This is a genomic window from Mycolicibacterium septicum DSM 44393 (assembly GCF_000455325.1).
Classification (GTDB): Bacteria; Actinomycetota; Actinomycetes; order Mycobacteriales; family Mycobacteriaceae; genus Mycobacterium; species Mycobacterium septicum.
Genome location: NZ_HG322951.1, coordinates 2,049,880 through 2,107,550, shown reverse-complemented (window position 1 = coordinate 2,107,550; position 57,671 = coordinate 2,049,880). Strand labels below are relative to the sequence as shown.

Genomic DNA, 57,671 nt, shown 5'->3' with positions numbered 1-57,671 from the left:
CGACACCGTGATGCTGGCGCACACCAACGGCTACCTCACGATCAACCGGGCCACCCCGACGGCTGAGACCATCGGCATGTTCTCCCCAGCTGAAACCCGCGACGCCACCGGCGCTTTGGTGCCGAGTTCGTATGTGATCAAGCAACTCGCCCCGCAGTTGTATGCGCTGACCGAGGTCATCGACCCCAGACCCGACACCATCTGGCCTGTCTACGTCGACCCACCCCTGCACCTGGCCGGGTCCGGTGGAATCCCACTGCCGCAGGGGTTTTTCGATTCGATCACCGACACCGTCAGCTCCATGACCGACACCGTCAGCTCTGCCGCCGCGACCGCGGTGTCGGCCACAGTCTCCGGAGCGAAAGCTGTCGGCACTTTCGTCAAGGAAAACCCGCTCGAATCCGCCATGCTCGTCGGCGGTGTCGCCTTGGCCGTGACCGGCGTCGGCGGCCCGGCCGGCGCGGCGGCGATCGCCGCAGCCACCGTGAACCTGAGTTCGGCTGGGCTCGACATCGCCGCTGCGGCAATGCCAGACAACAAGGTACTGGGCAACATCGCCACCGGTTTCGACATCGCCAGCGCACTGACCCCACAGGGGGCGGCCAAAAAGGTTGTCAAAGAAGGCGTGGAGATCGCCGGGGAACAGCTGGCCAAACATGCCGACGACGTTGTTGACGTCGCCAAAGCCGCACCCACCCCGCCAGCGCAACTCGCGAGTGAGGTCACCGCCGCGGGTACGAGGAACGCGCCTGTGCCGGGTGTGAGCACACCCAAGATCCCCAACGGGCCCCCAGCCAAGACCCCCAGAGACGTTCCTCCCGGGCACCCACTGGATTGCGGGTGCACCACCCAGCACCCGGCGGGGGTATACGACGAAACCAAGATGGGCGGCCAGGGACCTTTCATCGACCACTACGAGGCCGCGATCCTCGACCAGCCCAGTCCTTTCACCATCGCCGACGACGCAGCGAGAGACGCCAACCGCAAAGAGGCCATGAAAGGCTTCCCCCTGCGATCGGGGTTCGCCCGAGATGAGAAACCACTCGCTATGAGCGCCGACCGGGGCAATGGTCCCCCCAACGTGCGATACCTGAATCCCAAAGCGTCCTCAGTTGAGGGCAATGTCTGGATGCACGTACGAGAGAAATACCAGCTCAAGGCTGGCGAGAAGGCCGAGGTGGTATTCCGCGACCGCGTCGGCCAGATCAGGTGCCGCGACTGCGCACAACGCCACCTGCTCAAGAGGCAACCACAGCTGCGCCCGTCCAACCCCGCCCAACAGCGTGCCCTCGACGCCAACCGAGCCAGCGCGGTCACCAGCCGCCAACGCCTCAACGCGATGCAGAAGGCCGGAATGATCTCCACGCGGGAAAGCCGCAACAATGACAACGGCAACCGCTCGGCGTCTTCGTCGAACAAGAACCATGACCAGAAGAAGCAGAAACCCAAGAAAGACAAGAAGAGTAAGAAACACCACGCCAAGCCCAACTGAGGCAGAAGGGGGCAGGTCCCGATGACAGGGAACGAACTACTCGCTCAAGCCACGATTATCCCCGCCTACCACCAGGTACGTTTCGCCGCACTCGGCTCGAGGAGCGTTCCGGAACTCGATGATTACCCAGTGGAGTTCATCGCCGACGAATCCAGCATTCATGTTTTCACCTTCGCCGACGACCAAGACGAACACGCTGATCGCACTGCCGACGTCCACGTCTACCGGGGGACCGACACCACCGGCCTAGGGCGACTCATCTTCGACGCACCTTTGATCTTTCCGCAACCCGAATGCACCATTGGTAGTGGACTGGTGGCTGAGGATGACCGCCAGCACGTTTCGCTCAGGCGGACAGGCTCGATCCCCGTCCGCGTGCTCACCCGAGAATCCCAACCCGGCAACGGAACCGACGTCATCAACGTCCTCATCGACGACCGCTAGGCGGTGTACCCGTCGATCTGCAGCGCCTGCCCATCACGGCGCAACACCAGCACCGCACCCGGAGCCGGTATCAGGCCCTCTACCGATTCGGCTGGCACGGTGGCGGTTTGAGCGCAGGTCTTCGCGTCGAAACTGCGCAGCGATCCCGCGGCACCGCGGGCGCCGCGGTCGGCAAGCAGCAGGGTGTCGGGGAACGCGACGAAGGCAGGTTGATCGACTCGCAGGCTCGGCACGTTGACCCGAACCGGTTCGACGCCGTCGGGAACCTGGCACCGCTGGTGCCCGTCAGGTCCGAGCAGAGTCAGCCGGGTGGTTCGGTCCGTCAGGTACCACACCACGAAATCCTCACTGGGACCGTAGGATTCGGCAGGTCGTCCGTCTGCCGGCAACGGGGTCACACTGCGGTGAACGATGTCGGCATACAGTGCACTGTCCGGCGCACCGGAACCCGTCAGTGAAACGAAGACTCCGGCACCGTTGGCCGGCCTGGCCCCGAGTTTGAGGTAGCGCTGTTCGATCGGCACCGCCGGGTCGATCTTCTTCTCCGTCAGCACTGTGTCCCAGCCGATTTGCCCGGTTTCGGGATCGAGCACACTCAACCAGACCTTGCCGTCCTGGCATTGGACTGTCGACACGATTCCCGCGGTGGTCACGACGGGTTCGACAAAGCCGCAACCGGGATGCGGGGCAGGCACGCTCCACATCGCGTGGCCCGTCCGGCCGTCATACCGGGTCCAGATGCGCTCGTCGTTCCACCCGACGATGAACGGCCCGGACGCCAAACGAAAACGCCCACGAGCCGCTTCCTGAAGGGCCGCGTCGGCACCGACCCACAACTGCTGCCCGGTGATGGCGTCCAGGCCGACCAGCCCGCCGTCGATGAACGCCAAGACCGTGGCGCCGTTGTCGAGCACCCGCATCCCGGTGACGCCCACATCGCCGGGCCCGGTCCGCGCGTAGTGCCAGCGCTCCTTGCCGTCGGGGCCGTAGGCCGTGATGCGGCCGTCCCGGTACACCGCGAAACCGGCGCCGGCAGAACCGATGTCGTACGTCGGGACGCCTTTGTCGACGAACGCGTCGGGCACCGACACCGTGAACGTCCGCTTCCCCAACGCGGTGGGCACCGCCGGCGCATCAGTAGCTGCCGCCGTCGCCGCATCGACGAAGCGCCCGTCATCACCGGCGCGCAACGCACCCACGGTCACCACCGCGGCAACCACGACAGCAATCGCCGCACCCACGGCCAGCAACTTCACCGCGCCGCGGTCCAACCGGGGGAACGCCCGCGCCGCGAGGAACGTCGCCGCCGCCCCGCCCAGGCACAACCACCACGCCGCCATCCCGGCCGGCAGTGCCGCGGTGACCGGCGAATTGATCATCGCCGTCCGGTAGAACGCCGGGATGCCCTGCGAGACGTAGGCGATGACCAGCACCGCCGCCACGCCCGCCGCGCCGGCCGGGGTCGCCGCCAGATCACGGCCGGTCTGCCCACGCCAGACGCTGTAGGCCATGGCCGCGATCGCCACCACCGCGATCACCACGACCACCAGCGCCATGCGGTTGGGCAGGGCCTCACCCCAGCGGTGCAGGCCGATCACGTACCAGGAGCCCTCCCCCGCGCTGCGCGGCGCGACCAGCCGCGCCCATGTACCCAGCGCCGCGGCCCACACCAACAACACCACCGCCGCACCGGCCAGCACCGTGCCGAGCAGACGCAGCACGCCGAGAACCCGCTCGGCCGCCTTCTGCGACCCTTCAGAACCCATGTGAGCCATAGTCACACGCCGCGACACCCCCGCAACGGCCCAGCCCCGGTGAAAAGTACAGATAGAGTTGAGCGCGATGAGCCCTGCGCTGACCGTTCGTTACGACGGATCGACCCGTACCTTTGCCCCGGGCAACGATGTCGTCATCGGCCGAGACCTCCGCGCCGACGTCCGCATCGCCCACCCGCTGATCTCGCGTGCCCACCTGGTGCTGCGCTTCGACCAAGGTCGATGGATCGCGATCGACAACGGCAGCCTCAACGGCATGTACGCCAACGGCCGCCGGGTGCCCTCGATCGACATCCGCGACGGCCAGGTCGTCAACATCGGCAACCCGGACGGACCACAGGTGACCTTCGAGGTCGGACGTCACCAGGGCTCCGTCGGCCGGACACCGACCGCCGCGGTACCCATCGGGAACCGGCCCAGCGGTGCGTGGCCCACGCAGGCGGCGCCCCCCGGGCGTCAGCAGTACGGTCAGCCGCCGGCCGCCCAGCGCCCCGGTTACTCGTCCGGCCCGCAGCCGCGCTACCCGACCCCGCCGACCGGGTATCCGAGCGGTCCTCAGGGTGGCTACCCGAGCGGACCGCAGTCGGGATATCCCAGCGGCCCCCAGGCGTACCAGTCGCAACCGGTTCGCACCCCGGCCCCGGCGAACCCGTCCCAGGCAGCGACTTCGATGGCGCCCGCCGCCACCTCGGACCGCGGCAGCAGCGAGGCCGGCGGCAACATCGCGACCAGCATGATGAAGATCCTGCGGCCCGGTCGCACGTCCCCGGCGCCCGCGGGAGCGGTGAAGATCGGCCGCGCGACCGACAACGACATCGTCATCCCCGACGTGCTGGCCTCACGCCACCACGCCACGTTGATCCCGCTGACCGGCGGCACCGAGATCCGCGACGAGCGCAGCATCAACGGCACCTTCGTCAACGGCGCGCGGGTGGACAGCGCGATCCTGCACGACGGTGACGTGGTCACCATCGGCAACGTCGACCTGGTGTTCAGCGGCGGGACCCTGGTCCGGCGCAGCGAGACCGAAGCCGACACCCGCACCGGCGGCCTCGAGGTGCGGGGCCTGACGTGGACGATCGAGGGCAACAAGACGCTGCTCGACAACATCTCCGTCGATGCCCGGCCCGGGACGCTCACCGCGGTGATCGGCCCGTCGGGTGCCGGCAAGTCGACGTTCGCCAAACAGGTCGCCGGCTACACCCATCCGACGACCGGCACCATCACGTTCGAGGGTCACGACGTCCACGCCGAGTACGCCTCGCTGCGTTCCCGGATCGGCATGGTCCCGCAGGACGACGTGGTGCACGGTCAGCTCACCGTCCGGCAGGCGCTGATGTACGCCGCCGAACTGCGGCTGCCGCCCGACACCACCAAGGAAGACCGCGAACAGGTCGTCATGCAGGTGCTCGAGGAACTCGAGATGACCAAGCACCTCGACACCCGCGTCGACAAGCTGTCCGGCGGGCAGCGCAAGCGTGCCTCGGTCGCCCTCGAACTGCTGACCGGCCCGTCGCTGCTGATCCTCGACGAGCCCACCTCGGGCCTGGACCCGGCGCTCGACCGTCAGGTGATGACGATGCTGCGCCAGCTGGCCGACGCCGGCCGCGTGGTGCTGGTCGTCACGCACTCGCTGACCTACCTCGACGTGTGCGATCAGGTGCTGCTGCTGGCCCCCGGCGGCAAGACCGCCTTCTGCGGACCGCCCGACCAGATCGGACCCGAACTCGGCACCACCAACTGGGCCGACATCTTCAGCAGCGTCGCGGGCGATCCGGCCGAAGCCCACCGCAAGTATCTGGCTCGGACCGGCCCGGCCCCGGCAGCCGAACCGTCGTCGGCACAGCCCGGCGACCTGGGCGAGCCGGCCAAGACCAGCCTGTTCCGGCAGCTCTCCACGATCGCCCGCCGGCAGGTCCGGCTGATCGTGTCCGACCGCGGCTACACCGCGTTCCTGCTGATGCTGCCGTTCATCATGGGCGTGCTGTCGCTGTCGGTGCCCGGTGATGTCGGGTTCGGTCTGCCCGTGCCTGCCGTCCAGGGCGGCGAGGCACCCAACGAACCGGGCCAGATCCTGGTGATGCTCAACGTGGGTGCGATCTTCATGGGCACCGCGCTGACCATCCGGGCGCTGATCGGCGAGCAGGCGATCTTCCGTCGCGAGCAGGCGGTCGGTCTGTCGACGACGGCCTACCTACTGGCGAAGATCGCGGTCTTCGCAGTGTTCGCGGTGGTCCAGTCGGCCATCGTCACAGTGATCACGATCGTCGGAAAGGGCTGGGGCCCGGGCGCTGTCGACAGCGGGGCCTTCATCGGCGGCCGCAACCTGGAGTTGTTCATCGACATCTCGATGACGTGTGTGGCCTCGGCGATGGTGGGCCTGGCCCTGTCGGCGCTGGCCCGCTCGGCCGAGCAGATCATGCCGCTGCTGGTGGTGACCGTGATGAGTCAGCTGGTGTTCTCCGGCGGCATGATCCCGGTGACCGACCGCGTGGTGCTCGATCAGCTGTCCTGGATCACCCCGGCACGCTGGGGCTTCGCGTCCTCGGCGTCGACCATCGACCTGACCCGCCTGGTGCCGCCGCCGCTGCTGCCCGCCGATTCGCATTGGAAGCACACCCCGACGGTGTGGCTGATCAACATCGGCATCCTGTTGCTGCTCTGCATCATCTACACCGGATTCGTTCGCTGGCGGATCCGCCTCAAGGCCGGCTGAGTCCTCCCGTGAGCAGTCCCCCGCAAGCGGGAGACTGCTCGGCAGGAAGGGGTTATCCGCCGTGGACGTCGAGACCGTGCGCGGCCGAGTAGGCCAGCGCCTGTGCGATGTCGATCTTGGCGCCGCGCAGCTTCGCGGTGGTCCAGAAGGTGGGGTCGACGCGGGCGCCGCGCAGATCGGCCTCGTCGAGCTTGGCGTCCTGCACCCGTGCCCCCGTCAGGTCCGCCTGCCGTAGCACCGCCTTGCGCAGGTCCACCCCGACCAGGCTGGCCTCGCGCATCCGGCAGTCCGACAGGTCGACGCCGCGCAGGTCGCAGCCGCCGAGCACCGCCAGGGTCAGGTCCGACTCCACGATCTTGATGGGCCGCAGCCGGCACTCGGTGAACACCGATCCCAGCAGGCTGCAGTTGGTGAACGCACTGTGCCACAGCGTGGCGCGGCGAAACGTGCAGTTGCGGAACGCCGAGCCGAAATGCTGCGACTCGGACATGTCCACACCGCTGAAGTCGCACTCGGTGAACACCACACGCTCGGTGCGCAACCGGCTCAGGTCTTCCTCACGGAAATCGTGACCTGTGAATTCCCTGTCCGCCCAGGCGGTTTCGTCAGCTACCACGCCTCAGCCAGGCAACGCGGAAAGCGTGCTCAGCGAGTACTCGGTGACCGCGATCAGCGCGGCCTTGGCCGAGTTGCGATCGCGGGCGTCCACGGCCACCACCGGGATATGCTCCGGCAGCGCCAGGGCCTTGCGCACCGCCTGAGTGGGATGCTTTGGCGCATCGTCGAACTCGTTGACCGCGACGATGAAGGGCAACTTGCGCGCCTCGAAGAAGTCGACCGCGGCGAAGCTGTCCTGCAGGCGGCGCACGTCGACCAGGATGATCGCACCGATGGCGCCACGGACCAGGTCGTCCCACATGAACCAGAACCGGCGCTGCCCGGGTGTGCCGAACAGGTACAGCACCAGATCCTCGTCCAGCGTGATCCGGCCGAAGTCCATCGCTACCGTGGTGGTGCGCTTGTCCGGGGTGCCGTCCAGGGCGTCGACGCCCTCAGACACGTTGGTGACCAACGCTTCTGTGCGCAGCGGCATGATCTCGGAGACCGCGCCGACGAATGTCGTCTTCCCTGCCCCGAACCCGCCAGAAATAACGATCTTCGTCGAGGCGGCCCCACGTCGGGGGGCGCCACCGCCGGAGGCCGAGCGGGGTTCAGAGTGCTCGTAGGCCACGCAGGGTCCTTCCAATCAATTCGCGGCGTTCGTCGAAGCTAGCCGAGTCATCAAGGGTGGCTTCCACCCGTAGATAACCCTGCGTCACCAAGTCCCCGATCAGCACGCGCGCCACGCCGAGCGGGAGAGATAAATGAGCGGCAATTTCGGCAACCGAAGGACTGCCGGTGCACAACTCTACGATCTGTGCGCGCACATCGTGCCCAGTCCAGCGCGGTTCACGTGTCGTGTCGGTTTTTTGTATCGGTGCTTCCAGCGGAAGGTGCACGCGCGAGTCGGTGCGGCCGGCCGTCAGCGTGTACGGCCGCACCAGACTCGGACGGTCAGTAGTTTCCGGTTCGTCCACAGGCACCTCGCGAAGGGCAGAAGGGGCGGGGACTCAGGACGGTTGCGGTGTGCGGCGCGAAGACTGCACCACCGCGCCGACCCGCTCGACCAAGATGGCCATCTCGTAGCCGACCTGGCCGATGTCACACGACGGGGCGGTCAGCGTGGCCAGGTTGGACCCGTCACCCACCCGCATCAACAGCAGGTAGCCGTTCTCCATCTCGACCACCGACTGCATCACGTGGCCGCCGTTGAACAGCTGGGAGGCTCCGGTGGCCAGGCTCGCCAGTCCGGAGGAGACGGCGGCCAACTGGTCGGCCCGCTCGATCGGCATGTGTTCGCTGGCAGCCATCAGCAGTCCGTCGGCCGAAACCAGCACCGCGTGGGACACCCCGGATACCTCGCGGGCGAACTTGGACACGAGCCAGTCCAGGGAGTCGCGCTGCGTCGGACGGGTCATTCGTTATCGGTTCCTCTGGTCTCACGGGCATGCGATCGTCCGGCGTGCACGCCTCCGAAAAGGTTGCTGGTGCTCGTACGGACAGCCTCGGGGTCACGCGGTTTGAACGCCGCGAACATGCCGCTGTCAGGTTCGTCTGCCGATGCTACCGTCTCGACGCTGTCGTCGTTACGGTGTACTCCACCGTTGCGGTGACGGCCGTTGGACTCACCGGCCACCCCCACGGCCGCGGCAACACCACCCGGCACCAGGCGGGCACCCGGCGTACGCATGGGCAGGCCTTCCTCGGTGTGCTGCTCGACGGGCGCATCCTGCGCCGCGGCGGCCACCGACCAGCCCTTCTCCCAGACCGTCTTCCAGTCCAGGTCGGCGCTGCGCACGTGGGTCGTCGGATCGATCTCGAATTCCGAGACCATCGACTGATAGATCGAGTCGCCCTCGACATCGGGGTTGTCGTCCTGGGCCGCGGCGGGTTCGACCGGTTCCTCGGGTGCGTGCTCGACCTGATGAGCCGCACCATTGAGACCGTTTAGACCGTTGACGCCATTGAGGCCGCTGTGACCGTTGAGCTCACTTGCCCCATTGAGGTCGCCGTGACCGTTCAGACCGTTGAGGCCCGCGGCACCGTTGACACCGTTGGTGGCCGCCTGCCCTCGGGACGCGAAGAACGATGAGGTGTTGGTGGGCGTCTGACGTCCGGCCTCCACATCGTCGGTCGCCTCGTCGGTGGCTGCCGTGTCGGCAGCTCCCGCGATTTCCCCCTTGGCCAGGGCCGCACTCTCCTCGGTGTGCACCGGCCACTGCTGCGGCCACTCACCCACCGGCTCGTCCGCGGGCTCCTCGGCCTGCGCCTCGGCAGCCTCCTCCGGTTGCGGGGCGAGCGTGCCCGGCAGCTCCGAGATGCCACTGGCACCCGGACTGCGCTGCGGCAGCAGGTCGAACGGCATGTCCGCACCGTTGAGGTGGGGCTCGTCGGCGCCGGATCCGAACACCGACGCATCGGCAGGATCGGCGTCCAGCGACAACGCCGTTGCGATCCCGGCATGCGCGTCGACGGGCCTGCCGTACGGAAGGTCGTCGACCGAGTCGCCGCCGTCGCGGGCCAGCAGCGTGGCCGGGATGTACACCCCTGCCGTGGTGCCCGAGCTCGGCTCTTCGGCGACGGTGCTGCGCAGCCGCACCACCAGCCCGTGCTGGGTGGCCAGCCGCCCGACCACGAACAGACCCATGTGACGCGCGGTGTAGGGATTGACCTCGCCGCCGGACTGCAGACGGGTGTTGGCGACCCGCAGATCGGCCTCGGTCATACCCAGGCCGACATCGCTCACCTCGATCACCAACGCGCCCTTGGCCGCGTGCACGGCCGACACCCGCACCTGCGAGATCGGCGGCGAGTAGCGCAGTGCATTGTCGAGCAGCTCGGCCAGGAGGTGGATCAGGTCGCCTGCCGCCGTGCCGGTGATCTCGACGTCGGCCACCGACGCGGTGACGACACGGGTGTAGTCCTCCACCTCAGAAGCGGCGGCATTGATCACGGTCGCCAGCGGCACCGGACGGCTGTGCTCGCGCGCCAGCTTGGATCCGGACAGCACCAGCAGGTTCGCGCCGTTCCGGCGCATACGGGCCGCCAGGTGGTCGAGCCGGAACAGGCTCTCCAGGCGTTCCGGGTCGTCCTCGTTGCGCTCCAGCTGATCGATGAGCGACAACTGCTGGTCGACGAGTGAGCGGCTGCGCCGCGACAGCGTCTCGAACATGTCCGAGACCTGCAACTGCAGCTGAGCCTGTTCCCCGGCGAGGAACACCGCCTGCTCGTGCAGCTCGTCGACGGCATGGGCCACCTGACCGACCTCTTCGGTGGTCTGCACCGGGATCGGGGTGACCGGCACCAACTCGCCGCCGGCGCGGACCCGTTCGATCTCCTTGGCCAGGTCCTGGTGCGCAACCTTGAGCGCGCTGTCGCGCAGCGTCCGCAGCGGGCGCACCAGTGAGCGGGCCACCAACAACACGATGACCATGGCGCTGACGATCGCGGTCGCCACCAGGATGGCGTCCCGGATCGCGTCGTTGCGGGCATCGTTGGCCTGGGCCTCCACGGCGGCCGGAATGGACGCGGTGGTGTCGTCGACGATCTGTCCGGCGATCTTGTTGGTCGCCTCGAGCGAGGCCAGCATGTCCGGATTACCGACCAGCGGAATGCCGGGATTCGACATCATCGCCATGCGCTTGACCATCTCGGCCCGAAGCGTCGCCGCCTCCTCGGAGCCACCTCCGAGCACCTTCGTCAGCGCGGCGACGGTGGACGGCTCGGTTCCGGCCATCGTGATCATCGAGGTGCGCAGCAGCGGCTCCGGTTCGTCGCCGCCCCGGTTGACCAGCATCCGCTGGATCGCCATCTGCCCGCGGGCACCGACCGCGCGGGCCAGCGCCTCAACCTGGGCCTGAACCGTCAGCTGTGTGCTGTGCACCGAGCCGGTGATCGCGGCTTCCCCGGTCAGCAGCAGCGGGCCGTAATCAAGAATGCGCTGCCGCAGATCGATCGAATCGGACATCACCGCGTCGACGAGCTGCTGCCCCTTGCCGAGAAGGCCGGTGATGGCCTGACCGACATCCTCGGACACATCGGTGGCTTCTACCCGTTGCTGCAAATCGGATTTGCGCTCATTGAACGTGGACATCGCAGACTGTCCGTCGCCACCTTCGGTAGCTGCAATGAGGACACCCTCCATCGCCGCCATATAGCGGTCGACGTCGGGAATCACTTCGGCGCGATCGGCGGCCAACCGCAGATCTCCGGCAGCACTGGCACTGGCATAGATGCGCAAGCCACCGAACGTCGCCGCCAGGATCAACGGCACGACGACAATGGCGAGGACTTTCCGACTGACCGGCCAGTTGGCCGGTGACCAGCGCGAGGGGCGCTTGGCCGGAGCCGATGGTGCTGGGGAGAATTCGACGAGGGTGCCGTCAGCCTGTTTCAGCTGCGTGAAGGCAGTCATCGGCGCCCAACCGCACTACCGGCTGCGTGGCCGCAATTTACTCGTGGGGCGTGATTCATAAGACTTCCTGCTGTTTCCGCCCACGCTGGGGCGGGCGTCAAACGCCTTGGCAATTGCACGAGTATGACAGCAGCTCGCGAGCGTTTCCACAATTCTTACTGAACAGACAGAGTTCGTGACCGAGCCGTAGCGCAGTTGTGTGGTAATCGAGCAAACAGCGCTGTCCTTGCCGAATCGCGTGCCGATTTCCACTTCTATTCCGCGTGCCGATTCGGACCTCAATTACATCCCGATTCGCCCCCGGGCGGGCGTTCGTACGATCATCGTCGGATGTTCCGGGTGTTGTTCTTTTCTCCCCGCATCGCACCCAACACCGGCAATGCGATCAGGATGGTGGCAGGTACCGGGTGCGAGCTGCATCTGGTCGAGCCCCTGGGCTTCGATCTGTCCGAACCCAAGCTGCGCCGGGCCGGCCTCGACTACCACGACCTGGCATCGGTGACCGTGCACGCCGACCTGGCGGCCGCGTGGCGCGCGTTGATGCCGGCCCGGGTCTACGCATTCACCGCCCACGCGTCGACCTCGTTCGCCGATATCGCCTACCAGCCGGGAGATGTGCTGATGTTCGGCCCGGAACCCACCGGACTGGACGCACAAACTCTGGCCGACCCGAATATCACCGCGCAGGTACGTATTCCGATGCTCGACGGCAGGCGGTCATTGAATCTGTCCAATGCCGCGGCCGTCGCCGCTTATGAGGCATGGCGCCAACACGGGTTCGCCGGCGGCGTCTAGTTACGCCCCGGGCGTGGGCCGCCACGCGACCCACGCCCGAATCTCACAGAGAGTTCATACACCGGCTTCACAATTGCATCGGAGGGCAACAGCTGCCCCAGGGCCCACCGGGCTCACCAACTGTCCCAGTGCGAGAACTGCTCAGCCGGAAGGCGCTTGGCCTTCTTGAAGTCGGTGCCCTTGGTGTAGGCGATCGGGAACAGCCCCGCCTGGGCGTACCGATCGAACGGAATGCCCAGCAGTTCGGCCGCCTGCTTCTCGCCGTCACCGAGCAGGTGCAGCGTCGTCCAGGCCGACCCGAGGCCGCGCGAGCGCAGCGCCAGCATGAAGCTCCACACCGCGGGCAGCAGGGATCCCCAGAATGATGCGGACATGCCGGCGGGGGCACCGTCGGGCCGACCCTCGAGGCACGGGATCATCAGCACCGGCGCCTTCTCGAAGTTGTCGGTGAGGTACCTGGCGGAGCTCATGACGGCGTCCGCCTGCTGATCGCGGATGTCACCGCGCTCGGGTTTGGGCATGTCCAGGTAGGGGTTGGCGCTGGCCCGGTAGATGTCGGCCAGGGCCTTCTTCTTTGCCGGATCCTCGACGAAAACCCATTGCCAGCCTTGCGCATTCGACCCGGTGGGGGCCTGTAGAGCCAGGTCGAGGCACTCCGTGAGCACCTCACGCGGCACCGGCTTTTCGAAGTCGAGCCGTTTGCGCACCGATCGGGTGGTGGTGAGGAGTTCGTCGACGGTCAAGTTCAGGGCTGGTTCGGCTGTCATGCCGCGAGACTACAACCGCTCGACAGAAACCAGAAGCTCCCCAGCAGTTTGCTGGGGAGCTCCTAATCATCGTGCGCCGCAGTACAACTCAGCTAACCGATGAAGGTTGCGCACCGTCGCCGAATCGACGACGGTGCACGGGGTCTGTCAGCCGGCGTTCTCGGATACCAGCACGGGCTCCCAGCCGTTGGCCTGCGGCTCGTCCGAGGAGCCGTAGTCGGCCGAGGACGGGACGGCATGGATGCCGTGATCGTCGCCGGGCAACCCGCCCAGCGCCGCGATGGTGTCCCGGATCTTGGTCGCCTCGGCGTCGGTCGGCGTTGCGCCGGCCTCGAGCTCGTCGAGCAGTCCGTCGCGCAGGCCGGCACCGTTGGCCACTTCCTGGGCCGACAGCTTGGCGTGGACGCGGGTGACGTAGATCTGCTGTCCCAGAGAGGATCCCGGCGCCGAAGCGGCGTGGGCCATCAGCGAGTCATACCGCTGACGGACCCCGCTCAGCGCCACGATGACCGCGGGAGACGGCCGGTTGCTGCTGGCCGCCTCGGACAGGGAGGCACGCAGCTTGCGCAGGCCGGACAGGACGACGTCGGCGCGCTTGTGGAACTTCTTGTCCTCGGGGAAGGGCAGTGCATCGATCGCGGCGGAATACATGTGCATCGCCGCCTCCGACAGACTGACGATGACCGCCGAATCACCTTCCAGCGTCGCGTTTTGTCCCATGGGCCCTCAATTCTCAAGCGAACAGATCAACAGAAAAGTGAGCGGCCGGTTGCCGGACCTGTCGGGCCGATCCACCGCCGCTCGCGGTGAGCACGCCGATGACACTAGCGGTTACCGCGCGGCTCGTCATCGCTAGGGGCACTTGAAGAATGACGAAAAACAGAGTATGCGAATGCGGGTGCCACCGGCCGGTAGCACCCGCTGCCGAGGTTGGCCTTACTCTGAACGCCTGCACGGTGGCAGGCTTGGCCGATGGGAGGTCGACATGGCCGGACTAACTGAATCGACAAGGGTCGCTGAGTCTTCAGGGGGTGCCCCGTTGGATTACAGCCAGATCGGTGACACGACTGAACCGATGCGGGTGGCTGCGGTCGATCGGGACCCGGCCCCCAAAGCCTTGTCGATCGATCCCAAGGCCGGCATCGGTTGGCTGGTGTGCGGCGGCCTGAGCAGCCTGGCCATCGTCTGGTACCTGCTGCTCAGCCCGGGCGAACGCGGAAGCAAGGCCGAGTGGTTCTTCGGTGCCGTCATCTTCGTCGTCGTGATGGTGACGATGTGGCTGACCCTCACCGTCCAGCGTCAGGCCAAACATGACATCGCCCAAGCCGACGATCGTCTGCGCCGTGAGTTGGCGGCCGCCGACGAACGCTCGGCGCTGGAACTCGCGCTGACCCAGAAATGGCATCGGGCCCAGATGGAGTCCCAGCAGAAGCTGCACGATGCCGAACTGGTGGCACAACAGGAACTGGCCCGCATCGAGCGCAACAACCTGCTCGAACAACTGCAGAAGCAGGCGATGATCGAGGTGTCACGTGCGGTCGGCGCACACACCCGGATGCTCGCCACGCTGTGGACCGAAGGTGCGACACAACTGCGCAACCCGGACCGCGACGAGCGGGAAACCGTGATGAACGCGCTCTTCGGACAGATCAGTCAGGTGGTCAGCAACGTTTCGGTCGAACTGGACAACGCCCATCTGCTCAGCCAGGACGACCGCCTGCAGGATGCGCTGAACCGGGTCAACGACGCCGTGCTGCTGGCGATCCAGGTTGCCGAGGATCTGCACGCCGACGTGGTCGAGGGACGGACCCCGGAAACCAATCCCATCCCCGCGGTCCAACGCCTGCTGCACGAGCGGGCCACCGACGCGCGGCGGCTGGCATGGTCGCTGCTGCGGACCGGGCTTGAGGACACCACGACCCGCAGCGTCTCTACCGTTTCCAGCGTCTCCGGCGCCGACCCGAGCTGACCGCCGGCGAGCTCAGCGGAAATCGCGCGACCGCGAGCCGACCCTCAGCTCGACCGGGCTCATCCGGTCGGCGATCACGGTGACGGCGCCACTGGCGTTCTGCACGATGCCGCGGACCACCAGTGCCGGCGCCGTCTGCGCCAGCTTGCGGTAGCGCGCCCACACCCCGGGCGCACACAGCACGTTGACCATCCCGGTCTCGTCTTCCAGGTTCATGAATGTCACGCCCTGCGCGGTCGCCGGACGCTGCCGGTGAGTTACCGCCCCGGCAACCAGGATCCGGGTTCCGTCGACGACACCCAGCAACTTGTCGGCAGGAATCACGCCCAGCGCGTCGAGGTCGGCGCGCAGGTACTGGGTGGGATAGCTGTCCGGCGAGACACCGGTGGCCCACACGTCCGCGGCCGACAGTTCCAGGGCGCTCATCCCCGGCAGCGGCGGGACATGTGAGGACGAGCCCACCCCCGGCAGCCGGTCCGGCCGCTGACCGGCCGCCGCACCCGCAGCCCACAGCGCCTCACGCCGGCTGATCCCGAAACAACCCAGCGCACCGGCGGTGGCCAGCGCCTCGGTCTGGGGTACCGACAGCTGCACGCGGCCGGTCAGGTCGATCAGGGTTTCGAACGGCCCGTTGGCATTTCGTTCATCGACCAGGCGCTCCGCCAACTCGTCACCGATGTGACGGACACTGCCCAGCCCCAGCCGCACGTCCAGGCCGGCGTTCTCCAGCGTCGCGTAGGCCAGGCTGGCGTTGGCATCGGGTCCGTGCACCGTCACCCCGTGCCGGCGCGCGTCGGCGACCAGTGACTGCGGCGAATAGAACCCCATCGGCTGGGCCCGTAGCAGTGCCGCGCAGAACGCCGCAGGGTGATGCAGCTTGAACCACGACGAATAGAAGACCAGCGACGCGAAGCTCAGCGAATGGCTTTCCGGGAAACCGAAATTGGCGAACGCCTCCAGCTTCTCGTAGATCCGCTCGGCCACCTCGTCGGTGATCCCGTGCAGTTCGGCCATGCCGTCGTAGAACCGGTTGCGCAGCCTTCGCATCTTCTCGGTCGAGCGTTTGGAGCCCATCGCCCGGCGCAACTGGTCGGCCTCTGCCGCGGTGAAACCCGCACAGTCGACTGCCAATTGCATGAGCTGCTCCTGGAACAGCGGGATGCCCAGCGTCTTCTTGAGTGCGGATTCCATCGACGGATGGTCGTAGGTGACTTCCTCCAGACCGTTGCGGCGACGGATATAGGGGTGTACCGAACCGCCCTGGATCGGACCCGGACGGATCAGCGCCACCTCCACCACGAGGTCGTAGAACTCCCTCGGCTTGAGCCGGGGAAGGGTGGCCATCTGCGCGCGGGACTCCACCTGGAACACCCCGACCGAGTCGGCCTTCTGCAACATCTCGTAGACCGCCGGTTCGGACAGGTCCAGCTTGGCCAGGTCGACGGCGATGCCTTTGTGCTCGGCCAGCAGGTCGATCGCGTAGTGCAGCGCCGAGAGCATCCCGAGACCGAGCAGGTCGAACTTGACCAAACCGATTGCCGCACAGTCGTCTTTGTCCCACTGCAGCACGCTGCGGTTGGCCATGCGGGCCCACTCCACCGGGCACACGTCGGCGATCGGGCGGTCACAGATCACCATGCCGCCCGAGTGGATGCCGAGGTGCCGCGGCAGGTTGGCGATCTGGGTGGCCAACTCGATCACCGGCTGCGGGATGTCCTCCGCCTCCGGAGAGTCCGGACGCCCGTTCCATCGGCTGAGCTGCTTGCTCCAGGCATCCTGCTGTCCCTGGGAGAAACCCAGCGCCCGGGCCATGTCGCGGACCGCACTGCGGCCGCGATAGGTGATGACGTTGGCGACCTGCGCGGCGTAGTCACGCCCGTAACGCTCGTACACGTACTGAATGACGTTCTCGCGCAGGTCCGATTCGATGTCGATGTCGATGTCGGGAGGACCGTCGCGGGCCGGGGACAGGAACCGTTCGAACAGCAGCTCATTGGCGATCGGGTCGACGTTGGTGACCTTCAGCGCGTAGCAGACCGCCGAGTTTGCCGCCGATCCCCTGCCCTGGCACAGGATGTCGTTGTCCCGGCAGAACCGGGTGATGTCGTGCACCACCAGGAAATAGCCGGGAAACTTCAACTGCTCGATGATGCGCAGCTCGTGTTCGATCTGCGCATAGGCCTTCCTCGCGTTGTCCACGGGCCCGTACCGCTCGGCCGCACCCGCCATGACCAGATGCCGCAGCCAGCTGTCCTCGGTGTGCCCGGCCGGGACGTCGAACGGTGGCAACTGCGGGGCGATGAGCGCCAGCCCGAAGGCGCACTGCTCACCCAGATCCGCTGCGGCCGTCACGATCTCGGTACCGAACAGCCGGGCCATCTCCTCCCCCGAACGCAGGTGAGACCCGCCGAGCGGGGCCAGCCACCCGGCGGCGGTGTCCATCGAGTTGCGGGCCCGGATCGCCGCCATCGCCATGGCCAGCCGGCCCCGGTCAGGGGCGGCGAAGTGCGCACCGGTGGTGGCCACCACCGGTATTCCGAACCGCGGGGCCAGCCCGGCCAGGACGGCGTTGCGCTCGTCGTCACACGGATGGCCGTGATGGGAGAGTTCGACGCTGACCCGGTCGGCCCCGAAACGGTCCACCAGATCGGCCAGCGCGGCGGCGGCAGCTTCCGGACCGCCCCGGGAAAGCGCCTGGCGGACATGGCCTTTACGGCAGCCCGTCAGGATGTGCCAGTGCCCGCCCGCGGCCTCGGTGAGGCCGTCGAAGTCGTAGCGGGGCTTGCCTTTCTCACCACCGGCCAGGTGCGCCTTGGCGATCTCGCGGGACAACCGCCGGTAGCCCTCCGGACCGCGGGCCAGCACCAGCAGATGCGGGCCCGGTGGGTCGGGGTCCTCGGTGCGGGGAATGTTCCCCAGCGACAGCTCGGCGCCGAAGACCGTGGCCACGTCCAGCTCCCTGGCCGCCTCGGCGAACCGGACCACACCGTAGAGCCCGTCGTGATCGGTCAGCGCGATCGCCCGCAGGTTCAGCCGGGCCGCCTCCTCGACCAACTCCTCCGGCGTGCTCGCGCCGTCGAGGAAGCTGTACGCCGAATGCGTGTGCAGCTCGGCGTAGCGGACCGACGTGCGCGGCCGGTCGAGCTCCGGTGGTTGATAGCTCCCGCGCTTACGCGACCAGGCGGGGCTATCCCCGCCGTCGCCCGCGGGCTCCAACGGCAGGCCGGAACGTCGGGGCTTGCCGGTAAGCACCCGCTCCATCTCCGACCAGCTCGGCGGCCCGTTATGCCATCCCACCTCGCCAGTGTATCGAACATTTGTTCGATACATCCAGGGGCTGAATCAGGTAGTCAACTACCCGCGACTGCGCCCCGCCCACCTTCCTAACCTCGGCTTATCACCGGATTCCCCGGTCACCGCAGGAAAGGACTCGCATCATGGCCGATTTGAACCCCCAGCCGCTGCCCCCACGGGACCGGATCCGGATCAGCGCCCCCGATTCGGTGCTGTTCGACCTCAAGAAGTTCCAGAAGGCACAGGCCAGCGTGCTCGGCCATGCCGGCTGCCCTGGTTGCCATTCCGGACTGGACCTGCACTGGCAGGGATTCTCCGACTTCGTCATCAACGAAGAGGGCGTCGCCACGCCCACCACGGGTTAGCGGTCGATGTCGCGGCTCGATCTCGGCGTCGGTGTCATCGCCACCACCGGACTGGATCTGGTCTGGAGCGAGGTCGCCGACCTCATCGACGTGGTCGAGATCGAGCCGCAGACGATGTGGACGCCACGCCAAACCGGCTGGGACATCAACGAACCCGCGTTCGACTGGGTCGAGAGCCGTGACCGTCCCACGCTGGTGCACGGGGTGGGCTTCCCGGTCGGCGGCTGCACAGCCCCGGACCCGGCCGGGGTGACGCTGGCCGCCCGCTGCGCCGACCGGCTCGGGGCCACGCACTGGAGCGAACATCTGTCGTTCAACCAGGTACGTCACGCGGGGCAGGACCTCGACGCCGGGTTCCTGCTGCCGCCGGCGCAGACCTCGACCGGAGTCGACGCGGCCGTCGAGCACATCGCGAGCTACCAAACCTGTTCAGAGCGGCCATTTCTCATCGAGACCGGAGTCAACTATCTTCGGCCGCGCCCCGGCGAGCTGGCCGACGGCACCTTCATCGCCGAGATCGCCCAGCGGGCCGACTGCGGCATCCTGCTCGACCTGCACAACCTGCTGGCCAACGAACGCAACGGGCGCCAACCCGTCGAGGACGTCCTCGACACCCTGCCACTGGACCAGGTGCTGGAGATCCACGTCGCGGGCGGCTTCGAGTTGGAGGGCTACTACCTCGATGCCCATATCGGCGGTCCGGATCTGGAACTGCTGTCCCTGCTGGCTTCCACGGTCCCGCGGTTGCCGCAGCTGCGCGCGGTGGTGTTCGAGGCCGTGCCCACCTCGATGGTGTCGCTCGGTGCGGCCGGCCTGCGGGCGATCCTGCAGGCGCTGCATCGCATCTGCGACGGCACGCCGGTCGAGCAGCCGTTTCGCCCGGCCGCGTCGGTGCCCCGAGCGCCCGTCGGCCCCCGCGCCGATCACGACCTGACCGGGACCCGGGAGTGGGAACGACAGCTGGCGGCGTACACGGCGCGCGCGAGCGCCGAGCCGCCCACCGATGATCCGGCCATGCAGCTGTTGCGCGGTCTGGCCGACCGGGCCCGGCTCGGCCAACTCACCCTGGCCCGGCCCGATCTGCTGCGCAGCCTGATCGAGACCCGCGGACCGGACCAGACCGAACGGATCCTGGAGTCGTATCTCGACGCATCTCCGCCATCGCGCTGGGCGGCCGACGAGGGCCGGCAGTTCACCGAGTGGCTGGCTCAGCCGGGGATGTCCATCCGCTGAGTGCCCAGAACGTCACCTCGTGATGCCGATCACGCCGCCGCCCCCTACGATTCCCGTGGGCTGGGGATCGGCTGTGAAAGGACGGCAATGGCGTCAACGAGGTACATCGGCTACGTCGGAGGTGTCGCGGTAGCGGCGGGAGTCGGTGCGGCGATCGCCGTGGCCGGCCAGGGCACCGCACACGCTGATTCGACGGACAAGGCGTCCAAGGACTCGACCAGCAGCACATCGCAGCACGTCAACGCCGGACCCAAACGCGTCGCGGCCAAGACCGGTGACACCAAACCGGCCAAGCCCCTGTCCACGTTCAAGGACAGCGTCAAGGACAACATCGACAAGCAGGCCGACAAGATCGAGAAGGCGGCCGCACACGTCACCAAGGCCGTCCAGGACGCCAAGCCTGCCAAGCCGGTGTCGGCCAAGCTCACGCCGAAGCCCAGTGCCAAGGAGTTCGAGGCCGAGCAGGTCGCCAAGCTCAAGGACCTGTTCACCCCCAAGCAGGCCGCGGCTCCCAAGCCCACGCCCGTGGTGGAGGACCAGCCGGAGACCGGGTCCGTCGCGCTGCCGAAGAGCAAGACCTTGGCCACCCCGAAGGTCGGCGCGGTGCAGACCCAGGCCGATACCCCTGAGGCACAGGCGGATACACCGTGGAACCCCAACCCGTTCCGGGCCGACGATCCGGAGCCGACGGATCTCCCCGAGGCGATCATGAATCTCCGGAACGCACTGATGGATGCGTCACCCGATGAACTCGATCCCTTCGTGCGTGAGGCGACAGAGCAGATCTACCGGGGCAGCCAGATCGTGCCGTGGGTGAACGCGGTGATTCCGATCAGCAAGATTCTGCCCAGCCTGGCGCCCGCCCTCGGCGACGATGACGCGGCCCGCGATGCCCGGCAGACGATCATCACCGAGCTGATCAAGACCACCCCGCCGGGTTCAGCGGTGTACTACGGCTACGACATCATCGCCGACCTGATCAACCTGGAAGAGCCGGGCGCTGCCCTCAAGGTCCAGGCGGTCGCAACCGTGTGGGATCTCCTCGATCCGTTCGAGTTGGCACACAACAAGGGCAACTCCGGGATCGGCGGCGCGGCCGGATAGTTCGCGCAGGCGGGCCTACTCCACGAGCGACGGTGTGTCGTGCCGCAACGTCTCGCCCCTGAAGAACGTCGGGCTGACCGACCGCCAGACGAACATGAGCACGACGCCGAGCAGCAGGATGCCGAAGCCCATGAAGAACACCAGCCCGATACCGCCGATCGCGGCGCCGCTGCCGTTCTCGGGGTCCATGCTCTCCTTGATCGCGAGGATGAACACCCAGGCCAGCACCAGGCCGCCGATCAACGGGAACAGGAACTTGAACAGCACATTGTGAATGTTGGCGAACAACTCCCCGCGGAAGTACCAGACGCAGGCGAACGCGGTGATGCCGTAATACCAGCAGATCATGATGCCAAGGGCGGCAATGGTATCCAGTAGCGCACTCTCGGACAGCAGACTCACCACGGTGTAGAACACCCCGGTGACCACGCCGGCGACGACGGTGGCGAAAGTGGGCACCAGATAACGCGGGCTGACCTCGGCGAATCTGGGCGGGAAGGCCTTGTAGGCCCCCATGGCCAGCATGGCCCGTGCCGCGGGCAGGAACGTGGTCTGCAGGCTCGCCACCGACGAGGCCAGGATCGCCAGGAACAACAGCGGCCCGGCATAGGTGCCCAGCACCGGGTCGGCCAGCGCGGCGAAGACGTTCTCCGCGTTGTCGGGATTGCCCAGGCCCAGATCGGTTTCACCGACACCGGCGTACATCATCACCGCCACCGCGATGAGCAGATACGTCGCCAGGATGGACAGCACGCACAACAGGCCGGCCCGGCCCGGCACCTTCGTCGGGTCCTTGGATTCCTCCCCCAGCGTCAGGCAGGTGTCCCAGCCCCAGAACGCGAATATCGACCCGGTCACACCAACGGCGAAGACGCCGAAGGTAAGTCCGGTGAGTGGGTTGAACCAGTCCAGGTCGAAGGACAGCCCGGCCGGAGCGTCGCCGCGACCCACATGCACCAACGCCATCACCGCGAACGCCAGCAGTACCACCATCTGGAACCCGACCAGCACGTACTGCACCCGTTCACTGGTGGTGATACCGCGACTGGCGATGGCGGTGGCAATGGCCAGGAACACCAGTGTGGTGAGGATGTTGATGGCCTTGTTGTCGGCCAGTTCGGCGATCGCGTGGTGGTTGGTGACCCGGGCGATGAACAGGTAGAAGAACTCGACTGCGATGGCGGCGAGGTTGGACAGCACGATGATCGAGGCCATCACCATGCCCCACCCGCACATCCAGCCGACGTATGGGCCAAATGCCTTTGTGGACCACGTGAACGACGCGCCGCAGTCGGGTGCACGCGAGTTCAGTTCGCGATAGGCGTAGGCGGTCAGGAACATCGGGATGAATCCGGCGATGAAGATCGCCGGCATCTTCAGTCCGACGGCTGCCACGATCAATCCGATGCTCGCGGTCAGCGTGTACCCGGGTGCCACACACGAGATCCCAAGGATCGCACCCGAGAACGTACCGACCTTGCCCGCGGCGAGCCCCTTGGAGACCAGCCCGCCGGTCTGCTCGGCTGCCTCGAGTTTCTGATGGGCCGCGGATTCCGATGCGGACTCGGTCATGAGTGGTCCTCGCCGTCTTTCAGTTCATCCCTGGGCACAACCACCATGGGCACGTCCAGCACCCGCAGCATCTTGGCCGCGGTGGAACCGAGGAAGATCCGCCGCGGTGCGCTGAGCCGGCTGGATCCGACCATGATGATGTCGCCTTCGTCCCAGCCCAGCTGCTCGACCGCGGCCTCGACGCTGGGCCCGTTCACGATCGTGGAGGTCACCGGAAAGTCGGCGGGCAGTTCGTCTCTGGCGGCCTCCAACGTCCGTTCCGCGTGCGCGAGCGCGTGGGCCCGAACTGCCTCGTCGTCGCCGCGAAGCGAGCCGAAGGTCGGATCGAGCGCGACCAGCGACACCAGCCGCAGCGGGATGTCCGCGGCCCGACTGGCCCGTACCGCGGTGGCGAGCAACAGATCCGAACCCTGGCGTTGGCCTATGGCGCAGGTGATTTCGTGCACCCGCTCGATCTTCGAGTCGCGGGTTCCGCGCGGCGCCACCGCGACCGGCACGGGCGAGGAGTGCAGCAGTTCGTTGACCACCGATCCCAGTGAGTAGCTGCCGACCAGTCCCCCGCCGGCACCGCCCACCACGACGGCGATCGCCTGTAACCGCAGCGCTTCGCGGATCAAGCCGTCGGCGAACGACTCATCGAAGCTCAGATGCGGGTGCGCCACAACGCCGTCGGGCACCAGGGCGAGGGCGTCGTCCAACCAGCCCTGCGCCTGCTCGGCCAACACTTCCTCGTAGCCGCCGCCCTTGGGCACGGTGCCCGGCGGCGCGGTGTCCGGCGGAAGCACGATGCAGATGTTGATCTGGGCGTCCAGGGTTCGGGCGAACCGGACTGCCAAGGCCAACGCATCGGCGCCACCGGGAGTGGCCAGATATCCAACGACCAGGTTCGCCTGCGTCATCTGCCACCACCCATCCCGGCACCGCGCCGTGCGACCGTAGTGGGTCGATCCTGTCAACCCACCACGCGACGTGCAGGGGTTCTACGAAATTGCCGGACCGGCTGGATCACTGCGCATACTCGGCGGCGCCGTCCTCGAGGACGAGCCGGGCATCGGCACCGTCGGGTCCGCTGGCCTCGGTGCGGAACACGGCCCGTCCCGGTTCGGTACGCCAGATCGACGTCGTCAGCGTCTCGCCCGGGAACACCGGCGAACTGAACCGCGCCGCCACCGCATGAACCTTCGTGGCGTCACCGCCGCCGAGCTCGGCGACCAGCGCCCGCCCGGCCACACCGTAGGTGCACAGCCCGTGCAGGATCGGCTTCGGGAAACCGGCGAGGTTCTGCGCGAACCACGGATCGCTGTGCAGCGGGTTGCGGTCCCCGGAGAGTCGGTAGATCAGCGCCTGGTCCTCACGGGTGGGCAGCACCACCTGGGCGTCGGGTTCGCGGTCGGGGATCTGCGGTGCCGCGGGACGCTGCCCGGGCCGCCCGCCGAATCCGCCTTCGCCCCGAATCACCACGGTGGTAAGGGTTTCCGCGACGACCTCGCCGCTGGCCGGATCGGAACCGATGCCCTTGAGCATGACCACCGCGTTCTTGCCCTCACCCTTGTCCTGGATGTCGGCGACCTCGGAGACCACGCTGAGCTTTCCGGACGGGGGCAGCGGCCGGTGCAGCCGGATCTCCTGGGAGCCGTGCAGCAGCATGCCGAAGTTGAAGGTGCCGATCTTGAGTGCCGCCGGGAAGGCCGAGCACGCGATCACCGCATAGGTCGGCAGCACCTGCTGTTCGATCTCGTGGCTGTTCTCGGTGGTGAAGGCAAGGTCATCGGTGCCCGCGCCGACGCCGATGGCGTACAGCAGGGTGTCGCGGTCGGTCCATGCGAACGGAATCGGATCGGTCGTCTCGCCAATGGCGTCCGGATTGAGAGGCATGCGTGCCGACGATAGTTGAGTCGACCGCCCCTGTTGACGTTTGCCCGATCTCGGGCCACGATGGCTCGCATGCGTTATGTCGTTACCGGCGGTACCGGGTTTATCGGCCGCCGAGTGATCACCCGGATTCTGTCCCGCGATCCCGGTGCCGAGGTGTGGGTGCTGGTGCGCCGTGGGTCGCTGACACGGTTCGAGCGGCTCGCTCAAGACTGGGACGAGCGGGTGAAACCGCTGGTCGGTGACCTGACCGCGGCCGACCTCGGCTTGAGCGACACCGATATCGCCGAGCTGGGTGACATCTCGCACGTCGTGCACTGTGCGGCCATCTACGACATGACCGTCGGCGAATCCGAGCAACGCGCCGCCAACGTGGACGGCACCCGTGCGGTGATCGAGCTGACCCGGCGCCTGGACGCCACGTTGCACCACGTGTCCTCGATCGCGGTGGCCGGAAACCATCGGGGCGTGTTCACCGAGGCCGATTTCGACGTCGCACAGGATCTGCCCACGCCGTATCACCAGACCAAGTTCGAGGCCGAACTGCTGGTGCGCTCGACACCGGGCCTGCGCTACCGGGTGTACCGCCCGGCGGTCGTGGTCGGCGATTCGCAGACCGGTGAGATGGACAAGATCGACGGCCCGTACTACTTCTTCGGCGTACTGGCACGGCTGGCCGGCCTGCCCAAGTTCACGCCGATGATGCTGCCCGACAGCGGCCGCACCAACGTCGTCCCGGTGGACTTCGTTGTTGAAGCGGTCGTTCATTTGATGCACGTCGAGGGCAAGGACGGTGAGACGTTCCACCTCACCGCGCCGGAGACCATTGGGCTGCGCGAGATCTACCGCGGGGTCGCCGCCGAGGCAGGGCTGCCGCCGCTGCGCGGATCCCTGCCGCGGGCCACCGCGGCACCGGTGTTGCGGGCACGGGGACGGGTCAAGGCGGTGCGCAACGTCGTCGCCACCCAGCTGGGTATCCCCGGCGATGTGCTCGACGTGGTCGAGTTGCGGCCGACCTTCACCGCGGACAACGCCACCGCCGCGCTGCGCGGCACCGGGATCGCGGTTCCCGAATTCTCTTCGTACGCACCGAAACTCTGGCGGTACTGGGCCCAGCACCTCGATCCGGACCGAGCACGGCGCGACGACCCGTCCGGCCCCCTGGTCGGCAGGCACGTCATCATCACCGGCGCTTCCAGCGGCATCGGCCGGGCCTCGGCCATCGCCGTCGCCGAACGCGGCGGCTGCGTTTTCGCCCTGGCGCGCAATGGCGACGCGCTCGACGGCCTGGTCGACGAGATCCGCGCGGCCGGTGGTCAGGCCTACGCATTCACCTGTGACGTCACCGATTCGGCGTCCGTCGAGCACACGGTCAAGGACATCCTCGGCCGGTTCGGCCACGTCGACTACCTGGTGAACAACGCGGGCCGGTCCATCCGGCGCTCCGTGGTGAATTCGACGGACCGGCTGCACGACTACGAGCGGGTGATGGCGGTCAACTACTTCGGCTCGGTCCGGATGGTGCTCGCGCTGCTGCCGCACTGGCGTGAACGCCGGTTCGGCCACGTGGTCAACGTGTCGAGCGCCGGTGTACAGGCCAACAGCCCGAAGTACAGCGCCTACCTACCGACCAAGGCCGCACTGGACGCGTTCTCCGAGGTGGTCGGCACCGAGACCCTGTCGGATCACATCACCTTCACCAATATCCATATGCCGCTGGTGAAGACGCCGATGATCGCACCGTCGCGCAAGCTGAACCCGGTGCCCCCGATCTCCGCCGAGCACGCCGCGGCCATGGTGGTGCGCGGCCTGGTGGAAAAGCCGGCCAGGATCGACACCCCGCTGGGGACCGTGGCCGATTTCGGTACCTACCTGACCCCGAAACTGTCCCGCCGCGTTCTGCATCAGCTGTATCTGGGCTACCCGGACTCGGCGGCCGCGCGCGGACTGGACGGCGACGGCGCCGACCGGCCCGACTGCGGTGAGGCGCAACGACGCCCGAAGCGCCCGGTCCGCAGCACCCGGAACATTCGGGTCCCGCGGGCGGTGGCGCGCCCGGTCAAGCGGGCGGTGCGGTTGGTGCCCGGGGTGCACTGGTAGGTCGCATCGCGACGGCCGGTGCGCTCACCCAACAGCGTTGTCCCAGGCGATCATTGCCAGGTCCACCGTCGCATCCATGTCGGCGCGGGAAGCGCCGTCCCTGGCCTGGATGGAAAGTCCGTACAGCACCGTGATCATGAACGAGGCCAGGCGCTGCGCATCGAGATCCTGAGGTAGCTCACCGTCGGCGATCCCGCCGCGGATCCGGGCCAGTAGCCGCGCACGGTCCTCGCTGCGGCAAGTCCTGAGCAGGTCACGCATCACCTCGGTTTCGGCGGAGTAGGCGATGGCGGCGAGCACGATCATGCAGCCCGGCGGAGTCGACGGATCGGCGTAGTCGCGCACGTTGTCACGCAGCATGGCCTCGACGGCACCCCGCACCGGACCGGGCCGCTGCAGCGCGATCGTGGTCGGTGAGCGGTCCGGTGCGTTGTAGTACGCCACCGCTTCGCGGAACAGGTCCTCCTTGGAGCCGAACGTGGCGTACAGGCTCGGGGCATTGAGGCCCATCGCCGCCGTCAGGTCGCTGACCCGGGTGCCCTCGTAGCCGCGCTCCCAGAACACGTCCAGTGCCGCCTGCAGCGCGGTGTCCCTGTCGAAGGCACGTGGCCGGCCGCGGCGTGCGGTGGGTTGACGGGGCATACGGACAGTCTATATTTGTAGTATCTATTACAAAATGGATTGGAGCCACGTATGGCGTTGAAGGCATTGACATCCAAAGCCGCACTCATCACCGGTGGCAGCCGCGGAATCGGTGCGGCAATCGCGCGCCGCCTCGCGGCCGAAGGCGCCGACGTGGCCTTCACCTACCACTCATCGCCCGAGCGAGCGGCCGACGTGGTCGACGCGATCACCGGCTTCGGCGCGAAAGCCCTTGCACTACAGCTCGACAGCGCTGCGCCCGACGCGGCACCGCATGCGGTCGATGCCGTCCTCGACGCGTTCGGCAGGCTGGACATCCTGGTGAACAACGCCGGAGTCTTCCCCAACGGCCCGCTGGATCGGGTGAGCGCCGGCGATATCGACCAGGCCATCAATCTGCACATCCGCGCGCCGTTCCTGTTCAGTCAGGCCGCCGCGGCGGCCATGAGCGAGGGCGGCCGGATCATCACGATCGGCAGCAACTTGGCCGACCGCACCCCCTTTCCCGGCGTCACGCTGTATTCGACGACCAAGGCGGCCGTCGGCGCGCTGGCCCGAGGACTGGCCCGTGATCTCGGGCCACGTGGAATCACCGCCAACGTGGTACAGCCGGGCAATACCGACACCGAGATGAATCCGGCCGACAGTCCCGAGGCCATCGCCGACCTTCCGAACATTCCGCTGGGACGCTTCGCGCAGGCCGACGAAATCGCCGCCGCTGTCGCCTACCTCGCCGGTCCCGACGCGCAATACGTGAACGGCACGACCCTGACCGTCGACGGCGGCTACAACGCCTGACGGCCGGGAGGCAACGATGTCGTGGGTTCTGCTGGTCCTCGCCGGACTGCTGGAGATCGTCTGGGCGCTGGCCATCAAACAGTCCGAGGGCTTCACCCGACTGTGGCCGAGCGTGGTGTGCGTGATCGCCGCGGTGGTCAGCTTCGTGATCCTGGCCCTGGTGGTCAAACACCTTCCGGTGGGCACGGCGTACGCGGTGTGGGCCGGAATCGGCGCGGTCGGGGTCACCATTGCGGGCGTGGCGCTGTTCGGAGATGCGCTGACACCGCTGCGGGTGACGTTCATCGCGTTGATCGCGGTGGGCTTGGTCGGCCTGCGATTTGTTGAGCAGTGAGCCCGCCCACGCCTAAGGTTGGCGACGTGACGTCGCTACCCGTGTTCGCCGATGTCGATACCGGTGTCGACGACGCCATGGCGCTGGCATATCTGCTCGCCAGCCCCGAAGCCGAGTTGGTCGGTATCGCCTCGACCGCGGGAAACGTTCCGGTACAACAGGTCTGCGCCAACAATCTGGGCCTGCTGGAACTGTGCGGAGTGACGGGGATACCGGTCTCCAAGGGAGCCGAGCGGCCGCTGAGCGCACCGTTGCGCACCGCCGAGGACACCCACGGGCCACAGGGCCTGGGATACGCGCAGCTGCTCGAGACCGACCGGCTGCTGACCGCACACGATGCCGCCGAGGCCTGGGTACGCGCTGCACGTGCGTATCCGGGTGAATTGATCGGGCTGGCCACCGGCCCCCTGACCAACCTGGCCCTGGCCATGCGCGCCGAACCCACCCTGCCCAAGCTGCTGCGCCGGCTGGTCATCATGGGCGGGGCCTTCGACTACCGGGGAAACACCACGCCTGTGTCGGAGTGGAACATCAGTGTGGATCCCGAGTCCGCCGCCGAGGTGTTCGGCGGCTGGACCGCCGCCTGGGGTCTCGACGACGCGACACATGTGCCGATCGTGCTGGGCCTCAACCTCACCGAGAACATCGCGATGACGCCCGCGCTGCTGAACCGGCTGGCGGCCGCGGCCGGATCGCCGTCGGCACCGATGAGCGTGCTCGACGAACGGGGCACGCGGTCGACGGCGGACAATCCGTTGATCCGCGTCCTCGAGGACTCCATGCGGTTCTACTTCGAGTTCCACTTCGACACCGGCGACGGATACCTGGCCCACCTGCACGATCCCCTCGCCGCCGCGGTCGCGCTGGACCCGGAGTTGGTGAATTGCCGGGAAACCACGGTCGATGTCGAACTGAGGGGCACCCTGACCCGCGGCATGACAGTGGCCGACTGGCGTGGACACTGGGGCCGCCCGCCCAATGCGCTCGTCGGCACGGAGGTCGACCCGACGGCGTTCTTCGACCGGTTCATCGGCCGGGTCGGGGAGTTCGCGCAACGTCTGAGCTGAGGGCGCCGGCGCCCTCATTCATAGGCACCCTCCAGATACCACCGGCGCTGCCGGTAACACAGCAACAGAGCCTGATCTCCCCCGCCGTCTCTCTCGTCGCGGCCCAGCAGCACCTGGACCCTCGCGGTGCGTCCGGCCCCTCGGTTCTCCGGATCCCACCACCGCTCATCGACCGGCCACGGCCCCGCCCACCAGCGCAGCCTGCCGTCACGGCGGCCGGCACCGGCAAGCTGTGCCGGATCGGCCGAGAACAACCCGCGGCTGGTGACCCGAACCAGGTTTCCTTGTACGTCAAGAAGTTCCACCGGATCGTCGAGCAGTACGGTCGGCGAGGGTTCGGGCAATTGGCCGGGCCACGGCTGGCGCGGATCGGCTCGCGGTACCGGCTCATCCCCCAACGGAGTGAAGGTGATGCGCTCGGCAGGCCCGCGGCCGCCGCTGAGCACCGGCACCTGCACCGCTTCCTGGCCGAGCAGACCCTGGACCCGCAGCAGCGCACGCCGGGCCCGCAGCCGGTCCTCTTCCCCGATCCCGCCCCACAGCGGCAATTGCAGCGCCGCGGCCGAGACCACCTACACCGGGCGCAGGCGCAACACCGTCACCGGGGCGGTGGGCCGCTCAGAGGTACGGCGGTTCAGCCAGCCGTCCAGCTGCCAACGCACCCGGTCGGCGGTGGCATCCTCGGTCAGCGGTTCGGCACACCGCCAGACCCGTTCCAGCTCTTCACCATTGGCGGTGACGGCATGGATGGCCAACCGGGTACAGCCCACCCCGGCCGCCTCCAGATGACGATGCAGATCACTGGCCAGTGACCGTCCCGCGAAGGCCGCGGCATCCACCCGTTCGATCGGCGGGTCGCAGTTCATCACGGCATCGAGTTCGGTGGCCGGATCCCGCCCGGAGGGGCCCCGGTCCGGTTCCCCACAGGCGAACCGGTGCGCCGTCACCGCATCGGCCCCGAACCGGGAGGCGACATCGGTGCGGGACAACTCGGCGAACTGCCCCAGGGTTCGGATACCCATCCGCCACAACAGGTCTGCCAGGTCCTCGCGGCCGGGAGCGGCCAGGGCCGGTTCGGTGGCCAACTGCCGGATCGACAACCCGGAGAGAAACCGGGCGTCGTCCCCGGGTTCGACGATGCACCCCGCCCGAGCGGCGAAGACCGCGGTGGAAAGTTGATCGGCGATACCGACCTGGCATTCGGCCCCCGCCGCTGCGACGGCATCGATCAGTCGTTCGGCCGCAACCGGTTCGGACCCGAAGTACCGCGCCGCACCACGCACCGAGAGCACCAACAGTCCCGGACGCAGCACCTCGGCGCGCGGCACCAGATCGTCGACCGCAAGCGTCACGTTCTCGAAATGGCGGGCGTCCCTGGCCGGATCGGCGGTGACGACGTGCAGTTGCGGGCACCGGGCCTGCGCCTCGCGGCGCCGCAGTCCCCGCCGGACCCCGGCCGCGCGCGCGGACGCCGAGCAGGCGATCACCCGGTTGGCCAGGGTCACCGCGACCGGCACCGTCGACGTCAATCCTGCCGCCGTCGCCGCGGCCACTGCCGGCCAGTCCATACACCAGAGGGCCAGCACCCTGGATTCCGCGGGCACGAGCTATCCGCCTACCGCGCAGGCCGATCCGGTGCCCCGCCCCCGGGCACGCATGGCCAGCCGGACCCGGCTGATCCGGCCGCGTCCTGGCATCGGGGTGTCCCGGCCCGCGCCGGCCACCTCATAGCCGGAGACCCGGGCCTCCAGCCGGGCCGACGCGCCCTGCCAGTCACCATCGGTGATCAGCAGGGTGCAGCCTTTCTGCCGGGCCCGTGCCACCATCACCCGGGCCCGGCTCGGCGGCACCGAACGTCCGCCCAGCCCGAGCACCACCAGATCCATCCCGTCCATCAGCACCGAGGCCACCTCGACGGGGTCGGCGCCCGGGTCGGGGATCACTGCGAGCCGGCTCAGATCGGCGCCCATCTCCACCGCGGCCAACAGTCCGACATCGGGTTGGCCGACGATCACCGCATGCCCACCCGCGGCCGTCACCGCCGCCACCATGCCCAGCGACAGCGATCGGGCACCCGCGGCCACCGCGACGGACCCGCGCGGCAGCATCGTCGGCAGGCCTTCCGGCAACGTCTCAACCAGCGTTTCAGGCTCCGCCAGCAAAGATTCCCGAGCCGGAATCACCGCCGCGGCCCGGGGCATGCCGCGATGCGCCTGGCCAACCTTCCCCGATACCGAGGCAATCTTGCGCCGAAGGTGTTCTACCTGTTCGGAGCGGGTGAGCCGGTGTAAATCGAGCTCCGCCGCAACAGTCACAACAACACCTCCCGCACCATCTGTTCGCCATCATTTTCGAATATATGTTCGATGGCTCGAGTAAACACCCACCCCCCGACAGCGTCAAGCCGCGGTGGGCGGTCACCGACCCCGGAAGGCGGGGCCGGCCGGAATGGCTCTGCGACCGCGCGGACCTTAAGTTAGAGTTCCGTTCACCAGAACCCGCTTCGGGATGGGACTGGCCACGACTTGCGTTGCAGGTAGTGGGAATCCACTGCGATTCGCCGAAGGCCAAGTTCTGTAACAGCACGGGGGACAGTGAGGACAGCATCATGAAGTCTGGGCAGTTGACTCGTCGGCTCACCGTCATCGCCGGCGGTGCGGCAGTCATCGGGATGATCTCGTTCACCGCGGCGTGCGGTACCGAGGAGAAGAAGGGTCCCGAGACCACCACGCCGACCACGACGACGACGACCACCACCACAACGCCGGCCACTCCCGCCCCGCCGCCTACGGTCGAGCCGACCGAGAAGTCGATCAACCCCACCGGCGGCAACCTGTTCACCCCGGGCGTGAAGGCACCCCCGGCCCCGACCGCGATCCCCGGCGACAACTAGACGCGGAGCGCAGAAAGTCGGTCGTTCTCCCATGGCCGGGAAGAACATCGCCCCCGGGCGGGCGTTACTGGCGCTGATCCTGTTCAGCGTCCTGCTGGTCTCCGACCTGCGAACCAGCCCCACCACGGGCAATTGGGCGTACGGACCCACCCAGATCACGGGTCCGTACGCCCAACTACTTTCTGCCTCAACCGATCTCGGGCCGGCCGACACCGGCTCGGCACAGCTGACCATGACGCTGCACGGCGCCACCCGGCCTGCTGCGCTGTTCGGGTGGGCCGAGCAGCGCTCACTGTCGATCCGGTGGCGACCCGGTGATGCCTGGGCGATCGCCGAGGGCCGATCCGCCGCGATGGCATCCGCTTTCGGGGTGGACATCCATGACTACCGGGGCCGCCGCGGTCAGGAGTTCTACGCCTCACCGCAGCAGCCGTCGGTACCCGAACCGCTGGCCGGGGAGGTCTCCGGAGTCGGCCGCATCCTGGGCTACACGCCGTACCGGATGTCGCTGCCGGACCTGCGGAACCTACCCACCGATGTTCCGGACCAAGGGCTGACGCCACAGGCGGTGCTCAACACCTACAACCTTGCCGGCCTGGCGAAGCAGGGGTTCACCGGCAAGGGCACCACCATCGTGTTCTTCGCGTTCGACGGTTTCGACCAGGCCGATCTGGACACGTTCGCCGCCACATTCGGCCTGCCCAGGTTCACCCCGACAGTGGTCGGCGGCCAACCGAGCGCACCGCGTGGTGAGACCACCATGGACCTCCAGGTCGCCCACGCCGTCGCCCCTGACGCGCAGAAGGTCGTGGTCAACGCCAGGCAGACAGTGCAAGGTGACGGTGCCTACGAGAAGATCGGGAAGATGCTGGAGTCCGCGGACCAGCAGTTCCCCGGCGCGGTGTGGAGCTTCTCGATCGGCTGGGGCTGCGACAAGTTGATCACCGCCGCCGATCTCGCCCCCGTCCGCTCCGCACTGGCCACCGCGCACACCCACGGCACCACGGCATTCAACGCCAGCGGTGACCTCGCCGGCCTGGAATGCAAAGGCGGACAAGACTGGTCGTCCGCGCCCGGCAAGGACGACATCGGCCTCGACTCGGTGGCCTCCCTTCCCGAGATCACCGATGTCGGCGGCACGACGCTGTCCACCGACGCCGACGGCGACTGGCTGGCCGAGCAGGCCTGGTTCGACGTTCCGCTGTCGCAGGGCACCGGCGGCGGCGTGTCCGCGCTGTTCGACCGCCCGGACTGGCAGAAGGGGCTGTCCGCCCCCGGCAGCACCGAAGCCGGCGGCGAGCAGAAGCGGCTGACTCCCGACATCTCCGCCGTCGCCGACCCGTTCACCGGAGTGAAAATCGTTCTGAACGGCCAGGTTCTGGTCGGGGGCGGGACCTCGCAGTCCGCACCGCTGTGGGCCGCGATGGCCGCGGTGATGAATCAGTACCTGATCGCCAACGGCGGCCGCGCGCTCGGCGATTTCAATCCGCTGCTGTACCGCATCGCCAGAGGAGCACCGCTGCCGGCGTTCCGCGACGTCACCCTCGGCGGCAACGCGGTCGCCAGTGCCGCACCCGGCTACGACCTGGTGACCGGGCTGGGCACACCCGACGTGGAAAACCTCGCCAAGAACCTTCTCATCCTGCAGAAGGCGAGCCGATGACCGATACGCCCGACGACACCGACGTCCCCACCACCGAATGCCGCGTCTGCAAGATCGACGTGCCAGACGGCAAGTACTGCGGTCTGTGCGGGGTACCGATCGACAAGGAGCGAGGAGACGGACCGGAATGGTTGCGCCTCAGCGCATCCTGCGTCGCCCCCGATGAGCACCTGCTACGCCCGTCGATCGCCAGCTCGCTGTTCCCCCATCTGTCGCACCAGTCCCGCATGCCGTTCCGCATCGCGATGCTGGTCCTGCTGGCCGGGTTGGTGGCGTGTGCGCTGTTACGGCTGCCCGCGGCCCTGATCGCGGTTGCCGCACTCGGGCTCCCATTGCTGTTCCTGCTCTACCTCTATGAGTCCGACGCCTTCCGCGATCTGCACCGCGTCAATCTGGCGGTGGCCATCGTGCTGGGAGTCGCGCTGGGCGTGGGCTGGGTGCTCCTCACCGGCCACGCCATGGCCAAGTCCTACGGCGTCCCACTCGGTGTGGGGGTGACCGGATCCCGGATGGTGCGCAACGGCTTGGGTATTCCGCTGGGCGGCGCGGTCCTGATGCTGGTACCTGCCGTCGTGGTCCGCGTGCTGCGCCCGGCGAGCCGGGAATCGTTGGACGGCTTCATGATCGGCGCACTCGGCGCGACGGCATTCACCGCGGCGGCCACCCTGACCCGGCTGGCACCACAGCTCACCACCGGAATGGTGGCCCGCAACCGCCCGATGTCCGGGCTGATCGTCGAAGCCGGAATCCGCGGTGTCGCCGTACCTTTGACCGCAGCGGCCATCGGCGGCCTGATCGGCGCGGCATTGTGGTTCACCCGCCCCGCCACCAAGGCCGACAAACACGTCGGCTACGTCCGGCTGGTGATGTTCTCCTGCGCGTTCGCGGTGCTGATCATCTACACCGCGCTTGGCCTTGTCGATGTTGCCCGTATCCCCCAGTGGATCCAGCTCGCGGTGCACATCGGGGTTGCGCTGCTGGCGATCTTGGCGCTGCGCGTCGGTCTGCATCTGGCGCTGCTGCACGAAGCACAGGACGAGATCGCCTCCGACCAACCCATCTTCTGCCCACGCTGTGGTCACGTCGTGCCCGACATGTCGTTCTGCCCCCACTGCGGTGCGGCCACCCACGCATCGTCACGCACATCCCGGGCCGAACGCCGCGAGCACCGGCCGGTACGTGATCCGGGGGCCGGCACCGGATGAGCACGTTCTTTCCCGGCTACGCGGTACCCATTTCCACGGGCAGGACCCGAGCCGTCCGCGGAACCTCGGCCCTGAAACTGCTGGCGATCCTGGGCACCGGAATCGCCCTGGTGGCCGGTGCATTGGTCTGGGTCTCCCATGCCACGAGCAAGTCCCCGGCCCGCTACATGTGTCCACCCGACTGTGGGCGGCCCCCGACCGGGCAGGCCGTGGTGATCAATCCGGTGTTCACCGCCCCAGACGGAAGCTTCTCGGTCTCCTACCCGGTGGCTTCCTCTGCGTACAAGGTCACCACCAACCCGACGGGTGTCACCGCGGAATTCCAGGCCGGTGACGGCGGCATGCTGCAGTTGTTCAGCGAACCGGCAGGCGGGCGCAGCCCCGAGGACATCGCCAATTCCCTGGTCAAAAAGACCTTTCCGGACACCAAGACCGCCTACAACATCCCGAATGCGATGGTCGGTTACCACCCGGGCTTCGGGCTGGTCGCCGACTGCTGGCCACAGGGCGCCACAAGTAACTACATGCGGATGCGGGTCCTGGTGTTGGTCGCCGTGAAAGACGACCTCGCCCTCGTCGCGTCGGCCGTCGGACCCTACCGGGAGTTCGGCCCCGGCTCCGGCGCCAGTAAACCCTCGGGCGCGAACCTGCAGTTGGCGCTGGACATGGGCAAATATGTCAACAGCTTCCGCTGGCGCGGAGATCCCAACCGCTGAACCAGCTTTTCGATACGGTGCCGCCGCCGATCGAAAACTCACAATTGACGCCCACGCCGGGCCGCGCCGGGTTAGAGTTTGCTGGCAATCCGATTCGGGCGCTGTTCCCGAATCGCCAGGCGGGGGACAGTTAGGACTAATCATGAGGTCACGCCCATCAACTCGTCGCCTCGCGGCCGCCGCGGCTTCGGTCGCGATCGTCGGAATGGTCGGGCTCAGCGCTTGCGGTACGGGCGAAAAGGCACCCGAGACCACGAGCCCCACCCCGACCACCACCACGACAACGACGACCCCCACAACGCCGCCGCCCGCGGGGCCCACCGAGAAGCAGGTCTCCCCCGGCGGCGCCAACAAGTTCACGCCCACCCACGTTGAGCCGGTGGCGCCGCCCACCGGACGTCACGGGATCGGCAGCCCCCACCGGCAATAGCACCGTCGGATACCGGCCGTTGACCGTGCGGCCACCCACGCCATGAGCACCGGAACCGGCTCCGGCGACACCTTGCCCACCATCGAATGCCGGGTATGCCGGGCCGAGGTTCCGGCGGGCACATTCTGCGGCCGATGCGGTGCGCATCTGGATCCGCGGCGCGATGGGCCCGGGTGGTTGCGAATCCGCGCGTACTGCGCGGGCCGCGAGCACCTGCTGCGGCCGTCGGTGGTCAGTTCGCTGTTCCCCCAACTGCCGCAGCGTTCGCGCGCACCGTTCCGGCTGGCGATAGTGGTGCTGGTGGTCGCCGTGGCCGCGTGTGCCCTGCTGCGACTGCCGGCGGCGATGAACGCGCTCGCCGCTTTCGGGGTGCCGCTGCTGTTCGTCGCATACCTACGCAGATCGGTTTTCTCCCACGATGTTCCGGCACGCACGATGCTGCTGACCGCCGTCCTGGGCGCCGGGCTGGGCGCGGCATGGACCCTCATGACGGCAACCGCGGTGGCCCGCGAGTACGACATGCCGATGGGTGTCGACATTCCGCAGTTCCGAATCATCCGCGACGGCCTCGGTGTCCCGCTCGGCGCGATGTTGCTGATGCTCACCCCGGCAGTGGTGATCCGCCTGTTCGCCCCGCGACCACGAAAATCGCTGGGCGGCTTTGCCATCGGCGCAGTGAGCGCGCTGGCTTTCACCGCGGCTGCCACGCTGAGCCGGCTGGCTCCACAGTTCGACGACGGGATCGTGGACCACGACCGGCCATTGAGCGGGCTGCTGGTACAGGCCGGCATCCAGGCGGTGGCGGTGCCCTTGACCGCTGGGGCCGCCGGAGCTCTCGTCGGTATCGCCTTGTGGTTCACCCCGGCACCGGACAACCCGCGGCAGAACCCGAAGACCGTACGTACGGCGGTGGCATTGACGGCCGCAACCGTCCCCGCCTGCTATGCGATGCTCGGGCTGATCGATGTCGCGCCCGTGTCTCAGATGTTGGTGTTGGCAGTGCATCTGGCCGTGACGGCGTTGGCGATGCTGGCGCTGCGAATCGGCCTGCAGCTCGCGTTGCTCTATGAAACCTCCGACGCCGCCGTTCCTTCAGACGGATCGCTGCTGTGCCCACAATGCGAACGCACCGTTCCCGATGTGAGGTTCTGCCCGAACTGTGGCGTCGCGATCCGCGCGTTGTCGCCACCGGCGCATCGGGTCGGCAACCGGCGGCTGTTGGGGGCGTGGGGCGCGGGTGTTGCGTTGTTGGCTGCGGCCCTCGTCGGGGTTTCGGCATTGGCCAGCCCCGCTCCCGAACGTTACGTATGCCCGCCGGACTGCGGCCGTCCGCCGACGTTCGAGCCGGTCGCGACGAATCCCCGCTTCACCGCCCCGGATGGCGGGTTCTCGGTCGCCTATCCGGCCACCGGTGCCGCCTACACGGTCACCACCGCCGATAACGGGGTGACCGCGGATCTTCTGGTCGGAGACGGCGGCACCATGCAACTCATCAGCAAGCCCGCAGCCGGAAGGACGCCGAAGGAGATCGCCACGGCCCTGATCGAGGACACCTACCCCGACGCCGACATGGACTATGAGATCCCGAATGCCATGGTCGGCTACCAACCCGGGTACGGGATGGTCCTCGACAGCTGGCCGCAGAACGCCACCGGCGACTACATGCGGTTGCGGGTGGTGATTCTCGCGGCGGTCAAGAACGACCTGGCACTGATCGCCGTCGCGACCGGCCCGTATCACGCGTACGGCCCCGATTTCGGTCCCGGCATTCCGTCCGGCGCCAACTTGGATCTGGCACTGGATATGGGCAAGTACGTCAACAGTTTTCGGTGGCGCGGAGACCCCGCGCGCTGAGCCTCGGCGGGCATGAACCGAATGTCCGCCATCGTCAATTGGTGACATTGACAAATGTCATCAATTGCTGGTGTACTCCAGACACGCTTCAACGAGGAGGCCCCATGTCCGGAACCACCGGAATTCACCCGGCCCGACGCGGATCCGTGCGGTCCCGCAGCGCATCCAAGGTCAGCAGCCTCACCCTGCGCCAGGTCAGTGCGGCTCTGCCGCCGGATACCGGCTGGGGACTGTGGACCTCACGCAGGCTGATCGCGCGGATCATGGCCACCTTCGGTCCATCGCTGTCAGGCACCCGCGTCGAACATGTCGACGTGCGCATGGCCGACGGCAGACGCGTCGTGGGCGAATGGGTGCGCGGCCCCGGGGTGACCGAAGGCGAACGTGCCATCTACTACCTTCACGGCAGCGGATTCGCGCTGTGCTCACCTCAGACGCACCGGCGGCTCACCGCATGGCTGTCGCGCCTGACCGGACTGCCCGTGTTCTGCATCGACTACCGGCTGGCTCCCGAACACCGGTTCCCCGCCGCCGCCAACGATGTCCACGCCGGGTGGGATTGGTTGTGCACCGAACGCGGGCTCCGTCCGGACCGCATCGTGATGGCAGGCGATTCCGCGGGCGGGCACCTCGCCGTGGATCTGCTCCTGCAGCCCGACGTCGTCCACCCGGCAGGGTTGGTGCTGTTCTCCCCGCTGGTCGACCTGACCTTCACGCTCGCCCGCACCCGTGAGAGCCTGCAGCCCGACCCGGCGATTCGCGTCGCCGACGCCGCTCGCCTCGTCGAGTTGTATTGCGGGAAAGTGGATGTCAGTCATCCTCGGCTGAACCTGGACGTCGCGGGCGGGCGTCAGTTACCGCGAACCCTGATCCAGGCCGGCGGCGCCGAGATGCTGCTCGCAGATGCCCGCTCGCTCGACGCGGACATCCGGGCCGCGGGCGGTCATGCCGACCTGCAGGTCTGGCCCGATCAGGTACACGTCTTCCAGGCCTTGCCCCGGCTCAGCCCAGAAGCCGTCCCGGCCATGCAACAAGCAGCACGCTTCATCTCGGAATCCCTGCGCTGCAACGCCGATGAGAAGACCGTCGAGGTGGCCGGATGAATATCTTCGGATCGGGCCGCAAGCGCAGCCGGCACGCCGACGCCGTCGTCACCGGCGGGGGCAGCGGCATCGGCGCCGCCTTCGCACGCGAACTGGCCTCCCGCGGCGGCCGGGTGGTGTGCAGCGACATCGACGAGGCCGCGGCTCGTGCGACCGCCGAGGCCATCATCGCCGACGGTGGGCAGGCCATGTCGGTGCGTTGCGACGTCTCACAGATCGATGAGGTCACCCACCTCGCCGAGGCCGCGCAAACCTGGTTCGACGGGCCGCCCTCCCTGGTCGTCAACAACGCGGGCGTCGGCGCGGGCGGCCGGCCGATCGGCGAGGTCCCCCTCGACGACTGGAACTGGGTGCTCGGCATCAACCTGTGGGGACCGATCCACGGCTGCCACGTGTTCACGCCGATTCTGCGTGCCGCAGAGGGGGATCAGCCCCGCGGCATCATCAATGTGGCGTCCGCCGCTGCCTTCGGCGCGGCTCCGGGAATGGCCGCCTACAACGTCAGCAAGGCCGGGACCCTGTCGCTGTCGGAGACCCTGGCCGCCGAGCTGGCCGGCACCGGTATCAACGTCACGGTGCTGTGCCCGACGTTCGTCAAGACCAACATCGTCGAAGCGGGCCGGATCACACCTCAATCGACGCAGCTGGCCGACCGGCTGATGCGGTGGACCGGGTTCTCCCCCGAACGGGTGGCACGGATGTGCCTGGACACCAACGACCGTGGCGGTCTCTACTGCATGCCACAACCCGATGCCCGGATCGGTTGGGGCATCAAACGACTCACCCCGACCGTGTACACCCGCGCTGTCGGCCTGACCACCCGCATCACCAGTCACGAGGAGGTTTCGTAATGGCCATGGACATGGAACGAATGCTGGCGAAGATCAAGGACCGGCAGTGGGCCCTGGCCGACATCGACTGGGACGCACCGGGCGCCGAGACCATCACCGACGAGATGCGACCGAAACTCAAGGCTTTCATGGCCGACCTGTGCTGGATCGAAAACGTCGGTGCACGTGGGTTCGCCGCGCTGGCAAAGAAGGCGCCGACCCCGACCATCGCCGAGATCTACCGCTACTTCCACGCCGAAGAGCAGCGGCACGCCAATGCCGAGCTGGCTCTGATGAAGCGCTGGGGCATGCTCGAAGACGGCGAGATGCCCGAACCGAACGTCAACATCCGGCTGGCCATCGAATGGCTGGACACCTTCTCCGACAACATGTCGCTGTCGGTGCTCGGTACCGTCATCCCGATGCTCGAGGTGGCTCTCGACGGAGCACTGTTGAAGTTCCTGCTCGAAGAGGTCGACGACCCCGTGTGTCATCAGGTCTTCGAGAAGATCAACAACGACGAATCCCGCCATATCGCGGTCGATTTCGAAGTGCTCAACATGATCGGCAATTCCACCGCGCGGCGACTGGCGGTCGAATTCGTCGGCAACGTGGCGTCTCCCGGGGTCATCATCGGCACCTTGATGTACGTCCCGCTGCTCAACCGGATGCGCAACAACATCGTCGACATGGGCCTGCAGCCCGAGAAACTGTACAAGGCGATGATGCGCTTCAAGGAGATCGGCGGCCGCGGTGAGCACACCTGGCGGGTGCCGACCTATCAGCTGCTCAAGCTGCACGGCCGCATGGTCACCAACCCGCGCCACCCCTACCACTGGATCGCCAATCCCATGGTGTGGGCCTCGGACCGCTATCCGAAGACACTGCTGCGGCCGATCCCCAGCTGGTTCAAAGAGCTGACCCACGAGCCGGCGGCCTGACATGGTGAATCGGACCTACGACACGCTGATCGTCGGTGCCGGGTTCACCGGCATCGGCACCGCCATCAAATTCATCGAGGCCGGGATCGACGACTTCGTCATCCTGGACCGTTCGGACCGCGTCGGCGGGACCTGGCGCGACAACACCTATCCCGGTGCGGCATGCGATATTCCGTCGCTGCTGTACTCGTTCTCGTTCGTCAAGAACCCGGAGTGGTCGCGGGCCTACTCCCCGGCCGGCGAGATCCGTCAACACATCGAGGGCATGGTGGACTCGTTCGACCTGCGCCGCCGGATCCAGTTCGGTGTCGAGGTCAACGGTCTGTCGTTCGACGAGACCGAAGGCGTCTGGACGGTCAACACCACCGGCCGTAAGCGCTTTCGGGCGCGGACCGTGGTACTGGCCTCCGGTCCCCTGCCCGACCACAAGTGGCCCGACATCCGCGGACTGGACACCTATGAGGGCCACAAGATCCACAGCGCAAACTGGGACCACGACTACGACTTCACCGGCAAGCGCGTCGCCGTCATCGGCACCGGGGCCAGCGCCGTGCAGATCATCCCGGAGCTGGTGAAGACCGCGGGCTTCGTCAAGGTGTTCCAACGCACCCCGGGCTGGGTGATCCCACGTCTGGATATCGCCACTCCCCCGGCGGCACGCACGCTGTTCACGAAAGTGCCTGCCGTGCAACAGCTTGCCCGCCAGATCCTGTTCTGGGGTCACGAGGCGAGCGCGACGGCGATGGTGTGGGACACCCCGCTGACAGGGCTGGTGGCGCGGGTCGGCAAGGCGCATCTGCGCCGGCAGGTTTCCGATCCGTGGCTGCGCAGGCAGCTGACACCGGATTTCACCCCGGGCTGCAAGCGGATGCTGGTCTCCAGCGATTACTACCCGGCGCTGCAGCGCGACAACTGCAAGCTGATCGACTGGCCGATCGCCACGATGAGCCCGGTGGGCATCCGCACCAGCGACGGCATCGAACACCACCTCGATGCGATCGTGTTCGCCACCGGTTTCGACGTCCATCTCACCGGCCCGCCCTATCCGGTCACCGGTCTCGGCGGCCGGTCCCTGGCCGACGAATGGAAGGGTGGCGCTCAGGCCTACAAGAGCATCAACGCCCACGGGTACCCGAACCTGTTCCTGATGACCGGGCCCAACTCCGGGCCGGGACACAATTCGCTGCTCGTCTACGTCGAGGGCCAGATCGACTACGCCGTCTCCGGCATCAGCACGATCCTGCGCAAGAACCTTCGCTACCTCGACGTGCGCGCCGACGTGCAGCAACGGCACAACACCCGCCTTCAGCAGCGACTGACCAAAACCACCTGGATGTCGGGGTGCACCAGCTGGTACCTGACCGCGGACGGATTCAACGCGTCGATGTATCCCGGAACCGCCACCCAGTATCTTCGACAGATGCGGGATTTCCGGCTCGGTGACTACGACGTAGCGGTGCGGGACGCGCGCGTCCCGATCAGCTCTTCGGCCTGATGGCGGGCAAGCAGCCCCGGCAGTCGGCGGGCGCCATCTCGACGATCCTCACCGGTCTGCGCCGGGCGCCACGGCAGATCCGGCGCGGATCGCGTGACGTCATCGAAACGGCGGTGTCCCAGCTGTTCGACGCCGCCGTCCAACCGCACGGCGCCGCAGCGTCCGGCGAGTACCGGATCGAGGAGCTCGCGCGGCTGGCCGACACGACCACCCGCAACATCCGGGTGTATCGCGACCGGGGATTGCTGCACCCGCCGCTGCGGGTCGGCCGGATCGCGCTGTTCAACGACACGCATCTGACCCGGCTGCGGTTGATCACGTCGATGCTGGACCGGGGCTACAACATCGCGCACGTCCACGAGATGCTCAGCGCGTGGGAGCAGGGCAAGGACATCGGCGATGTGCTGGGCCTGGAGGACGCCATCGCGGGCAACTGGGCGACCGAGAAACCCGAGCGGATGTCGCTGGCCGAAGCCAAACGGCTGGTCGATGACGACGCCGGGTTCGACCGGCTGGTCGGCAACGGCGTGATCAAGCTCGAGAAGACCTCGGACGAGGCAATCGTCGTGCGGCCCAAGCTGATCGAGGCGTTCAACGAGGTCCGGCGGTACGGCGTGCCGATCGACACGCTGATCAACGTGCACGAGCAGGTCGTGCCGCTCCTGGACCAGATCAGCTCGATCCTGGTGCAGGCCGGGGTGGATCAGGTGTCCGAGAAGATCAAGCCCGGCGAGTCACTGCCCGCCGATACCGAAGTGGCCGAACTGATCACGATGTTGATCCAGTTCCGGACGCAGGCCGTCTCCGCGGTGAGCGCGACACTGGCCGCCTCGATCGAGTCGACCATCGAATCGGTCGTCAGTCAGATGTTGACCGAGTACGTCGAGAACGCTGCCGAGTAACCGGCGTCTATTCCCACTCGATGGTGCCCGGCGGCTTGCTGGTGACATCCAGCACCACCCGGTTCACCTCGGGCACCTCGTTGGTGATCCGGGTCGAAATCCGTTCCAGCACTTCGTAAGGCACGCGGGTCCAGTCCGCGGTCATCGCGTCCTCACTGGAAACCGGGCGCAGCACGATCGGGTGACCATAGGTACGACCGTCGCCCTGCACACCGACCGAACGCACGTCGGCCAGCAGCACCACCGGGCACTGCCAGATCTGCTGGTCCAGGCCGGCGGCGGTGAGCTCCTCGCGGGCGATCGCATCCGCGCGGCGCAGGGTGTCGAGCCGGTCGGCCGTCACTTCGCCGACGATGCGGATACCCAGACCGGGACCCGGGAACGGTTGGCGGCCAACGATTTCCTCCGGCAGGCCCAGCTCACGGCCGACCGCGCGCACCTCGTCCTTGAACAGCAGCCGCAGCGGCTCGACGAGCTTGAACTTCAGGTCGTCGGGCAGGCCGCCCACGTTGTGGTGGCTCTTGATGTTGGCGGTGCCGGTGCCGCCACCGGATTCCACCACGTCCGGGTACAGCGTGCCCTGCACCAGGAACTCGATCTCACCCTCGCTCGCACCCAGGGTGTCGCGAACCACCCGCTCGAACGCCCGGATGAACTCGCGACCGATGATCTTGCGCTTGCCCTCGGGGTTGGTCACCCCGGACAGTGCCTCAAGGAAGCGATCGGCGACGTCGAGGGTGACCAGTTTGGCACCCGTTGCCGCGACGAAGTCCCGCTCGACCTGCGCGCGCTCGCCCGCCCGCAGCAGACCGTGGTCGACGAACACACACGTGAGGCGGTCCCCGATGGCGCGTTGCACCAGTGCGGCCGCCACCGCGGAGTCGACGCCACCGGACAATGCACAGATCGCCTGACCGTCGCCGATCTGCTCCCGCACCGCCTCGATCAGCTGATCGGCGATGTTGGCGGCGGTCCACGTCGCGCCGATGCCTGCGAACTCGTGCAGGAACCGGCTCAGCACCTGCTGGCCGTGCGGGGAATGCAGGACCTCGGGGTGGTACTGCACGCCGGCCAGCCGGCGGGCCCGGTTCTCGAAGCCGGCGACGGGGGCCCCGGCGCTCGAGGCGATCACATTGAACCCATCCGGCGCCGCGGTGACCGCGTCGCCGTGGCTCATCCACACCGGCTGGGTGCCCGGCAGTTCAGCGTGCAGGTCACCTCCGCTGACGCTCAGCTCCGTGCGCCCATATTCGCTGGTCCCGGTGTGTTCGACGGTGCCGCCCAGCGCCTGGGCCATGGCCTGGAAGCCGTAGCAGATGCCGAACACGGGGACGTCGAGATCGAACAACGCGGGGTCCAGGCGCGGGGCGCCCTCGGCATAGACACTGGCCGGGCCGCCCGACAGCACGATGGCCTGCGGACCCTTGGCCTTGATCTCCTCGACCGTGGTGGTGTGCGGGATGACCTCGGAAAACACCCGCGCCTCACGGACCCGGCGAGCGATCAGCTGTGCGTACTGAGCGCCGAAGTCGACGACGAGGACAGGACGGGGAGATGCAGATGTCACCGCAACAGTCTAGGAGGTGACGCGTTTGCCCACCGAGACGGGCAAAAATCGTCTCGACAGCGCTGAACTGGCCCGCAGCAGTCGCGGCAGACGGCGTGTTTAAGACCCCCGCCCGCGTGGTGATTACGCATGATGAAGGAGACGTCGGCGAAAGCGAGGTGCCCGGTGCTGGGCCTGCCCGAACAGATCACTGCCTGCCTGTTCGACCTCGACGGCGTACTCACCGATACCGCCAGCGTGCACAAGAAGGCCTGGAAGGCGATGTTCGACGAGTTCCTCAAGGCACGGGCCGAACGCACCGGTGAACCCTTCGTCGCTTTCGACATCAACGCCGACTATCTGAACTACGTCGACGGCAAACGCAGGCAGGACGGTGTCCGCTCGTTCCTGGCCAGCCGCGGGATCGAGTTACCCGAGGGCACACCGGACGACGGCACCGACGCCGACACCGTCGAGGGTCTGGGCAACCGCAAGAACGCGATGTTCCACCAGACCCTGCAGGCCGACGGGGTCGAGGTGTTCGAAGGATCCCGGCGCTATCTGCAGGCCGTCACACAGGCCGGCCTGCGCCGGGCAGTGGTGTCCTCCAGCGCCAACACCGAGGAGGTACTCAAGATCACCGGATTGGACGCATACATCGAGCACCGCGTGGACGGGTTGACGATGCGCGACGAGAACCTGCCGGGCAAGCCGGCACCGGACAGCTTCCTGCGCGCGGCCGAACTCCTCGGCGTCTCCCCCGCCCAGGCCGCCGTGTTCGAGGACGCGTTGGCCGGGGTCGCGGCCGGGCGGGCCGGAAAGTTCGGTTTCGTGGTCGGCGTGGACCGGGTCGGGCAGGCCGAGCAATTGCGCCGCGACGGCGCCGACATCGTCGTCACCGACCTGGCGGAGTTGATGTAGCGCCATGATGATCACCCACGACGCGTACCCGGTCGAACCGTGGCAGGTGCGCGAAACCCGTTTGGATCTCAACCTGCTGGCTCAGTCCGAATCGTTGTTCGCACTGTCCAACGGACACATCGGCCTGCGCGGCAATCTCGACGAGGGCGAGCCGTACGGCCTGCCGGGCACGTATCTGGCCGGGTTCTTCGAGGTGCGTCCACTGCCCTACGCCGAAGCCGGGTATGGCTACCCCGAGGCCGGCCAGACCGTCGTCGACGTCACCAACGGCAAGATCATGCGGCTGCTGGTCGATGACGAGCCCTTCGACGTGCGCTACGGCGATCTGATCGAGCATGAGCGCACCCTGGATCTGCGCGCCGGCACCCTGACCCGCCTCGCCCACTGGCGCTCCCCCGCGGGAAAACAGGTCCGGGTGGTCTCCACCCGGCTGGTGTCCTTCGCGCACCGCGGCGTGGCCGCCATCGAGTACATCGTCGAAGCCGTGGGCGAATTCGTGCGGGTGACAGTGCAATCCGAACTCGTCACCAACGAGGACCAACCCGAGACCTCTGGCGACCCCCGCGTCTCGGCAGTGCTCAAACACCCGCTGCACGCCGTGCACCACGAAAACACCGACACCGGTGCGCTTCTGGTGCACCGCACCGTCGGCAGCGGCCTGATGATGGCGGCCGCGATGGACCATGACGTCGAAGTGCCCGGCCGGGTCGAGGTGAGCACCGACTCCCGTGACGACCTGGCCCGGACCACCATCATCTGTGGACTGCGAGCCGGACAGAAGCTGCGCATCGTCAAATACCTCGGCTACGGATGGTCGAGCCTGCGTTCGCGTCCCGCGCTGCGCGATCAGGCCGCCGGCGCCATCACCGGCGCCCGCTACAGCGGGTGGCAGGGGCTGTTGGACTCCCAGCGCGCCTACCTCGACGACTTCTGGGACTCCGCCGACGTCGAGGTCGAGGGTGATCCGGATTGCCAGCAAGCGGTGCGGTTCGGGTTGTTCCACGTGCTGCAGGCCAGCGCCCGCGCGGAGCGGCGTGCGATCGCGGGCAAGGGGCTGACCGGCACGGGCTACGACGGCCATGCCTTCTGGGACACCGAGGGTTTCGTACTGCCGGTGCTGACCTACACCAAGCCCCAGGCGGCAGCCGACGCGCTGCGGTGGCGGGCCTCCACCCTGGACCTCGCCCGCGACCGCGCAGCCCAGCTCGATCTGGAGGGCGCCAGTTTCCCGTGGCGCACCATCCGGGGTGAGGAGTGCTCGGCGTACTGGCCTGCGGGCACCGCGGCATGGCACATCAACGCCGACATCGCCGCTGCCTTCGAGCGCTATCGCGTTGTCACCGGGGATGACTCGCTGGAGCGGGAATGCGGCCTCGAGGTTCTGGTGGACACCGCCCGGCTGTGGATGTCGCTGGGACACCATGACCGCCACGGGATCTGGCATCTGGACGGCGTCACCGGACCCGACGAATACACCGCGGTGGTCCGCGACAACGTGTTCACCAATCTGATGGCCGCCCACAACCTGCGGGTGGCCGTCGACGCCTGCATGCGCCATCCCGAGGCGTCCTACTCGATGGGCGTGACCACCGAGGAGACCGCGGCCTGGCGTGACGCCGCCGATGCCGCCCATATCCCCTACGACGAAGAACTGGGTGTGCACCCGCAGTGCCAAGGCTTCACCACCCTGGCCGAATGGAACTTCTCGGCCAACACCTCCTATCCGCTGCTGCTCAACGAGCCGTACGTCCGGCTCTACCCGGCCCAGGTGCTCAAGCAGGCCGATCTGGTGCTGGCCATGCAGTGGCAGAGCCACGCGTTCACCCCGGACCAGAAGGCCCGCAACGTCGACTACTACGAGCGCCGCACCACCCGCGATTCGTCGCTGTCGGCGTGCACCCAGGCGGTGATGTGCGCTGAGGTCGGCCACCTCGAGCTGGCCCACGACTACGCCTATGAGGCCGCGTTGATCGACCTGCGGGATCTGCACCAGAACACCCGCGACGGCCTGCACATGGCCTCGCTGGCGGGTGCGTGGACGGCATTGGTGGGCGGTTTCGGCGGACTGCGCGACGACGAGGGCATCCTGTCGCTGGACCCGCACCTGCCCGACGGCATCTCATGCCTGCGTTTCCGGCTGCGCTGGAAGGGATTCCGGGTGACCGTCGATACGCATCACGAGGCCGTCACCTATACCCTGCGCGACGGGCCCGACGGGTCCCTGACCATCCGTCACGCCGGGAAGGACGTCGTGCTCAGCACCAGCGAACCGACCACCGTCGCGATCGTTCCCCGGCACCCGCTGATGCCTGCGCCGCCCCAGCCGCTCGGGCGCGAGCCCGTGCGTCGTCGCACCGGCCACTCCGACTGACATTGATCACCCGACGGGGTTTGGAGGGGGAACGTCGTTGGGTACTCGGCTCCTATAAGTGACAGCGGTGGTATCGCCGCGCGCGATGACCTCCGCTGAACAGCGAAAGGAGCGACGGGGTGACCGGTACCCAGCCCAAGCCGACAACCACCGACGCCGGAATCCCGGTGTACAGCGACGAACACTCGTTGACGATCGGTCCGGACGGCCCGATCCTGCTGCAGGACCACTACCTGATCGAGCAGATGGCGATGTTCAACCGGGAGCGGATCCCGGAGCGCCAGCCGCACGCCAAGGGCGGCGGCGCATTCGGTCACTTCGAGGTGACCCACGACGTCAGCGCCTACACCAAGGCCGCGCTGTTCCAGCCGGGCGTCAAGACCGAGACCCTGACCCGGTTCTCGACCGTCGCCGGTGAGCGGGGCAGCCCAGACACCTGGCGCGACCCTCGCGGGTTCGCGACCAAGTTTTACACCACCGAGGGCAACTTCGACATGGTCGGAAACAACACCCCGGTGTTCTTCATGCGGGACCCGTTGAAGTTCCAGCACTTCATCCGCTCGCAGAAGCGGCGATCCGACAACAACACTCGCGATCACGACATGCAGTGGGATTTCTGGACGCTGTCGCCGGAATCCGCGCACCAAGTCACGTGGCTGATGGGTGACCGCGGCATCCCGAAGGACTGGCGGCACATGAACGGCTACTCCAGTCACACCTACAGCTGGATCAACGCTGCCGGAGAGATCACCTGGGTGAAGTACCACTTCATCACCAACCAGGGCATCGACTTCCTCACCCAGGAGGAAGCCGACCGAATGGCCGGCGTCGACGGCGATGCCCATCAGCGTGATCTGTACGACTCGATCGACCGCGGCGACTTCCCGAGCTGGACGTTGAAGGTGCAGCTCATGCCGTTCGAGGAAGCCAAGGACTACCGGTTCAACCCGTTCGACCTGACCAAGGTGTGGCCGCACGGCGACTACCCGCTGCACGATGTCGGCACGCTGACACTGGACCGCAATGTCGAGGACTATCACACCGAAATAGAGCAGGCCGCGTTCGAGCCGAACAACCGGGTGGCCGGCACCGGTCTGAGTCCGGACAAGATGCTGTTGGCCCGCGACTTCTCCTACGCCGACGCCCACCGTCACCGGCTCGGGACCAACTACAAGCAGATCCCGGTGAACGCGCCGAAGGTCGAGGTCAACAGCTACTCGAAGGACGGCGCGATGCGGATCAAGAATGTGACCGATCCGGTGTACGCACCGAACTCGTACGGCGGGCCGCAGGCCGATCCGGCGCGCACCGGCGAATCGGTCTGGCGCGCCGACGGCGACATGGTGCGCGCCGCTTACACGCTGCACGCCGAGGACGACGATTGGGGCCAGGCCGGAACCATGGTGCGCGACGTGCTCGACGACGCGGCACGGGACCGGCTGGTCTCCAACATCGCCGGCCACCTGTCGAAGGGCGTCTCCGAGCAGGTCCTGGAACGGGCCTTCGAGTACTGGAAGAACGTCGACAAGCAATTGGGCGAGAAGATCGAATCGTCAGTCCGCAGCGGCAGCTGATCAAACCGCAGATGCGTCGCCGGGATCGAGGATCTGCGCGATCTCGGCGCTCATCGCGGCGCGCACGTCGTCGTCGGTGATCGGATCCAGGCCGGTCGCGGCCTTCAGGAACGGTTCGAAGAAGCGCCAACCCAGTTGCAGGGCAACGGCGTTCGCAACGGCAAGCCGTCCGCGGCGCTCGTCGTCGAACTGCGGCAGCACCTGCCCGAGCAGCCTGGTGACACCCGGAAACCGGGTCTGCAGTTGCCCGATCGGGTAGCCGTCGAGCAGCGCCCGGGCCATCACGCGCATATGCCGGTCCATGTTGTGCTCGATCTCGTCGGCGGGACCGCCGTCGTCCAACAGCGTGGTGAGCCGGGCACCGAGGTGATCGAGGACCGCGCCGACCAACTGCTCCTTGGTGCCGAAGTGCCGGTAGATCAGCCCGTGGTTGACCTTGGACCTGGCGGCGATGTCACGGATCGACGTGGCCGCCACCCCACGCTCGGCGAACAGTTCGGCCGCCGCGGACAGTGCCGCGGCCACCACCTCGTCACGGCCCACCGGGCTCGCCGGATCTTTTGCCGGTGGCGTCGGTGTAGTCACGTGGTTACACTAGCTCACATGCAGGTGTAGTCACCTGACTACAGTTGTTCCCACCAGCGCAAAGGACTGATCCGATGACCGCTTCCACCATCGCTCCCCTCACCGTCAAGAAGCTCGGCAGCCGGATCGGCGCCCGCATCGACGGGGTCCAGCTGGGCGGGGATCTCGACAAGAGCACGGTCGCCGAGATCCGGCGCGCGCTGCTGGAGCACAAGGTGATCTTCTTCGGCGGCCAGCACGACCTCACCGACGAAGGGCACCACGCCTTCGCGCGGCTGCTGGGCCAGCCGGTCGGCCACCACGCGCTCAAGCAGGCCGATGCGCCGATCATCACCCCCCTCGACTCCGAGTACGCCAAGGCCACCCGCTGGCACACGGACGTCACGTTCGTGCCCGACTACCCCGCCATCTCGATCCTGCGAGCGGTGACGCTGCCCGAATACGGTGGATCCACCCTGTGGGCATCGACCGCGGCCGCCTACGACGCGCTCCCCGAGCCGCTCAAGCACCTCACCGAAAACCTCTGGGCCGTCCACAGCAACCGCTTCGATTACGCGGCCGCGCCGGTGGCCTCGCTCACCGACGAACAGCAGCAGATGCGGGCCGCGTTCGAGAAGCCCGATTTCCGCACCGAGCACCCGGTGGTCCGGGTGCATCCGGAAACCGGCGAACGCACCCTGGTGGCCGGCGACTTCACCCGCGGCTTCCTCGGCCTGGACAGCCACGAATCCTCGACGCTGCTGGAATTGCTGCAGCGCCGGATCACCGTTCCGGAGAACACCATTCGTTGGAACTGGGCACCCGGCGACGTCGCCATCTGGGACAACCGGGCCACCCAGCACCGCGCTGTCGACGACTACGACAACCAGCGCCGGGTGATGCACCGCGTGACGCTGTCCGGTGACGTGCCCGTCGACATCCACGGGCAGCGCAGCCGGCCGCTCGCGGATGCCGCTCTGCTCCAGGCGGTCTGACTCACATCTTGATCGCCGGCATCAGCCGGATGATGTTCCACTGCCGGTTACGCCGGGCCGACAGCGACGAGATGGTCAGGGCACCGACCCAGATCAGCAGCAGCGTGATGATCGCCTGCCACAGCCGGTGATCGATACCGCCGAGGATGAGCTGACGTAATCCGTTGACGCCGTACGTCATCGGATCGTAGTTGTGGAACGCCTGGAACGGTCGTGACGTGGTCTCCACCGGATACATCCCGCCTGCGCTGACCAACTGGAGCATGAGCAGGGCCATCAGCAGCACCCGGCCCACCGCGGGGCCGACGAAGGCGTTGATCGCCTGCGTCGCCGCCACGAAGGTGCACGAGATCAGCATCATGAAGCCCAGCATCGCGACCGGATGTGCCACCTGCATGCCCAGGGCGAACCGCACCACGCAGTAAAGGATGATGGCCTGGAATATCCCGATCACCGCGGCGGGCACGTAGCTGGCGAGCACCACTCGGATCGCCAGTACCTCCGCGGCGATCGGGCGGTTCTGCAACGGACGCAACACCATCCACAGCACGAGCGCACCGAAGAACAGGGCGAGCGTGATGAAGAACGGCGCCATCCCGGTGCCGAAGTTGGGCGCGGCGTTCTCGGCCGAGTTCTGCAGGTGGACCGGACCGCCGATGGTGTCGGCGATCGCCTCCTTCTGCGCGGGTGTCCAATCGGGCACCTGGCCGGCGCCGTCGGCGAGCTTGGTCGCCAACTCGGCCGATCCGGACCGCAACTGCGAGGTACCCGATTTCAGCTGCCCGGCACCGGTGTCGAGTTTGGCTATACCACTGGCCAATTCGGCATTGCCCGAGGCCAGCTGCTGAGCTCCGCTTCGCAGCTGGTTCAGCTTGGCGTTGAGATCGGAGTTCTTGCTGCCGACCTGATCGAGCGCGGAGTTCAGCGGGCTGCCGGGGTTGCGCAACGACGACGTCATCGAGATCGCGGCATTCTCCGCATCGGTGAGCTGTTGGCGGATCTGCGGGGTGAACTGGTGGGCCCGAAGGTCATCCTGGACACCCCGCAGCGTTCCGGCCGCGTTGTTGGCAAGCGGATCCGGGCTGGCCGAGAGCTGATCGATCACCGACGTCAGCGCCGTCGCAGCGGAATCCTGCGCCCCGGTGATGGCGCCGATCTGGTCGTTGGCCTGCCGCAGTGCAGCGGTGCCGTCTTCCAGTTTCTGGGTGTCGCCACCGACCTTCGACAGCGCGGACGTCACCGCGACCAGCGGGTCGGTGGCCTTGGTGATCCCGTCGGAGAGCTGCTTGGCACCGGTGGCCAGCTGGGCCGAGCCGGACCGGGCGCTGTGAAGCCCGGTTGCCAGCTGACCGGCGCCGTCATCGACTTTCACTGCCCCGTCGGCGAGTTGGGCCGCACCGTCCGCGGCCCGCTTGATCCCGGCGCCCGAGCTGACCACGACCGAGAGCACCTGGTTGACCGCCTGGCCCGAGATCCGCGTCGACACCGCGTTGAGCACCTGGTCGATCGCGGTGCGGCCGATGTTCGACGAGATGTAGTTGTTGGCGTCGTTGTAGACCGCATTCAGGTTGGCCTGCTTGGGGTTCCCGGTCAGCGGTGATGCGATCGCCTCACTGAAATCGGCCGGCAGCTCGAGCATGAAGTAGTACTGGCCGTGCTCGACGCCCCTACGCGCCTCGTCGTCATCCACCACATGCCAGTTCAGGCTCGCATCGTCGGTCAGGCTCTTGGCGATCTCGGCACCGACATTGATGTGCTGGCCCGAAACCACCGCGCCCCGATCGGCATTGACGAGTGCCACCGGCATCTTGTCGACCTGGCCGAAGGGGTCCCAGTAGGCCCACAGGTACAGCGCGCCGTACACCAGCGGCAGCAGCATCAGCACCACGATCGCGGCGCGGGTCATCCGGCTGCGGCCGAAGCGTTTGATTTCCGAGCCGAAGGCGAGTCCGGCGGCCGGGGCTCCGAAGTTGAGTCTTGCAAACATCATTCGTTCTTTCCGGTCAGGATGCGGTGATCGTGCAGACCGTGGTCGGGGGCTTCGACACCGAGCGGATTGGTCACGCCGACAACGACGGTGCGCTGGGTGGCGATGGCGCCGAGTCGTTCGACTGCGACCGCCCGGCGCGAGTTGTCCCTTACCTGTTCGAGGTCGCCGACCACCAGGATCGGACGATTCGAGAACAAGGCCAGGGTGACTTTCAGCAGGAACAGGTCGAGATCGGACAGTTCGCTGATGTAGGTCGCGGCCGCCGGCGGCGTCAGTGCCCCGAAGACCTCACGGAGTGCGGATTCGCCGGCCTCGATCGGAACCCGTCGATACCACGGTGCCAGCCACCGGCGCTGCTCGGCGAGCACCGTCTGCACGGTGACCGAGTCCTCCAGCTCGTCGATGTCGGCGAACGCCGCGATTGCGCAGTGCCGCCGGATCGCTCGGGGGGCGGTCTCGCCGCAGACCGTCACGGTGCCGCTGGTGGGCTTGAGCCGGCCGGCCAGCGTGAGCAGCAGTGCGGTCTGGCCCCAGCCGCCGGGCATCTGAATGGCGTGGAATCCCGGCGTGAGCTCGAGGTCGATGTTCGAGAACAACGGTCCGTGCTCGCCGTCCACCCCCAACCCGGCCGTGACGATCTGCGGCGCGTCCTGCGCGGCGCCCGCCTCGGGCGCATCGGTCGCGTCGTCCCCCTCGGACGCCCGGGTGTCCTCGGCGTCGTCCTGATCTTCCATCTCCGACCTTTCGATACTCACTGGTATCCAAACGATACCAGCGAGTATTGTGTTCCCCATGTCGGCTGTCAAACCCGCCCGCACCCGTCCCACCCGCGACGAGGTGCGCGACCGGATCCTCGACGCAGCGCTGAAGGTTTTCGCGGCCGAAGGGTTCGCCGGCGCCACCATCGACGCCATCGGTCACGCCGCGGGATTCACCAAAGGTGCGGTGTACTCCAACTTCGAATCCAAGGACGAGTTGTTCCTGGCCCTGCTGGACCGGCAGTTCGAGAGTCGCGGCGCCCTCATCGCAACCGCTCTGGACAGTGGGCACGGCGACACCGCCGCGATCGCCGCGGCATTGAGCAGGTCAACGCTGGATTCGATCCACGATCAGACCGAGTACCAGATCGTGCTGACCGAGTACTGGCTGCGTGCGGTCCGGGATCCCCAGCTCCGCGAACGCCTGGTGGCCCGCCGCCGCGCGGCCGCCGATCAAGCGCTGCGCATCGTCGAACAGGCCGGTACGTCCCTGCCCGGTCGCCAGCTGTCGGCACTCGCCCAACTGGTGGTCACCATCATCTCCGGCATCGCCACCGAGGAGGTGCTGCAACCGGGGACCGTCGATGTCGACACACTCACCCGGCTGTTCACCGCGCTGCTCGAATCCAGCCCAGCTCCCGGCCGGTAGCGGCTCAGGCCAGCTTCTTGTGCACCGGCCGCCCGCCGGTCGCCTCGAAGATGACCCGCTTGCCGATCTCGACGGCGTGATCGGCGAATCGCTCGTAGTAGCGACCCAACAGCGCGACGTCGACAGCCGAGCACACCCCGTCGTCCCACTGACGGTCCAGCAGCAGGGTGAACAGGTGACGATGCTCGGCGTCGACGGCGTCGTCCTCGTCGCGCAGGCGTGCGGCGGCGTCGGGATCGCGCGACACCAGCACCTCCTGCGCGGTGCGCGCCAACTGCACGGCCTGGGCGCCCATCTCGGCAAAACTTGCCCGCACCTCGTCCGGCAGCGCGCATTCAGGATGGCGCAACCGGGAGATGTCGGCGACATGCACCGCGAGCGCGCCCATGCGGTCGATATCGGCGGCGATGTGCATCGAACCGACGACGGTGCGCAGCTCACTGGCGACCGGCTGCTGCAGGACCAAGAGCCGGAACGCCGACTCCTCGATGCGGTGGTTGTAGGCGGCGATGTGTTCGTGGTCCGCGATGACCTGCTCGGCCAGTGACAGATCGGAGTCGAGCAGGGCCTGGTTGGCCCGCTGCATCGCACTGACCGCCAGCGCGCACATCTCGGCGAGTTGAGTGGACAGTGCCGCCAACTCGTCGTGGAACGCCTTCCGCATGCGCCGCACCCCTCCCGGCCGGACCTCGCCGCCCGGCGAGGGTTAGGTACCCGGAATGGGGCGGGACCTAACCGCCCGAGTTGACGGGTTCGATCGGCAGCCGCCGCAGTCCGGCAGGCGCCTCGGCCGGCACCACGGGATGTGCGGGCGCGATCGGCGCCAGTTTCCGGTACGGCTCATTCTGCGCCGGACGCTCGTCGTTCTGCCCGTTGTTCGGCCACAACGACGCGGCCCGCTCGGCCTGCGCGGTGATCGACAGCGACGGGTTCACCCCGAGGTTCGCCGAGATCGCGGCGCCGTCCATGACGTAGAGCGTCGGGTAGTTGTACACGCGCTGATACGGGTCGATGACACCGTGGTCGGCGCTGTCGCCGATGGCCGCCCCACCCAGGAAGTGCGCGGTGAGCGGGATGTTGAACAGCTCGCCCCAGGTGCCGCCCGCGACCCCGTCGACCTTCTCCGCCATCCGCCTGGTGAACTCGTTGCCCACCGGGATCCACGTCGGGTTCGGCTCGCCGTGGCCCTGTTTGGACGTCATGACCCGCTTGCCCCCGGGCCCACGCTTGGTGAAGGTGGTGATCGAGTTGTCCAGATGCTGCATCACCAGGGCGATGACCGTGCGCTCACTCCACCGCTGCGGGTTGAGCAGACGGATCAGCTTGCCCGGATCCTGGCGACCCTGTTCGAGGAACTGCCGCCAGCGGGGCACGTCGGTGCCCTGCGGCCCGGTGCCGTCGGTCATCAGCGTCTGCAGCAGCCCCATTGCGTTGGAGCCCTTGCCGTAGCGCACCGGCTCGACGTGAGTGTCGGCGGTGGGATGCACCGAGGAGGTGATGGCCACGCCGTGGGTCAGATCCATGCCGGGTGTCACCGTGAGGGTCTGGGCACCCACGATGGACTCGGAGTTGGTGCGGGTCAGCACGCCGAGTTTGGCCGAGAGCTTGTTCAGCTTGCCGGTATCGCGCATCTTGAACAGCAGCTTCTGGGTGTTGTATGTGCCGGCCGCCAGGACCAGGTGTGTCGCGGTGAAGGTCTTGCGGCGACGACGCAGCTTGCTGCCGGTGCGCACGGTGGTGACCTCCCACAGCCCGTCGGCGCGCTGCTCGAAACTCGTCACCGTCGTCATCGGATGCACTTGCGCCCCAGCGGATTCCGCCAGTCCCAGGTAGTTCTTGACGAGGGTGTTCTTGGCGCCGTGGCGACAACCGGTCATGCATTCGCCGCACTCGATGCACCCGGTGCGGGCCGGTCCGACACCGCCGAAGAACGGGTCGGGCACGGTCTTGCCCGGTGTCATCTCGCCGTCGAGGCCGAAGAACACCCCGACGGGCGTTGCGACGAAGGTGTCCCCGCAGCCCATGTCGTCGGCGACCTCTTTGACGATGCGGTCCGCGTCGGTGAAGGTCGGGTTCTTGACCACACCGAGCATGCGCTGAGCCTGGTCGTAATGCGGCATCAGCTCGGCACGCCAGTCGGTGATGTCCTTCCACTGCGGATCGTTGAAGAACGGGTCCGGCGGCACGTAGAGGGTGTTGGCGTAGTTCAGTGATCCGCCGCCCACGCCCGCACCGGCCAGGATCATCACGTTGCGCAGCAAGTGGATGCGCTGGATGCCGTACATGCCCAACTGCGGCGCCCACAGGAACTTGCGCAGGTCCCACGAAGTCTTGGCGAAGTCCGGGTCGGCGAACCGTTGGCCGGCTTCGAGTACACCGACCCGATAGCCCTTCTCAGTCAGCCGCAGCGCGCTCACGCTGCCGCCGAACCCCGAACCGATCACCAAGACGTCGTAGTCAGGCTTCATGTGATCAGTATGACGCTACCGACAGGTAACTTCTAGACAGGAGGCCCTAACTTGTAAAGACGAGCGTCAGCTCCCGACGGTCAGGCCGACCTTCTGGAACTCCTTGAGATCGCAGTACCCGGCCTTGGCCATCGACCGGCGCAGGCCACCGACCAGGTTCAACGACCCGAACGGATCGTCGGACGGTCCGTTGAGCACCTGCTCCAGGCTGGGCCGCTCCCCGACCGCCACCTGCAGCAGCGCGCCGCGCGGCAAGGACGGGTGCGCCGCCGCGGACGGCCAGAACCAGCCGCCGCCCTGCGCTTCGTCGGCCACGGCCAGCGGCGTGCCCAACACAACGGCGTCGGCGCCGCAGGCGATCGCCTTCGCCAGATCACCCGAGCTGTGGATATCGCCGTCGGCCAGCACATGCACGTAGCATCCGCCGGTCTCGTCGAGGTATTCGCGACG

At 67.4% G+C, this 57,671-nt stretch carries 49 protein-coding genes and 1 pseudogene (1 of these 50 running past the window's edge); 28 read left to right on the top strand and 22 right to left on the bottom strand.

Annotated elements, in window-relative coordinates:
• Together TX88_RS35045 and TX88_RS09905 are read left to right on the top strand one after the other, a co-directional pair.
• Positions 1-1,492: the 3' portion of a hypothetical protein gene (locus tag TX88_RS35045; RefSeq protein ID WP_244438397.1), read on the top strand. It extends 425 nt beyond the left edge of the window; the window shows 1,492 of its 1,917 coding nt (coding positions 426-1,917); its start codon lies beyond the left edge, outside the window; the stop codon is at positions 1,490-1,492.
• Positions 1,493-1,621: 129 nt separating this feature from the next.
• On the top strand, positions 1,622-1,936 hold the full coding sequence (locus TX88_RS09905; RefSeq protein ID WP_044516437.1) for a hypothetical protein: 315 nt from the start codon (positions 1,622-1,624) through the stop codon (positions 1,934-1,936).
• On the opposite strand, the gene TX88_RS09900 is transcribed toward TX88_RS09905, so the two are convergent.
• The gene (locus TX88_RS09900) at positions 1,933-3,702 is read right to left on the bottom strand and encodes a BamB-related PQQ repeat family beta-propellar protein (RefSeq protein WP_044516435.1); all 1,770 of its coding nucleotides are present in this window, start codon (positions 3,700-3,702) and stop codon (positions 1,933-1,935) included. The genes TX88_RS09905 and TX88_RS09900 overlap by 4 nt on opposite strands.
• 76 nt (positions 3,703-3,778) lie before the next feature.
• Here TX88_RS09900 and TX88_RS09895 point away from each other — a divergent pair, with 76 nt between their 5' ends.
• Positions 3,779-6,427, top strand: coding sequence for an FHA domain-containing protein (locus TX88_RS09895; RefSeq protein ID WP_209446969.1), 2,649 nt, complete (start codon positions 3,779-3,781; stop codon positions 6,425-6,427).
• Between the two features lie 52 nt (positions 6,428-6,479).
• Here TX88_RS09895 and TX88_RS09890 read toward each other — a convergent pair whose 3' ends face one another.
• The 5 genes from TX88_RS09890 to TX88_RS09875 are packed head-to-tail and all read right to left on the bottom strand — an operon-like array spanning position 6,480 to position 11,441.
• Positions 6,480-7,043 (bottom strand): pentapeptide repeat-containing protein, encoded by a 564-nt coding sequence (locus TX88_RS09890; protein WP_044516432.1) that lies wholly within the window; start codon positions 7,041-7,043, stop codon positions 6,480-6,482.
• 3 nt (positions 7,044-7,046) lie between these two features.
• Positions 7,047-7,658, bottom strand: a complete 612-nt coding sequence (locus TX88_RS09885) for a GTP-binding protein (RefSeq protein ID WP_036388873.1) — start codon at positions 7,656-7,658, stop codon at positions 7,047-7,049.
• Positions 7,639-8,004: a DUF742 domain-containing protein gene (locus tag TX88_RS33250; protein WP_082448780.1), complete on the bottom strand. Its 366-nt coding sequence runs from the start codon at positions 8,002-8,004 to the stop codon at positions 7,639-7,641. The genes TX88_RS09885 and TX88_RS33250 overlap by 20 nt, the downstream gene beginning before the upstream one ends.
• Positions 8,005-8,037: 33 nt before the next feature.
• Complete coding sequence (locus TX88_RS09880) at positions 8,038-8,445, bottom strand: roadblock/LC7 domain-containing protein (RefSeq protein ID WP_029107096.1); 408 nt, start codon at positions 8,443-8,445, stop codon at positions 8,038-8,040.
• Positions 8,442-11,441 (bottom strand): HAMP domain-containing sensor histidine kinase, encoded by a 3,000-nt coding sequence (locus tag TX88_RS09875; protein WP_044516428.1) that lies wholly within the window; start codon positions 11,439-11,441, stop codon positions 8,442-8,444. The genes TX88_RS09880 and TX88_RS09875 overlap by 4 nt, the downstream gene beginning before the upstream one ends.
• Before the next feature lie 330 nt (positions 11,442-11,771).
• On the opposite strand from TX88_RS09875, the gene TX88_RS09870 reads away from it, so the two are divergent.
• Positions 11,772-12,236 (top strand): tRNA (cytidine(34)-2'-O)-methyltransferase, encoded by a 465-nt coding sequence (locus TX88_RS09870; protein ID WP_044516427.1) that lies wholly within the window; start codon positions 11,772-11,774, stop codon positions 12,234-12,236.
• 113 nt (positions 12,237-12,349) lie between these two features.
• Here TX88_RS09870 and TX88_RS09865 read toward each other — a convergent pair whose 3' ends face one another.
• Positions 12,350-13,003 (bottom strand): nitroreductase family protein, encoded by a 654-nt coding sequence (locus TX88_RS09865; protein ID WP_044516425.1) that lies wholly within the window; start codon positions 13,001-13,003, stop codon positions 12,350-12,352.
• 147 nt (positions 13,004-13,150) lie between these two features.
• Positions 13,151-13,723 (bottom strand): hypothetical protein, encoded by a 573-nt coding sequence (locus TX88_RS09860; protein WP_044516424.1) that lies wholly within the window; start codon positions 13,721-13,723, stop codon positions 13,151-13,153.
• Positions 13,724-14,042: 319 nt separating this feature from the next.
• Here TX88_RS09860 and TX88_RS09855 point away from each other — a divergent pair, with 319 nt between their 5' ends.
• A complete protein-coding gene (locus TX88_RS09855; protein ID WP_084621853.1) occupies positions 14,043-14,972 on the top strand; it encodes a F0F1 ATP synthase subunit B family protein in 930 nt (309 codons plus the stop codon).
• A 12-nt stretch (positions 14,973-14,984) separates the two neighbouring features.
• Here the strand turns inward: TX88_RS09855 and TX88_RS09850 are convergent, their stop codons facing one another.
• A complete protein-coding gene (locus tag TX88_RS09850) occupies positions 14,985-18,269 on the bottom strand; it encodes an error-prone DNA polymerase (RefSeq protein WP_044516421.1) in 3,285 nt (1,094 codons plus the stop codon).
• A gap of 140 nt (positions 18,270-18,409) precedes the next feature.
• Between TX88_RS09850 and TX88_RS09845 the strand changes: the two genes are divergently transcribed.
• The 3 genes from TX88_RS09845 (at position 18,410) to TX88_RS09835 (ending at position 20,968) form a co-directional block, all read left to right on the top strand.
• Entirely contained in the window at positions 18,410-18,631 is a 222-nt protein-coding gene (locus TX88_RS09845; RefSeq protein WP_044516419.1) for a hypothetical protein, read from the top strand.
• A gap of 6 nt (positions 18,632-18,637) precedes the next feature.
• Positions 18,638-19,864, top strand: coding sequence for an MbnB/TglH/ChrH family RiPP precursor modification enzyme (locus TX88_RS09840; RefSeq protein WP_049924886.1), 1,227 nt, complete (start codon positions 18,638-18,640; stop codon positions 19,862-19,864).
• A gap of 87 nt (positions 19,865-19,951) precedes the next feature.
• Positions 19,952-20,968, top strand: a complete 1,017-nt coding sequence (locus tag TX88_RS09835; RefSeq protein ID WP_044516417.1) for a hypothetical protein — start codon at positions 19,952-19,954, stop codon at positions 20,966-20,968.
• Between the two features lie 15 nt (positions 20,969-20,983).
• Here TX88_RS09835 and TX88_RS09830 read toward each other — a convergent pair whose 3' ends face one another.
• From TX88_RS09830 to TX88_RS09820, 3 genes are all read right to left on the bottom strand, one after another.
• A complete protein-coding gene (locus tag TX88_RS09830; RefSeq protein ID WP_044516416.1) occupies positions 20,984-22,540 on the bottom strand; it encodes an APC family permease in 1,557 nt (518 codons plus the stop codon).
• A complete protein-coding gene (locus tag TX88_RS09825; RefSeq protein WP_044516414.1) occupies positions 22,537-23,439 on the bottom strand; it encodes a universal stress protein in 903 nt (300 codons plus the stop codon). The genes TX88_RS09830 and TX88_RS09825 overlap by 4 nt, the downstream gene beginning before the upstream one ends.
• 106 nt (positions 23,440-23,545) lie before the next feature.
• A complete protein-coding gene (locus TX88_RS09820; protein ID WP_044516413.1) occupies positions 23,546-24,415 on the bottom strand; it encodes a MaoC family dehydratase in 870 nt (289 codons plus the stop codon).
• Positions 24,416-24,484: 69 nt separating this feature from the next.
• Here TX88_RS09820 and TX88_RS09815 point away from each other — a divergent pair, with 69 nt between their 5' ends.
• Positions 24,485-26,512, top strand: coding sequence for an SDR family oxidoreductase (locus TX88_RS09815; RefSeq protein ID WP_044516411.1), 2,028 nt, complete (start codon positions 24,485-24,487; stop codon positions 26,510-26,512).
• Between the two features lie 24 nt (positions 26,513-26,536).
• Here the strand turns inward: TX88_RS09815 and TX88_RS09810 are convergent, their stop codons facing one another.
• Positions 26,537-27,154 carry a TetR/AcrR family transcriptional regulator gene (locus tag TX88_RS09810; protein WP_044516410.1) on the bottom strand — a complete coding sequence of 206 codons (618 nt, stop codon included), beginning with the start codon at positions 27,152-27,154 and terminating at the stop codon, positions 26,537-26,539.
• Between the two features lie 51 nt (positions 27,155-27,205).
• On the opposite strand from TX88_RS09810, the gene TX88_RS09805 reads away from it, so the two are divergent.
• From TX88_RS09805 to TX88_RS09795, 3 genes are read left to right on the top strand one after another with little or no spacing between them, the layout of a single operon-like run.
• A complete protein-coding gene (locus TX88_RS09805; protein WP_044516409.1) occupies positions 27,206-27,952 on the top strand; it encodes an SDR family NAD(P)-dependent oxidoreductase in 747 nt (248 codons plus the stop codon).
• A gap of 16 nt (positions 27,953-27,968) precedes the next feature.
• A complete protein-coding gene (locus TX88_RS09800; protein ID WP_044516408.1) occupies positions 27,969-28,286 on the top strand; it encodes a DMT family transporter in 318 nt (105 codons plus the stop codon).
• A 26-nt stretch (positions 28,287-28,312) separates the two neighbouring features.
• Positions 28,313-29,353: a nucleoside hydrolase gene (locus TX88_RS09795; protein WP_110917918.1), complete on the top strand. Its 1,041-nt coding sequence runs from the start codon at positions 28,313-28,315 to the stop codon at positions 29,351-29,353.
• A gap of 14 nt (positions 29,354-29,367) precedes the next feature.
• Here TX88_RS09795 and TX88_RS09790 read toward each other — a convergent pair.
• Together TX88_RS09790 and TX88_RS09785 are read right to left on the bottom strand one after the other, a co-directional pair.
• A pseudogene (locus TX88_RS09790) lies at positions 29,368-30,921 on the bottom strand (DNA polymerase Y family protein).
• Positions 30,922-30,960: 39 nt separating this feature from the next.
• Positions 30,961-31,668 (bottom strand): DnaE2-dependent mutagenesis accessory factor ImuA', encoded by a 708-nt coding sequence (locus TX88_RS09785; RefSeq protein WP_044516406.1) that lies wholly within the window; start codon positions 31,666-31,668, stop codon positions 30,961-30,963.
• A gap of 293 nt (positions 31,669-31,961) precedes the next feature.
• Here TX88_RS09785 and TX88_RS09780 point away from each other — a divergent pair, with 293 nt between their 5' ends.
• The 11 genes from TX88_RS09780 (at position 31,962) to TX88_RS09735 (ending at position 43,385) form a co-directional block, all read left to right on the top strand.
• Positions 31,962-32,246 carry a hypothetical protein gene (locus TX88_RS09780; RefSeq protein WP_044519260.1) on the top strand — a complete coding sequence of 95 codons (285 nt, stop codon included), beginning with the start codon at positions 31,962-31,964 and terminating at the stop codon, positions 32,244-32,246.
• A 31-nt stretch (positions 32,247-32,277) separates the two neighbouring features.
• Positions 32,278-33,909, top strand: coding sequence for a S53 family peptidase (locus TX88_RS09775; RefSeq protein WP_044516405.1), 1,632 nt, complete (start codon positions 32,278-32,280; stop codon positions 33,907-33,909).
• Positions 33,906-35,114: a zinc ribbon domain-containing protein gene (locus TX88_RS09770; protein ID WP_044516403.1), complete on the top strand. Its 1,209-nt coding sequence runs from the start codon at positions 33,906-33,908 to the stop codon at positions 35,112-35,114. Before TX88_RS09775 ends, TX88_RS09770 begins: the two co-directional genes overlap by 4 nt.
• Positions 35,111-35,830: a hypothetical protein gene (locus TX88_RS09765; RefSeq protein ID WP_044516402.1), complete on the top strand. Its 720-nt coding sequence runs from the start codon at positions 35,111-35,113 to the stop codon at positions 35,828-35,830. The genes TX88_RS09770 and TX88_RS09765 overlap by 4 nt, the downstream gene beginning before the upstream one ends.
• Before the next feature lie 142 nt (positions 35,831-35,972).
• A complete protein-coding gene (locus TX88_RS33245; RefSeq protein WP_084621851.1) occupies positions 35,973-36,260 on the top strand; it encodes a hypothetical protein in 288 nt (95 codons plus the stop codon).
• A 42-nt stretch (positions 36,261-36,302) separates the two neighbouring features.
• The gene (locus TX88_RS09760) at positions 36,303-38,114 is read left to right on the top strand and encodes a zinc ribbon domain-containing protein (RefSeq protein WP_044516400.1); all 1,812 of its coding nucleotides are present in this window, start codon (positions 36,303-36,305) and stop codon (positions 38,112-38,114) included.
• A gap of 104 nt (positions 38,115-38,218) precedes the next feature.
• On the top strand, positions 38,219-39,217 hold the full coding sequence (locus tag TX88_RS09755) for an alpha/beta hydrolase (protein ID WP_044516398.1): 999 nt from the start codon (positions 38,219-38,221) through the stop codon (positions 39,215-39,217).
• A complete protein-coding gene (locus TX88_RS09750) occupies positions 39,214-40,068 on the top strand; it encodes an SDR family NAD(P)-dependent oxidoreductase (protein WP_044516397.1) in 855 nt (284 codons plus the stop codon). Before TX88_RS09755 ends, TX88_RS09750 begins: the two co-directional genes overlap by 4 nt.
• Positions 40,068-40,988 (top strand): reductase, encoded by a 921-nt coding sequence (locus TX88_RS09745; protein ID WP_044516395.1) that lies wholly within the window; start codon positions 40,068-40,070, stop codon positions 40,986-40,988. Before TX88_RS09750 ends, TX88_RS09745 begins: the two co-directional genes overlap by 1 nt.
• 1 nt (position 40,989) lies before the next feature.
• The gene (locus TX88_RS09740) at positions 40,990-42,483 is read left to right on the top strand and encodes a flavin-containing monooxygenase (protein ID WP_044516393.1); all 1,494 of its coding nucleotides are present in this window, start codon (positions 40,990-40,992) and stop codon (positions 42,481-42,483) included.
• Positions 42,483-43,385 (top strand): MerR family transcriptional regulator, encoded by a 903-nt coding sequence (locus TX88_RS09735; RefSeq protein WP_044516391.1) that lies wholly within the window; start codon positions 42,483-42,485, stop codon positions 43,383-43,385. Before TX88_RS09740 ends, TX88_RS09735 begins: the two co-directional genes overlap by 1 nt.
• 7 nt (positions 43,386-43,392) lie before the next feature.
• Here the strand turns inward: TX88_RS09735 and guaA are convergent, their stop codons facing one another.
• On the bottom strand, positions 43,393-44,952 hold the full coding sequence (guaA, locus tag TX88_RS09730) for a glutamine-hydrolyzing GMP synthase (RefSeq protein ID WP_044516389.1): 1,560 nt from the start codon (positions 44,950-44,952) through the stop codon (positions 43,393-43,395).
• A 129-nt stretch (positions 44,953-45,081) separates the two neighbouring features.
• Between guaA and TX88_RS09725 the strand changes: the two genes are divergently transcribed.
• The 3 genes from TX88_RS09725 (at position 45,082) to TX88_RS09715 (ending at position 49,797) form a co-directional block, all read left to right on the top strand.
• Positions 45,082-45,852, top strand: coding sequence for a beta-phosphoglucomutase family hydrolase (locus TX88_RS09725; protein WP_044516388.1), 771 nt, complete (start codon positions 45,082-45,084; stop codon positions 45,850-45,852).
• Between the two features lie 7 nt (positions 45,853-45,859).
• Complete coding sequence (locus tag TX88_RS09720; RefSeq protein ID WP_044519259.1) at positions 45,860-48,223, top strand: glycoside hydrolase family 65 protein; 2,364 nt, start codon at positions 45,860-45,862, stop codon at positions 48,221-48,223.
• A 119-nt stretch (positions 48,224-48,342) separates the two neighbouring features.
• On the top strand, positions 48,343-49,797 hold the full coding sequence (locus tag TX88_RS09715; RefSeq protein ID WP_044516385.1) for a catalase: 1,455 nt from the start codon (positions 48,343-48,345) through the stop codon (positions 49,795-49,797).
• Here TX88_RS09715 and TX88_RS09710 read toward each other — a convergent pair whose 3' ends face one another.
• Entirely contained in the window at positions 49,798-50,382 is a 585-nt protein-coding gene (locus TX88_RS09710) for a TetR/AcrR family transcriptional regulator (RefSeq protein WP_084621850.1), read from the bottom strand.
• 74 nt (positions 50,383-50,456) lie between these two features.
• Between TX88_RS09710 and TX88_RS09705 the strand changes: the two genes are divergently transcribed.
• Positions 50,457-51,356 (top strand): TauD/TfdA dioxygenase family protein, encoded by a 900-nt coding sequence (locus tag TX88_RS09705; RefSeq protein ID WP_044516383.1) that lies wholly within the window; start codon positions 50,457-50,459, stop codon positions 51,354-51,356.
• A gap of 1 nt (position 51,357) precedes the next feature.
• On the opposite strand, the gene TX88_RS09700 is transcribed toward TX88_RS09705, so the two are convergent.
• Positions 51,358-53,343, bottom strand: a complete 1,986-nt coding sequence (locus TX88_RS09700; protein ID WP_084621849.1) for a YhgE/Pip family protein — start codon at positions 53,341-53,343, stop codon at positions 51,358-51,360.
• On the bottom strand, positions 53,343-54,080 hold the full coding sequence (locus TX88_RS09695; protein WP_044516381.1) for a P-loop NTPase family protein: 738 nt from the start codon (positions 54,078-54,080) through the stop codon (positions 53,343-53,345). The genes TX88_RS09700 and TX88_RS09695 overlap by 1 nt, the downstream gene beginning before the upstream one ends.
• Positions 54,081-54,138: 58 nt before the next feature.
• On the opposite strand from TX88_RS09695, the gene TX88_RS09690 reads away from it, so the two are divergent.
• On the top strand, positions 54,139-54,753 hold the full coding sequence (locus TX88_RS09690; protein WP_210742629.1) for a TetR/AcrR family transcriptional regulator: 615 nt from the start codon (positions 54,139-54,141) through the stop codon (positions 54,751-54,753).
• A 4-nt stretch (positions 54,754-54,757) separates the two neighbouring features.
• Here TX88_RS09690 and phoU read toward each other — a convergent pair whose 3' ends face one another.
• The 3 genes from phoU to TX88_RS09675 form a co-directional block, all read right to left on the bottom strand.
• Complete coding sequence (gene phoU / locus TX88_RS09685; protein WP_044516378.1) at positions 54,758-55,417, bottom strand: phosphate signaling complex protein PhoU; 660 nt, start codon at positions 55,415-55,417, stop codon at positions 54,758-54,760.
• A gap of 67 nt (positions 55,418-55,484) precedes the next feature.
• Positions 55,485-57,221, bottom strand: coding sequence for a GMC family oxidoreductase (locus TX88_RS09680; RefSeq protein WP_044516376.1), 1,737 nt, complete (start codon positions 57,219-57,221; stop codon positions 55,485-55,487).
• A gap of 66 nt (positions 57,222-57,287) precedes the next feature.
• On the bottom strand, positions 57,288-57,671 hold a 384-nt coding region (locus TX88_RS09675; RefSeq protein WP_044516375.1), incomplete at its 5' end, for an IMP dehydrogenase.

What these genes read in the sequence shown, in the direction of transcription:
- TX88_RS09895 (WP_209446969.1), top strand. Translation starts at nt 3,779, where the DNA reads ATGAGCCCTGCGCTGACCGTTCGTTACGACGGATCGACCCGTACCTTT.
- TX88_RS09870 (WP_044516427.1), top strand. Translation starts at nt 11,772, where the DNA reads ATGTTCCGGGTGTTGTTCTTTTCTCCCCGCATCGCACCCAACACCGGC.
- TX88_RS09700 (WP_084621849.1), bottom strand. Translation starts at nt 53,343, where the DNA reads ATGTTTGCAAGACTCAACTTCGGAGCCCCGGCCGCCGGACTCGCCTTC.
- TX88_RS09765 (WP_044516402.1), top strand. Translation starts at nt 35,111, where the DNA reads ATGAGCACGTTCTTTCCCGGCTACGCGGTACCCATTTCCACGGGCAGG.
- TX88_RS09780 (WP_044519260.1), top strand. Translation starts at nt 31,962, where the DNA reads ATGAAGTCTGGGCAGTTGACTCGTCGGCTCACCGTCATCGCCGGCGGT.
- TX88_RS09725 (WP_044516388.1), top strand. Translation starts at nt 45,082, where the DNA reads ATGATGAAGGAGACGTCGGCGAAAGCGAGGTGCCCGGTGCTGGGCCTG.
- TX88_RS09815 (WP_044516411.1), top strand. Translation starts at nt 24,485, where the DNA reads ATGCGTTATGTCGTTACCGGCGGTACCGGGTTTATCGGCCGCCGAGTG.
- TX88_RS09745 (WP_044516395.1), top strand. Translation starts at nt 40,068, where the DNA reads ATGGCCATGGACATGGAACGAATGCTGGCGAAGATCAAGGACCGGCAG.
- TX88_RS09865 (WP_044516425.1), bottom strand. Translation starts at nt 13,003, where the DNA reads ATGACAGCCGAACCAGCCCTGAACTTGACCGTCGACGAACTCCTCACC.
- TX88_RS09875 (WP_044516428.1), bottom strand. Translation starts at nt 11,441, where the DNA reads ATGACTGCCTTCACGCAGCTGAAACAGGCTGACGGCACCCTCGTCGAA.
- TX88_RS09880 (WP_029107096.1), bottom strand. Translation starts at nt 8,445, where the DNA reads ATGACCCGTCCGACGCAGCGCGACTCCCTGGACTGGCTCGTGTCCAAG.
- TX88_RS09805 (WP_044516409.1), top strand. Translation starts at nt 27,206, where the DNA reads ATGGCGTTGAAGGCATTGACATCCAAAGCCGCACTCATCACCGGTGGC.
- TX88_RS09735 (WP_044516391.1), top strand. Translation starts at nt 42,483, where the DNA reads ATGGCGGGCAAGCAGCCCCGGCAGTCGGCGGGCGCCATCTCGACGATC.
- TX88_RS09690 (WP_210742629.1), top strand. Translation starts at nt 54,139, where the DNA reads ATGTCGGCTGTCAAACCCGCCCGCACCCGTCCCACCCGCGACGAGGTG.
- TX88_RS09820 (WP_044516413.1), bottom strand. Translation starts at nt 24,415, where the DNA reads ATGCCTCTCAATCCGGACGCCATTGGCGAGACGACCGATCCGATTCCG.
- TX88_RS09830 (WP_044516416.1), bottom strand. Translation starts at nt 22,540, where the DNA reads ATGACCGAGTCCGCATCGGAATCCGCGGCCCATCAGAAACTCGAGGCA.
- TX88_RS09810 (WP_044516410.1), bottom strand. Translation starts at nt 27,154, where the DNA reads ATGCCCCGTCAACCCACCGCACGCCGCGGCCGGCCACGTGCCTTCGAC.
- TX88_RS09800 (WP_044516408.1), top strand. Translation starts at nt 27,969, where the DNA reads ATGTCGTGGGTTCTGCTGGTCCTCGCCGGACTGCTGGAGATCGTCTGG.
- TX88_RS09775 (WP_044516405.1), top strand. Translation starts at nt 32,278, where the DNA reads ATGGCCGGGAAGAACATCGCCCCCGGGCGGGCGTTACTGGCGCTGATC.
- TX88_RS09740 (WP_044516393.1), top strand. Translation starts at nt 40,990, where the DNA reads ATGGTGAATCGGACCTACGACACGCTGATCGTCGGTGCCGGGTTCACC.
- TX88_RS09705 (WP_044516383.1), top strand. Translation starts at nt 50,457, where the DNA reads ATGACCGCTTCCACCATCGCTCCCCTCACCGTCAAGAAGCTCGGCAGC.
- TX88_RS09760 (WP_044516400.1), top strand. Translation starts at nt 36,303, where the DNA reads ATGAGCACCGGAACCGGCTCCGGCGACACCTTGCCCACCATCGAATGC.
- TX88_RS09840 (WP_049924886.1), top strand. Translation starts at nt 18,638, where the DNA reads ATGTCGCGGCTCGATCTCGGCGTCGGTGTCATCGCCACCACCGGACTG.
- TX88_RS09845 (WP_044516419.1), top strand. Translation starts at nt 18,410, where the DNA reads ATGGCCGATTTGAACCCCCAGCCGCTGCCCCCACGGGACCGGATCCGG.
- TX88_RS33245 (WP_084621851.1), top strand. Translation starts at nt 35,973, where the DNA reads ATGAGGTCACGCCCATCAACTCGTCGCCTCGCGGCCGCCGCGGCTTCG.
- phoU (WP_044516378.1), bottom strand. Translation starts at nt 55,417, where the DNA reads ATGCGGAAGGCGTTCCACGACGAGTTGGCGGCACTGTCCACTCAACTC.
- TX88_RS09860 (WP_044516424.1), bottom strand. Translation starts at nt 13,723, where the DNA reads ATGGGACAAAACGCGACGCTGGAAGGTGATTCGGCGGTCATCGTCAGT.
- TX88_RS09835 (WP_044516417.1), top strand. Translation starts at nt 19,952, where the DNA reads ATGGCGTCAACGAGGTACATCGGCTACGTCGGAGGTGTCGCGGTAGCG.
- TX88_RS09695 (WP_044516381.1), bottom strand. Translation starts at nt 54,080, where the DNA reads ATGGAAGATCAGGACGACGCCGAGGACACCCGGGCGTCCGAGGGGGAC.
- TX88_RS09680 (WP_044516376.1), bottom strand. Translation starts at nt 57,221, where the DNA reads ATGAAGCCTGACTACGACGTCTTGGTGATCGGTTCGGGGTTCGGCGGC.
- TX88_RS09825 (WP_044516414.1), bottom strand. Translation starts at nt 23,439, where the DNA reads ATGACGCAGGCGAACCTGGTCGTTGGATATCTGGCCACTCCCGGTGGC.
- TX88_RS09755 (WP_044516398.1), top strand. Translation starts at nt 38,219, where the DNA reads ATGTCCGGAACCACCGGAATTCACCCGGCCCGACGCGGATCCGTGCGG.
- TX88_RS09900 (WP_044516435.1), bottom strand. Translation starts at nt 3,702, where the DNA reads ATGGGTTCTGAAGGGTCGCAGAAGGCGGCCGAGCGGGTTCTCGGCGTG.
- TX88_RS09770 (WP_044516403.1), top strand. Translation starts at nt 33,906, where the DNA reads ATGACCGATACGCCCGACGACACCGACGTCCCCACCACCGAATGCCGC.
- TX88_RS09750 (WP_044516397.1), top strand. Translation starts at nt 39,214, where the DNA reads ATGAATATCTTCGGATCGGGCCGCAAGCGCAGCCGGCACGCCGACGCC.
- TX88_RS09720 (WP_044519259.1), top strand. Translation starts at nt 45,860, where the DNA reads ATGATCACCCACGACGCGTACCCGGTCGAACCGTGGCAGGTGCGCGAA.